Source organism: Chryseobacterium sp. SNU WT5 (assembly GCF_007362475.1).
Lineage (GTDB): Bacteria > Bacteroidota > Bacteroidia > Flavobacteriales > Weeksellaceae > Kaistella.
Genome location: NZ_CP041687.1, coordinates 1,441,789 through 1,499,459 on the forward strand (window position 1 = coordinate 1,441,789; position 57,671 = coordinate 1,499,459).

At 34.3% G+C, this 57,671-nt stretch carries 54 protein-coding genes and 1 pseudogene (2 of these 55 only partly in view); 35 read left to right on the forward strand and 20 right to left on the reverse strand.

All coding sequences use genetic code 11. From position 1 onward, the window contains the following. The 4 genes in view from FNJ88_RS06915 to rpiB are tightly spaced (at most 42 nt apart) and all read right to left on the reverse strand, a layout consistent with a single transcriptional unit that may run on beyond the window. Positions 1-499, reverse strand: partial view of an LD-carboxypeptidase gene (locus tag FNJ88_RS06915; protein WP_143852484.1) — the 5' portion only. 431 nt of this gene lie to the left of the window's left edge; 499 of the gene's 930 nt are visible here — the first part of the coding sequence; the start codon lies at positions 497-499; the stop codon falls past the left edge of the window. After that, positions 496-1,179, reverse strand: a complete 684-nt coding sequence (locus FNJ88_RS06920; protein ID WP_143852485.1) for a LysE family translocator — start codon at positions 1,177-1,179, stop codon at positions 496-498. Before FNJ88_RS06920 ends, FNJ88_RS06915 begins: the two co-directional genes overlap by 4 nt. Before the next feature lie 42 nt (positions 1,180-1,221). Beyond that, positions 1,222-3,378 carry a ribonuclease R gene (rnr, locus tag FNJ88_RS06925; RefSeq protein WP_143852486.1) on the reverse strand — a complete coding sequence of 719 codons (2,157 nt, stop codon included), beginning with the start codon at positions 3,376-3,378 and terminating at the stop codon, positions 1,222-1,224. A gap of 27 nt (positions 3,379-3,405) precedes the next feature. Next, a complete protein-coding gene (gene rpiB, locus FNJ88_RS06930) occupies positions 3,406-3,837 on the reverse strand; it encodes a ribose 5-phosphate isomerase B (protein WP_143852487.1) in 432 nt (143 codons plus the stop codon). A 590-nt stretch (positions 3,838-4,427) separates the two neighbouring features. Between rpiB and FNJ88_RS06935 the strand changes: the two genes are divergently transcribed. Beyond that, positions 4,428-5,618 (forward strand): phosphoglycerate kinase, encoded by a 1,191-nt coding sequence (locus tag FNJ88_RS06935; RefSeq protein ID WP_143852488.1) that lies wholly within the window; start codon positions 4,428-4,430, stop codon positions 5,616-5,618. A gap of 130 nt (positions 5,619-5,748) precedes the next feature. On the opposite strand, the gene FNJ88_RS06940 is transcribed toward FNJ88_RS06935, so the two are convergent. The 6 genes from FNJ88_RS06940 to FNJ88_RS06965 all read right to left on the reverse strand — a co-directional run bounded on the left by FNJ88_RS06940 (position 5,749) and on the right by FNJ88_RS06965 (position 14,166). Further along, on the reverse strand, positions 5,749-6,567 hold the full coding sequence (locus tag FNJ88_RS06940) for a class I SAM-dependent methyltransferase (protein ID WP_143852489.1): 819 nt from the start codon (positions 6,565-6,567) through the stop codon (positions 5,749-5,751). A 36-nt stretch (positions 6,568-6,603) separates the two neighbouring features. After that, a complete protein-coding gene (gene mnmG / locus FNJ88_RS06945; RefSeq protein WP_143852490.1) occupies positions 6,604-8,463 on the reverse strand; it encodes a tRNA uridine-5-carboxymethylaminomethyl(34) synthesis enzyme MnmG in 1,860 nt (619 codons plus the stop codon). Positions 8,464-8,558: 95 nt separating this feature from the next. After that, entirely contained in the window at positions 8,559-8,966 is a 408-nt protein-coding gene (gene ybeY / locus FNJ88_RS06950) for an rRNA maturation RNase YbeY (RefSeq protein WP_143852491.1), read from the reverse strand. 3 nt (positions 8,967-8,969) lie between these two features. Further along, positions 8,970-11,135 (reverse strand): patatin-like phospholipase family protein, encoded by a 2,166-nt coding sequence (locus FNJ88_RS06955; RefSeq protein ID WP_143852492.1) that lies wholly within the window; start codon positions 11,133-11,135, stop codon positions 8,970-8,972. Then, positions 11,135-13,579: a bifunctional UDP-N-acetylmuramoyl-tripeptide:D-alanyl-D-alanine ligase/alanine racemase gene (locus FNJ88_RS06960; protein WP_143852493.1), complete on the reverse strand. Its 2,445-nt coding sequence runs from the start codon at positions 13,577-13,579 to the stop codon at positions 11,135-11,137. Before FNJ88_RS06960 ends, FNJ88_RS06955 begins: the two co-directional genes overlap by 1 nt. Further along, entirely contained in the window at positions 13,576-14,166 is a 591-nt protein-coding gene (locus FNJ88_RS06965; RefSeq protein ID WP_143852494.1) for a thymidine kinase, read from the reverse strand. The genes FNJ88_RS06960 and FNJ88_RS06965 overlap by 4 nt, the downstream gene beginning before the upstream one ends. A 58-nt stretch (positions 14,167-14,224) precedes the next feature. Between FNJ88_RS06965 and FNJ88_RS06970 the strand changes: the two genes are divergently transcribed. The 8 genes from FNJ88_RS06970 (at position 14,225) to FNJ88_RS07005 (ending at position 21,901) form a co-directional block, all read left to right on the forward strand. Continuing rightward, positions 14,225-15,205 carry a hypothetical protein gene (locus FNJ88_RS06970; protein WP_143852495.1) on the forward strand — a complete coding sequence of 327 codons (981 nt, stop codon included), beginning with the start codon at positions 14,225-14,227 and terminating at the stop codon, positions 15,203-15,205. Between the two features lie 16 nt (positions 15,206-15,221). Beyond that, positions 15,222-16,598: a UDP-N-acetylmuramate--L-alanine ligase gene (locus FNJ88_RS06975; protein WP_143852496.1), complete on the forward strand. Its 1,377-nt coding sequence runs from the start codon at positions 15,222-15,224 to the stop codon at positions 16,596-16,598. Positions 16,599-16,786: 188 nt separating this feature from the next. Continuing rightward, positions 16,787-17,221 carry an IS200/IS605 family transposase gene (gene tnpA / locus FNJ88_RS06980; protein ID WP_228414584.1) on the forward strand — a complete coding sequence of 145 codons (435 nt, stop codon included), beginning with the start codon at positions 16,787-16,789 and terminating at the stop codon, positions 17,219-17,221. 162 nt (positions 17,222-17,383) lie between these two features. Beyond that, entirely contained in the window at positions 17,384-18,118 is a 735-nt protein-coding gene (gene rsmI, locus FNJ88_RS06985) for a 16S rRNA (cytidine(1402)-2'-O)-methyltransferase (protein WP_143852497.1), read from the forward strand. 11 nt (positions 18,119-18,129) lie between these two features. Continuing rightward, the gene (gene fabG, locus FNJ88_RS06990) at positions 18,130-18,873 is read left to right on the forward strand and encodes a 3-oxoacyl-[acyl-carrier-protein] reductase (protein WP_143852498.1); all 744 of its coding nucleotides are present in this window, start codon (positions 18,130-18,132) and stop codon (positions 18,871-18,873) included. A 267-nt stretch (positions 18,874-19,140) separates the two neighbouring features. Continuing rightward, a complete protein-coding gene (egtB, locus tag FNJ88_RS06995) occupies positions 19,141-20,292 on the forward strand; it encodes an ergothioneine biosynthesis protein EgtB (protein WP_143852499.1) in 1,152 nt (383 codons plus the stop codon). After that, positions 20,289-21,242 (forward strand): L-histidine N(alpha)-methyltransferase, encoded by a 954-nt coding sequence (gene egtD / locus FNJ88_RS07000; protein WP_228414585.1) that lies wholly within the window; start codon positions 20,289-20,291, stop codon positions 21,240-21,242. Before egtB ends, egtD begins: the two co-directional genes overlap by 4 nt. Next, complete coding sequence (locus FNJ88_RS07005; protein ID WP_143852501.1) at positions 21,239-21,901, forward strand: aspartate/glutamate racemase family protein; 663 nt, start codon at positions 21,239-21,241, stop codon at positions 21,899-21,901. Before egtD ends, FNJ88_RS07005 begins: the two co-directional genes overlap by 4 nt. A gap of 39 nt (positions 21,902-21,940) precedes the next feature. Here FNJ88_RS07005 and surE read toward each other — a convergent pair whose 3' ends face one another. Further along, the gene (gene surE / locus FNJ88_RS07010) at positions 21,941-22,705 is read right to left on the reverse strand and encodes a 5'/3'-nucleotidase SurE (protein WP_143852502.1); all 765 of its coding nucleotides are present in this window, start codon (positions 22,703-22,705) and stop codon (positions 21,941-21,943) included. Positions 22,706-22,840: 135 nt separating this feature from the next. Here surE and FNJ88_RS07015 point away from each other — a divergent pair, with 135 nt between their 5' ends. The 6 genes from FNJ88_RS07015 (at position 22,841) to cls (ending at position 28,952) form a co-directional block, all read left to right on the forward strand. After that, positions 22,841-24,961 (forward strand): carboxy terminal-processing peptidase, encoded by a 2,121-nt coding sequence (locus FNJ88_RS07015; RefSeq protein ID WP_143852503.1) that lies wholly within the window; start codon positions 22,841-22,843, stop codon positions 24,959-24,961. 143 nt (positions 24,962-25,104) lie between these two features. Then, entirely contained in the window at positions 25,105-26,421 is a 1,317-nt protein-coding gene (locus FNJ88_RS07020) for a 2TM domain-containing protein (RefSeq protein WP_143852504.1), read from the forward strand. 6 nt (positions 26,422-26,427) lie between these two features. Continuing rightward, entirely contained in the window at positions 26,428-26,718 is a 291-nt protein-coding gene (locus FNJ88_RS07025; protein WP_143852505.1) for a 2TM domain-containing protein, read from the forward strand. Between the two features lie 38 nt (positions 26,719-26,756). Then, positions 26,757-27,494 (forward strand): LytR/AlgR family response regulator transcription factor, encoded by a 738-nt coding sequence (locus FNJ88_RS07030; RefSeq protein ID WP_143853882.1) that lies wholly within the window; start codon positions 26,757-26,759, stop codon positions 27,492-27,494. A gap of 13 nt (positions 27,495-27,507) precedes the next feature. Then, positions 27,508-27,978, forward strand: a complete 471-nt coding sequence (locus FNJ88_RS14555) for a PLDc N-terminal domain-containing protein (protein WP_317132181.1) — start codon at positions 27,508-27,510, stop codon at positions 27,976-27,978. Between the two features lie 47 nt (positions 27,979-28,025). Further along, the gene (cls, locus tag FNJ88_RS14560) at positions 28,026-28,952 is read left to right on the forward strand and encodes a cardiolipin synthase (protein ID WP_317132183.1); all 927 of its coding nucleotides are present in this window, start codon (positions 28,026-28,028) and stop codon (positions 28,950-28,952) included. 57 nt (positions 28,953-29,009) lie between these two features. On the opposite strand, the gene FNJ88_RS07040 is transcribed toward cls, so the two are convergent. The 4 genes from FNJ88_RS07040 to FNJ88_RS14300 all read right to left on the reverse strand — a co-directional run bounded on the left by FNJ88_RS07040 (position 29,010) and on the right by FNJ88_RS14300 (position 32,257). Then, a complete protein-coding gene (locus FNJ88_RS07040) occupies positions 29,010-29,489 on the reverse strand; it encodes a nucleoside deaminase (RefSeq protein ID WP_143852506.1) in 480 nt (159 codons plus the stop codon). Between the two features lie 202 nt (positions 29,490-29,691). After that, positions 29,692-31,068: a flavin-containing monooxygenase gene (locus FNJ88_RS07045; RefSeq protein WP_143853883.1), complete on the reverse strand. Its 1,377-nt coding sequence runs from the start codon at positions 31,066-31,068 to the stop codon at positions 29,692-29,694. Positions 31,069-31,308: 240 nt separating this feature from the next. Further along, positions 31,309-31,869, reverse strand: coding sequence for a DUF4256 domain-containing protein (locus FNJ88_RS07050; protein ID WP_143852507.1), 561 nt, complete (start codon positions 31,867-31,869; stop codon positions 31,309-31,311). 223 nt (positions 31,870-32,092) lie between these two features. Continuing rightward, positions 32,093-32,257 carry a hypothetical protein gene (locus tag FNJ88_RS14300; protein ID WP_185145871.1) on the reverse strand — a complete coding sequence of 55 codons (165 nt, stop codon included), beginning with the start codon at positions 32,255-32,257 and terminating at the stop codon, positions 32,093-32,095. 70 nt (positions 32,258-32,327) lie between these two features. Here FNJ88_RS14300 and FNJ88_RS07055 point away from each other — a divergent pair, with 70 nt between their 5' ends. After that, the gene (locus FNJ88_RS07055) at positions 32,328-32,567 is read left to right on the forward strand and encodes a hypothetical protein (protein WP_143852508.1); all 240 of its coding nucleotides are present in this window, start codon (positions 32,328-32,330) and stop codon (positions 32,565-32,567) included. A gap of 49 nt (positions 32,568-32,616) precedes the next feature. Here the strand turns inward: FNJ88_RS07055 and mnmA are convergent, their stop codons facing one another. Then, positions 32,617-33,804: a tRNA 2-thiouridine(34) synthase MnmA gene (mnmA, locus tag FNJ88_RS07060; RefSeq protein WP_143852509.1), complete on the reverse strand. Its 1,188-nt coding sequence runs from the start codon at positions 33,802-33,804 to the stop codon at positions 32,617-32,619. 313 nt (positions 33,805-34,117) lie between these two features. On the opposite strand from mnmA, the gene FNJ88_RS07065 reads away from it, so the two are divergent. After that, positions 34,118-34,657 (forward strand): hypothetical protein, encoded by a 540-nt coding sequence (locus tag FNJ88_RS07065; RefSeq protein ID WP_143852510.1) that lies wholly within the window; start codon positions 34,118-34,120, stop codon positions 34,655-34,657. A 134-nt stretch (positions 34,658-34,791) separates the two neighbouring features. Here the strand turns inward: FNJ88_RS07065 and tssD are convergent, their stop codons facing one another. Further along, positions 34,792-35,199, reverse strand: coding sequence for a type VI secretion system tube protein TssD (tssD, locus tag FNJ88_RS07070; RefSeq protein WP_143851843.1), 408 nt, complete (start codon positions 35,197-35,199; stop codon positions 34,792-34,794). Positions 35,200-35,614: 415 nt separating this feature from the next. Here tssD and FNJ88_RS07075 point away from each other — a divergent pair. From FNJ88_RS07075 to FNJ88_RS07150, 17 genes and pseudogenes are all read left to right on the forward strand, one after another. Next, positions 35,615-37,556 (forward strand): annotated as a pseudogene (locus FNJ88_RS07075) (type VI secretion system Vgr family protein). Positions 37,557-37,566: 10 nt separating this feature from the next. Beyond that, positions 37,567-37,737 (forward strand): hypothetical protein, encoded by a 171-nt coding sequence (locus FNJ88_RS14305; protein WP_185145872.1) that lies wholly within the window; start codon positions 37,567-37,569, stop codon positions 37,735-37,737. 64 nt (positions 37,738-37,801) lie between these two features. After that, positions 37,802-38,863, forward strand: a complete 1,062-nt coding sequence (locus FNJ88_RS07080; protein WP_228414587.1) for a DUF2931 family protein — start codon at positions 37,802-37,804, stop codon at positions 38,861-38,863. A 10-nt stretch (positions 38,864-38,873) separates the two neighbouring features. Beyond that, the gene (locus tag FNJ88_RS07085; protein ID WP_143852512.1) at positions 38,874-40,430 is read left to right on the forward strand and encodes a T6SS phospholipase effector Tle1-like catalytic domain-containing protein; all 1,557 of its coding nucleotides are present in this window, start codon (positions 38,874-38,876) and stop codon (positions 40,428-40,430) included. 126 nt (positions 40,431-40,556) lie between these two features. Beyond that, complete coding sequence (locus FNJ88_RS07090) at positions 40,557-41,516, forward strand: DUF2931 family protein (protein WP_228414588.1); 960 nt, start codon at positions 40,557-40,559, stop codon at positions 41,514-41,516. A gap of 32 nt (positions 41,517-41,548) precedes the next feature. Then, complete coding sequence (locus FNJ88_RS07095) at positions 41,549-42,589, forward strand: hypothetical protein (RefSeq protein ID WP_143852514.1); 1,041 nt, start codon at positions 41,549-41,551, stop codon at positions 42,587-42,589. Between the two features lie 10 nt (positions 42,590-42,599). Continuing rightward, positions 42,600-43,664 (forward strand): hypothetical protein, encoded by a 1,065-nt coding sequence (locus FNJ88_RS07100; protein ID WP_143852515.1) that lies wholly within the window; start codon positions 42,600-42,602, stop codon positions 43,662-43,664. A 2-nt stretch (positions 43,665-43,666) separates the two neighbouring features. After that, positions 43,667-44,158, forward strand: coding sequence for a DUF4280 domain-containing protein (locus FNJ88_RS07105; RefSeq protein WP_143852516.1), 492 nt, complete (start codon positions 43,667-43,669; stop codon positions 44,156-44,158). Position 44,159: 1 nt separating this feature from the next. Then, positions 44,160-45,119, forward strand: coding sequence for a hypothetical protein (locus tag FNJ88_RS07110; protein WP_143852517.1), 960 nt, complete (start codon positions 44,160-44,162; stop codon positions 45,117-45,119). Positions 45,120-45,173: 54 nt separating this feature from the next. Next, the gene (locus FNJ88_RS07115) at positions 45,174-46,949 is read left to right on the forward strand and encodes an OmpA family protein (RefSeq protein ID WP_262711446.1); all 1,776 of its coding nucleotides are present in this window, start codon (positions 45,174-45,176) and stop codon (positions 46,947-46,949) included. Positions 46,950-46,953: 4 nt separating this feature from the next. Further along, positions 46,954-47,982, forward strand: a complete 1,029-nt coding sequence (locus FNJ88_RS07120; RefSeq protein WP_143852519.1) for a hypothetical protein — start codon at positions 46,954-46,956, stop codon at positions 47,980-47,982. Positions 47,983-47,985: 3 nt separating this feature from the next. Next, on the forward strand, positions 47,986-48,684 hold the full coding sequence (locus FNJ88_RS07125; protein ID WP_143852520.1) for a hypothetical protein: 699 nt from the start codon (positions 47,986-47,988) through the stop codon (positions 48,682-48,684). A gap of 71 nt (positions 48,685-48,755) precedes the next feature. After that, on the forward strand, positions 48,756-49,049 hold the full coding sequence (locus FNJ88_RS07130) for a hypothetical protein (RefSeq protein WP_143852521.1): 294 nt from the start codon (positions 48,756-48,758) through the stop codon (positions 49,047-49,049). Positions 49,050-49,058: 9 nt separating this feature from the next. Continuing rightward, positions 49,059-49,964, forward strand: a complete 906-nt coding sequence (locus tag FNJ88_RS07135) for an IS1595 family transposase (RefSeq protein ID WP_143852522.1) — start codon at positions 49,059-49,061, stop codon at positions 49,962-49,964. A 227-nt stretch (positions 49,965-50,191) separates the two neighbouring features. After that, a complete protein-coding gene (locus FNJ88_RS07140; protein ID WP_143852523.1) occupies positions 50,192-50,575 on the forward strand; it encodes a hypothetical protein in 384 nt (127 codons plus the stop codon). Positions 50,576-50,602: 27 nt separating this feature from the next. Further along, on the forward strand, positions 50,603-51,376 hold the full coding sequence (locus FNJ88_RS07145; RefSeq protein WP_143852524.1) for a hypothetical protein: 774 nt from the start codon (positions 50,603-50,605) through the stop codon (positions 51,374-51,376). 1,075 nt (positions 51,377-52,451) lie between these two features. Further along, positions 52,452-52,631 carry a hypothetical protein gene (locus FNJ88_RS07150; RefSeq protein WP_143852525.1) on the forward strand — a complete coding sequence of 60 codons (180 nt, stop codon included), beginning with the start codon at positions 52,452-52,454 and terminating at the stop codon, positions 52,629-52,631. 824 nt (positions 52,632-53,455) lie between these two features. Here FNJ88_RS07150 and FNJ88_RS07155 read toward each other — a convergent pair. Together FNJ88_RS07155 and FNJ88_RS07160 are read right to left on the reverse strand one after the other, a co-directional pair. Next, positions 53,456-54,097, reverse strand: a complete 642-nt coding sequence (locus tag FNJ88_RS07155) for a hypothetical protein (RefSeq protein ID WP_143852526.1) — start codon at positions 54,095-54,097, stop codon at positions 53,456-53,458. 111 nt (positions 54,098-54,208) lie between these two features. Then, positions 54,209-56,413: a TonB-dependent receptor domain-containing protein gene (locus FNJ88_RS07160; protein ID WP_143852527.1), complete on the reverse strand. Its 2,205-nt coding sequence runs from the start codon at positions 56,411-56,413 to the stop codon at positions 54,209-54,211. A 142-nt stretch (positions 56,414-56,555) separates the two neighbouring features. On the opposite strand from FNJ88_RS07160, the gene FNJ88_RS07165 reads away from it, so the two are divergent. Continuing rightward, positions 56,556-57,059, forward strand: coding sequence for a superoxide dismutase family protein (locus FNJ88_RS07165; RefSeq protein ID WP_185145786.1), 504 nt, complete (start codon positions 56,556-56,558; stop codon positions 57,057-57,059). A gap of 78 nt (positions 57,060-57,137) precedes the next feature. Here FNJ88_RS07165 and FNJ88_RS07170 read toward each other — a convergent pair whose 3' ends face one another. Then, positions 57,138-57,671: the end of an ATP-dependent Clp protease ATP-binding subunit gene (locus FNJ88_RS07170; protein ID WP_143852528.1), read on the reverse strand. It continues 1,986 nt past the right edge of the window; the window shows 534 of its 2,520 coding nt (coding positions 1,987-2,520); its start codon lies beyond the right edge, outside the window; the stop codon is at positions 57,138-57,140.

Here is a 57,671-nt window from a genome sequence, read left to right on the forward strand (position 1 = left end):
CTTCTATGGAATAACTGGGATTTTTTCCTTTTAAAATATTGAAAATAAGGTCATAGCTCTCCTCACTAACTCCAAAGCTAGAAGTTTTCAGTGTTTGACCGTGAATTGATGCATAATTATTTTTGAGTAAAAACCGCTGCACTACCGTATTATCAGAATAACCAATATACCATTTTGGTTTTTTGTGAAATTTATTGAGTTTTAAATGCTTTAAAAGATGCTGACAACCATAACCACCTCTTGAGGCCCATATTGCAGCAATATCAGGGTTATTGAAAGCCCAGTTCATATCAGAAATCCTTTCCTTCTCTGTTCCGGCATAAGAGTACCCATGTGCATATTTTGTGAACAGATTCTTTCCTAAAACCGGTTCAAATCCGCGCTCTTTAATGAGGTCAAAACCTTTCTGAAGTTGAGACACATCTACAGCACCAGCAGGAGAAATGACGGCAATTTGATCGCCTTTTTTTAATGATTCTGGGAAAATGATCTCTTTCATTGTCTAATTAATTTTTGTTCTGTTTTCTCCGCTTCTTCTAATTTCCGATCAAACTGATTAAATTTTTTAAAACTTTGTAAAAAGATAAAAATACTAAATGCGATCAGGATAAATCCAACTCCTTTTCTAATTTGATTAGCGAGTTTTTGGGTTAACTTATAGTGAAATACTTTGGCCAAATATATTTTGAAAAAATCAATGACCAGATAAGTGCCCACCACTAAGCCCATATATAATAGAAAATCTTTGGTTTCAGGATAGGAATTCCGAACTGAAATAACGGTAACGAGCCAAAAAAGGACCACTCCTATATTTAAAATATTAAAGAAAAATCCATTGAGAAAAGTCTTAAAATAATTCTGCCCGATCATTTTCTCTTCACCCGGTAAATGCATCTTTGTTTTCGAAAAAATCATATACAGTGAGTAAATAAATACGATAAGTGCTGTGATACGATAAAAACCAGGGTGCTTATCAATTAGTTCTACCAAATCACCACTCGCAAAATAAGACGCGACAATACACAGTATATCTGCTAAAACGACTCCTAAGTCTAAAGTAAATGCATGCTTAGGACCGCGAGAAAAACTAGTTTCAATAAGCAGAAAAAATATAGGACCGATAAATACCAGACTCAACGTAATTCCTAAGCCGACTGCTGAAAGGATAAGTTCTACCATTAATAATTTTTAAGAAAAAAACACAATACCGGATGATTAGTTTTACGGTTGAATAATTTTAAAATCCAGTTGTTTCTGAATTAAATTAGCCTTCATTACTCTAATGGTCACTTCATCACCTAATTGATATTTATTCCCTGTCTTGCTTCCATATACCGCATGGTTTTTGGCATCGTACGAATAAGAATCATCCATTAAATCTCTTAATTTTATCAGGCCTTCGGCGCCGTTTTCTGGAATTTGTACCCAGAAACCGAAATCTGCAACACCTGAAATAACACCTGTGAAATCTTCACCCAAATGTTTTTCCATAAACTTAACCTGCATGAACTTAATGGAATCTCTTTCTGCATCAGAAGCTAGTTTTTCCATAGAACTGCAATGCTTACACTTGACGTCGTACTCCTGTTTCTGAGGGGATTTGCCACCATCCAAATAATGTTGCAACAAACGATGCGCAATTAAATCTGGATATCGACGGATAGGAGAGGTGAAATGCGAATAATAGTCGAATCCTAAACCATAATGGCCAATAGGATCAGTGGAGTAGATGGCTTTGCTCATTGATCTCATTGCCAAAGTTTCAATCATATTTTCTTCCCCTTTTCCTTGAATGTCTTTCAATAAACTATTCAACGATGCAGCTACTTTTTTAGTATTTGCTAAATTCATCGTATAACCAAAAGTACCTACGAAATCACGCAATGCTTCCAGTTTGGCAGGATCCGGATCATCGTGAACTCTATAAATAAAAGTATTATTGGTAGGAACTCCTTTCTTATTTAAGGAAACAAATTCAGAAACTTTTCTATTGGCAAGTAACATAAATTCTTCGATCAAGTGATTAGAATCTTTGCTGACTTTGAAATATACACCGATAGGTTCATTATTTTCATCAAGATTGAACCGTACCTCACTGCGGTCAAATGTAATTGCTCCGTTATTAATACGTTCTGTTCTCAGAATCTTAGCGAGTCGGTCAAGTGTTGTAATTTCTTCAACCAGATCACCTTCTTGTGTTTCAAGCCGTTCCTGTGCTTCTTCGTAAGCAAATTTTCGATCCGAATGGATAATTGTTCGTCCAAACCACTGATTTTGTAGTTCTGCCTGATCGTTTATTTCGAAAACCGCAGAAAAAGTATATTTATCTTCATTGGGTCTTAGTGAACACACATCATTGCTCAAAACTTCTGGTAACATGGGAACAACACGATCTACTAAGTAAACGGAAGTCGCTCTTTTATAAGCTTCTTCATCCAGAATAGTTCCTGGAATTACATAATGAGAAACATCTGCAATGTGAACACCAATTTCCCAGTTGCCATTTTCTAATTTTTGTAACGAAAGGGCATCATCAAAATCTTTAGCATCCTTTGGATCGATAGTAAATGTACAAATATTACGCATATCACGTCTTTTTGCAACTTCAGTATCGTGAATTTTACGATCAATTTCCTGAGCTTCTTTTTCTACTTCCGGTGGAAATTCGTAGGGTAATCCATATTCTGCTAAAATGGAATGTATTTCTGTTTCGTGATCACCTGGAGCACCTAATACTTTAATAATTTCACCTTCAGGATTTTTTTCTCCGGCTCTCCAGTCAAGCATTTTCACAACAACTTTATCGCCGTCTTTCGCACCACCAATTTTACCTTGAGGAACAAAAATATCGGTATTGATATGCTTTTTATCACCCACTACGAATCCAAAATCCTTATGCTTGATAAATTGGAAGGTACCTACAAATTCAGTACGTTTTCTTTCCATTACTTCCAAAACGGAACCTTCTAGTTTCTTACCTTTAAAATTATAGGTAACAATAAGTACAGTATCCCCTTGTAAGGCATCTTTTACATTCTTGGAATGAATAAAAACATCATCATCTAGGCCTTGTACATTTACGTAAGCATTTCCGGTTTGATTAAAGTCGATAACTCCTGTTAAGGTACCTTCAATATTAAGATTAATGATGTATTTTCCTTTCTCTACTTCCTTAATCCGCTGATCAGCAAGCAATTTATGAAGTGATTGAATCACTTGTTCTCTTTGTCTCGGATTTTTATAATCGATACCGTCTGCAATCTGCTTATAATTAAAGATTTTACCAGATTTCTCATTCATAAAACGCAGTATCAATCTTCCGATCTCCTGCAATTTATAATTATTCTTATCGGAGATAAATTTTTTCTTTTGGGCCATAAAATGGATAGTTATTTTGAAAGGTTTTTAACAAGTCGAAATTTTTCCGACTCTATTTTGGTGCCTTCCACCTTCGAACTGAGTGCTAAGAAACTCATCTACGATATCAGTAGCCAGTTGGCTTGCGATAAATCTCGCAGGTAGTGCAATCATATTTGCATCATTATGCTTACGTGCTAGAACAGCTAATTCTGGCATCCAACATAATGCACAGCGAATATCTTGATGCTTGTTTGCCGTCATCTGCACGCCATTTCCACTTCCACAAATTAGGATGCCTAACTCATTTCTACCTTCTTCAATAGAAGTAGCGGCAGGGTGCACGAAATCCGGGTAATCAACAGAGTCTGTGGAAAAGGTACCGAAATCTTCAACCTCATATTTTCCTTCCAAATGTTTTTTTATGATTTCTTTGTATTCGAAACCTGCATGATCGCATGCTATAGCTATTTTTTTCATGACTATTCTTTAATTCGCTGTTTTTCAGTTGACACAAATTTAAGATTATTAATATAAAAACCATTTGATTCTCGGCGAAAAATTCATTTTCAAACAGAATACTTTATAAAAATTATAATATGGAGATAACTTGGGGAGATCAATGTGAATTAGTGTGGATAACTTTGGTGAACATTATCTTTTTTGTAACCACTAATTTGTTAATGGACTATTTCTACCAAACAAAGCTAATTTATCTTTTAAAAATTATGACGCTTTAATTGAGAAGTTCTCCATAAATATATTTCTAACAAAGATTTAATTGTAATTAGCTAACAATTGTGGATTACATTCCCAAATCTCTGTTTATCATTAAAATACGCTGTTAGTAAGATCGTGACTTAGCATTTAGTAATAAGTGCTGAAAAAATTTCGAAATAGTTTTCCACTTCTTAATATACTACAACAACACTACTCAATTTCTTTTATATAAAAAGAGAATTAATGTTGATGAAATGTATTTTGAGAGTTTGTGGAATTTTAAAATGAATTTAATTTTTAATCGAGGGAATTAATCTTAAATTTGTCAAACTTAAAACTGAGAATATTTTATGAAAACCATTAACGATTTTAACTTCAAAGATAAAAAAGCTCTGGTGCGTGTCGATTTTAATGTCCCGCAAAACGCAGATTTGAAAGTGACTGACAACACAAGAATAGAAGCGGTGAAGCCGACTATTGATAAAATTTTAAATGATGGCGGATCTGTAATTTTAATGACGCATCTCGGTCGGCCAAAGGGTAAAGTTAGTGAAGAGTTTTCTTTAAAGAATATCGTATCTGATGTGGAAACTGTTTTAGGTAAACCAGTTCAGTTTTGTCCAGATTGCTTAGGCGAGGAGGCTGATAACATGACAAAGAATTTGAAACCGGGAGAAATTCTTTTGCTCGAAAATCTTCGTTTTTATGAAGGAGAAGAAAATGGTGATGTAGCTTTTGCAGAGAAGTTATCTAAGTACGGAGATGCTTATGTAAATGATGCTTTTGGTACTGCGCACAGAAGTCATGCGTCTACTGCAATTATCGCACAGTTTTTTTCTTCAACTAAATTCTTCGGTTTACTGATGGCAAAAGAATTAGAAGCGATCGATAAAGTGTTGAAAAGTGGTGAGAAACCTATTACGGCCATTTTGGGTGGCTCAAAAGTTTCCTCGAAAATAACTATTATCGAAAATATTTTGCCTGCAGTTGATCATCTGATCATCGGTGGGGGAATGGCCTTTACTTTTATTAAGGCTTTAGGTGGTATGATAGGAAATTCTCTTGTAGAAGATGATAAAATTGGTTTAGCATTGGAAATATTAGAGAAAGCTAAAAACGAAAATGTTACAATTCATCTACCGGTAGATGCAATTATCGCGGATGGGTTTAGTAATAATGCAGCTACTAAAGAAGTTGATATTTTTGAAATTCCAGATGGATGGATGGGATTGGATTCCGGTACACGAAGCAGGAAATTATTTAATGATGTTGTGATGAATTCACGTACCATTTTATGGAATGGCCCTATTGGAGTTTTTGAAATGTCTATTTTTGCTGCTGGTACGGTTGCATTAGGTGACAGTATAGCCGAAGCAACAAAATTAGGTGCTTTTTCTCTTGTCGGTGGTGGCGACAGTGTCTCATTCGTCAAACAGTTTGGTTACGAAGAAAAAGTAAGTTATGTTTCCACTGGAGGTGGAGCAATGCTTGAAAGTTTGGAAGGTAAAGAATTACCTGGAGTGCAGGCGATCAATAATTAGAATACTATAATTTTAAATAATAAAAAAAGTTTTCCCAACGGAAAACTTTTTTTATTGATATTAACTTTTTTTTAATTTTTTTAGAAAATGCTAAAAATTGATCGTCACAAATAGCTTAAAAATCGATTATCTATTTTTTTCTTATAATGTATATCAAACTTGAAAATTCGCCGCTTTTTGATGCTTTTATGTTCGAAATTAGTCCGAAAATGAATCCTTTTAGCCAAAATAAGGAAGATTTTCGATACTTTTCACTTAACATGGAGATGTAGAAGGAGTCGAGTAGGAGTGGTTTAATTTTTTCTATTTCGAAATTATTTTTTTTAAGAACATTCTCCATCCCTTTTTTTGAAAAATGATAAGCGTGTCTTGGAACGTCATATGCTGCCCAATATTCCTTATATTTTTGAGCATCGTATGATTTTAAATTGGGAACTGCAATTATTAGAATTCCTTTACTCTGTAATTTTTTATGAAATTCTTTTAAAACCTCATTCTGATTTTCTATATGTTCAAAAACGTGCCAAAGGGTAATCACGTCTAGACCATCGTCTTTCATTGATTTGAGATCCGATATTATACTTGTGGATTTTAATTTTGCTAGCGCATTGGTACGAGCAACACTATTTGGTTCTAATCCAAAAGTTTCATAATCATTTTCGATATATTTAATAAACTCACCAGCTCCGCAACCGTAATCCAACACTCTTTTTGCAGTTGGAGCGTGGGAGTGGATTATATTTTTTTTATACTTTAAATTAAAATTTTGTAGCAACTTATATAATCTTTCTTTTAAGCTCCCAGAATCTTGATGATGCGAAATATATTCAGTACTCTCATAGTACTTGGATAGATCATTCGGAACTGGAGTTGTTTTATAAAGTCCTGAAATATCGGTTTCAACAATTTTAAATTCCTCTTTAGTTAAAAAGTGATCAGTTACTTTCATTTAAATAATTTAATAGTAGATGTTTCACGTGAAACATTATTTAAGATAAATCAGTAGTACATTTATATCAGCAGGAGAAACACCACTAATTCTACCAGCTTGCGCTATGGTTTTTGGTCTGATTTTGTTGAACTTTTGTTTCGCCTCAGCTGATAAAGATTTTAAATGAGCATAATCAAAGTCTTCAGGGATCTTTATCGTTTCTAAACGTAACAACTTTGCAACATTATCTTTCTCTTTTTCAATATAACCTTTGTATTTGATATTAATTTCAGCTTGCTCCTTTACTTCAGTTGTATATCCCTGGGTTACTTCTTTTATAAAATCAATTTCTTCCAGTTTTTCCAATGTCATATTGGGTCTTGTAAGTATTTGAGAAGAGCGATATGCCTGGTCAACAGGTGATGAAGAAATACTTTCTAATATTGGATTTATAATTCCAGGTTTTAGAGATGTTTCTCTTAGATAGCTTTCCAATTGATTACTGTTTGCAATTTTTTCCTGCACTTTTATAAGGCGTTCTTCTTTTGCTAATCCAATGTTGTATGATTTCTCTGTCAACCGAATATCTGCATTGTCCTGCCGTAAAAGGAGACGATATTCAGCACGAGAAGTAAACATTCTGTAAGGCTCATCGGTTCCTTTAGTGATAAGATCGTCGATTAAAACACCAATATAGGCCTCGTCTCTGTTTAAGATGAACGAATCTTTGCCATGAACTTTATTATGCGCATTAATTCCCGCAATTAGCCCTTGTCCGGCGGCTTCCTCATATCCTGTTGTACCATTTATTTGTCCGGCAAAATACAGATTCGCTACTAATTTTGTTTCTAGCGTATGGTTCAGTTGAGTAGGAGGGAAGTAATCATATTCTATTGCATAACCGGGTCTAAATACTTTTGCATTCTCGAAACCTGGGATGTGGCGCATTGCTTTTAACTGAATGTCTTCAGGTAATGATGAGCTAAAACCATTCACATAGATCTCTACTGTTCTCCAACCTTCAGGTTCTACGAACAATTGGTGGCGGGTACGTTCTGCGAATCTATTGATTTTATCTTCGATGCTTGGGCAATATCTTGGCCCGATACTTTCTATAGTACCATTAAACATGGGACTTCTATCAAAACCTTCACGCAATATATCATGAACAGTTTCATTGGTATATGCGATATGACAACTCATTTGTTTAGTAAGTTTCGGGCTGTCTAAATAGGAAAATTTCTTAGGATTTTCATCACCTTTCTGCTCTTCCATTTTAGAATAATCTAATGAACGACCATCTACACGTGGTGGTGTACCGGTTTTCATTCTACCAGATTCAAAACCTAGAGAGTCTAATTGTTCCGTAATACCGAATGCACGTGGTTCGCCCATTCTTCCTCCACCCAATTGTTTAGCACCTACATGTATTAATCCATTAAGGAATGTGCCATTGGTAAGAATTACTGATCTACCTTTTATTTCAAGACCCAGCGAAGTAATAACTCCAACTACTTTATTATTCTCGATTATTAAACTCTTCACCATATCCTGAAAGAAATCCAAATTGGGAGTTTGTTCCAGTGCTATTCTCCATTCTTCCGCAAATAACATACGATCATTTTGTGTCCGTGGAGACCACATGGCGGGTCCTTTGGATAAATTGAGCATCTTGAATTGAATTGCAGATTTATCTGCTATAATACCGGAATAACCGCCCATTGCATCAATTTCCCGTACAATCTGTCCTTTTGCAATTCCACCCATAGCTGGATTGCATGACATTTGTCCGATCGTTTGCATATTCATTGTAATGAGTAATGTTTTAGAGCCAAGATTAGCTGCGGCTGCAGCTGCCTCTGATCCAGCGTGGCCCGCTCCGACGACGATCACATCATATATATCGTTTATCATCTTAATTTTTTTAGATGTTCCACGTGGAACATATTTAAAGTATGTCTCAATTTCCTTAGAATTCAAATTAAATTATGGTAGAATCGTACTTGTTTTTACATTTGAGCAAGATAGAAATCTTCCTTCTCACGCATTAAAGTACTTTCCTCTGGAGTTTTATCCTTGTATCCACATAAGTGAAGAATTCCATGCGCTAATACACGATGAACCTCAGAATTGAAACTTTTATTATGAGTAGTTGCATTGTCTTTAATGCGCGGCAAAGATACAAAAATATCAGCCGAAATGGTAGTTCCCTTTACATAGTCAAAAGTGATAATGTCAGTGAAATAGTCATGTTGTAAATACTCCTGATTGATTTTTAACAATGCTTCATCAGTACAAAAAACATAAGTTATTTTACCCTGTTTTTTGTTTTCATTTTCTATAATAGTCCTTAACCAACCAATCGTTTTTTTATCGAAAGGGAGAGGGTCTACATCTTCAAAAAAAAATTGTATCATAATTTAAAACCAGTGTCCAAGAATGACATTAAAATGTCCTTTATTAGTAATTAAAGAGTGGTTGTAATTCACTTTGATTTGGCCGAACGGAGATTTATATCCAACAGCAGCACCAGCTGATGATTCTGAAATATGGAAAATATCATCTACCTGTAAGTCATTAAAAAGATTGGCAATAGAAAAATTTGCATCCAGATAGTAATTTTTGAAAACTTTAAAATGAAATGAATTTAAATTAGTTAGCAAGTTGGATGCACCTTGTTCACCAAATTCATAACCTGGGAATTTTGTGAAATTTCCAAGATTTTGTTGGAATATACCACCTAACCTATAAGTGTAATATTTGCTTAAATTGTCTCCGATAGTAACGCCACCAAATAGTCCCAACTGATATGTTAGCCAATCAGTAACTGGAAAATTAAGTTGTGCGGTAATCTTAGCTTGTAGTGTTTTACCATCACTCACTTTATTTAAAATATCCAAGATTTTTCCTTCTGCATTAAAGAAGATTCCTCTAGTGGGAAAGCTGCGATCATCTTGAGTATCGGTTTTAATAAATAAATAAGCATTTAAATAATTCTCAGGATCAACGAAGCCTGAAGTTCCGGCAAGTTTAGATTCAAAGTAATCTAAACTAAGTCCACCACCAATTGCATACTTATCACGCCATATCGACTGTATAAATGCTTCACTTCGAAACCAATTCCACTTATCATAAGTGTTCCCAACGTTATCTACCAAGTCTAGGGACATACCAGATGCATAAAGTCCAAATCCCGGAATGTATCCATTGTCGATAAAATAATTGAAATAGTAGCGAGGTTTATCACCAACTATTACATCTAGTGATACCGTAGAGTTTTTAAATAACAGTCTCTTTGCTGTTGCATTTAATAGTAAACCAGTTTTAAAAATTTCATCATAATGTAATCCGAATTTTAAGAAAAAGCGGGTATCATCTTCTGAAACATCTAACTTTAGTATATTTCTGTTGTCTTGCTGAATGATATCGTAATTAATTAAGCGGTAATTATTGGTCGCATACAGCTTATCAATCATTTTATTAATTCCACCGTACGTTTGTAAAGATGGAATTTTGAGATTCATCTTCCCTAAAATATAGTTTTTTTTGAAAATATGATCATTCTCCAAGGCTAAACTATCAATTTTGTAAACATTTGAATAGATATTACTCATTGGAGCGCGAAGTAATTTTCCGTCGTGCTTAGGCAGTAAAGAAAGTGGTTGGATGTATTTTTGTGCTTCTACATAGCCCGAGTCAAGGATTGCTTTCTTTGCATCGTAACTTGTAGCACCCATTCCTTCTAAATTAGGGTGAATGTTAATATCTGTATAATTGTACTGATTTTTTGTTTCCTTCTGTATTCCAAAATCAATCACTTGATTCAGGATAGCAATTGCAGATTGTAAATCACTCTTTTTCGCTAAACCCTGGCTAAGATCTACTCCAATAACAATATCTATCCCTTTGTCTTTTAATGGTTTAGAAGGATAGTTAATGGTCATCGCTCCGTCGATATATAAAGAATCTCCAATCTTCACCGGATCCATTAAAGAAGGAAATGCTGAACTCGCCATAATTGCACTCACCAAATCACCTTCTTCAAACAGTTTCATTTTCCCACTTTCTAAATTAGTAGCTACACACATAAAGGGAATAGGTAATTTAGAGAAATCGGTTATGGTAGAAACATTTTTAAACAACTCTTTTAAAAGATAAATATTTTTTTGGCCTGTAGAGATTGCTTTTGGAAGCACGTTGATCTTCCCATTTTTTACTGGAATAGTCAGAATATATTTATCGACAGACTTATTAAAGAAAGAGGTTTCCTGTCTTGTCTTCTCATTAGCGATAATTGAATAGAAGTCTGTATCCATCACAATTTTCTCAATTTCTTTACCAGTATATCCAGAAGCATACAAACCTCCTACAATAGCCCCCATACTGGTCCCGGAAATATAATCCACCTTCACTCCAAGAGAATCCAGGACTTTAATTACCCCAATGTGTGCGAAGCCTTTCGCTCCTCCACCAGAAAGAGATAAACCAATTTTTGGATTTTTAGGGATCGTAAAACCTTCTTTTACCTGAGCATTTATTTGAAAAGTCAGGACTAATAGCAGTAGAATAGTGAAATATTTTTTCATTAATTTTTGATATAAATACGTTTTACACGTCGTGAAATTGAAGTTAGAACTTCATAAGGTATTGTTTTACAATAGTCTGCAAATTGCTCTAATGAAGGGTTTGTATTAAATATGATGACTTCTTCACCTTCTTTAGCGGCAAAATTGCCAAGATCAATCATCATCATATCCATACAAACATTTCCTACAATCGGGAACAAGTTCTTCCGAATCCCTACAAATCCAACTTGATTACCAACTAATCTGGGAATTCCATCTGCATAACCAACCGGAATCGTAGCAATATTTGTATTTTCTTCCGGTCTGAATTTTCTGTTATAACCAACAGATTCTCCAGTATTAACTTGTGATATTTGAGATATGACCGTTTTGAAAGTTACTGCACTTCTAAGTTGGTTTTTGATTTCTTTATCTGCCGAAACTCCAACCATTCCGATGCCAATTCTTACCATATCAAATTGATAATCAGCAAAATTAACAATTCCAGCGGTATTTAAGATATGTCTTATAGGATTTTCTACCAATCCATCTGAAAGTATTTTAGAATTTTCACTAAAACTTTGAATTTGCTGCAAGGTATATGTCTTCTCAGAATCATCATCCGCAGAAGATAGGTGACTGAAAATAGAGGTAACCCTAACATTCATCTTCTTCAACTTTTCAATGAGGTGACTTAACTCATCTTTCTTAAAACCAAGTCGATGCATTCCTGTCTCCAACTTAATATGGATAGGATATCTGTGCTGTATTCCTTTATGGATCAACATTTCATTAAATAATTCCAGCACTCGAAAACTGTAAATTTCTGGCTCTAAATCATAATCGATTATGATATTATAGCTATGCTGTTCGGGATTCATAACCATAATAGGTGTTGTAATCCCATTTTTACGTAAATCGACGCCTTCATCAGCGTAGGCAACCCCAAAATAATCAATGTGGTGATGTTGCAAAAATTCAGCAATTTCATAACCGCCCAGACCGTAGGAATAAGCTTTGACCATTGCCATCATTTTAGTTTCTGGTCTCAGCAAAGATTTGTGAACGTTGATGTTATGGAGGATTGCATTTAGATTAATCTCTAAAACAGTATCATGTTTCTGAAGTTCTAAATAAGTTTTGACTTTATCGATCTCAAATTTTCGAGCACCTTTTAATAAAATAAGGTGATTTTCGATTTGATTTAAAAACTGACTTTCAATTAGTTCTGTCGTATTTTTAAAAGTGTACGTCTTTGAACTAAAATATTTTTCCAGTTGAGTTATTTCATCACCTATTAACAAGACATTTTCAAAATTCTGTTCGTTGGTAATTGAAATAACTTCCTGATAAAGTTGGTCTGCATTCTTTCCTTCGACAAAATCAGTAAGAACTAATGTCTTATGTGTTTTGTTATACTCATTGATATTTTGAAAAGCTATTTTTAAAGAATCTAAGTCGAGATTAAAAGAATCATTGATTATTAAATTATTGCGAACACCATTCACACTTTCCAAACGCATCTCCACTGCTTTTAATAAATTCAGTTTTGTAATAATTTTAGAATTTTCGAAACTAAATTCTTTCAAAACTGCTATAACACATAAAACATTACTGATTGTGGCTTCATCTCTTTGTTGGACGGGAATGGAGATTTCTTCCTCAAAATGATGAACGATGATTTGGTGTGATCTGTCTTTCCAATTATTTTTTATATGAATATCATTGTATTTTTTAAAACCAAATGATATTAATTTTTTGCTTGAATAGATATTAGTTATTTTATTGTATACCAATTCATTATCACCATTAAAAATGATAGTTTCTGAATCTTTAAATAAAATAATTTTTTCTTGGATAAGTTCTTCAACGGTATCGAAATTTGAAGAATGTGCAGAACCTATATGAGTCAGAATTCCAATTTGCGGCGAAAAGATATCTTCTAAGATCTCCATTTCGCAAGGTTTAGAAATTCCGACTTCGAAAATTCCTAACTGGTGTTTCTTAGAAATTTCTAGTAACGATAGTGGAAGACCTAGCTGTGAATTATAACTTTTCGGGCTTTTTACCGTAGCATAATCAAGAAATAAAGATTGATACAACCATTCTTTAACAATAGTTTTACCATTACTCCCTGTAATACCAATCGTTTTTAAACCAAATTGTTGAAGATGATATTTAGATAATTTTTGCAAAAAATCAAGAGAATTATCAACGATGAGCCAGGTGATATTTTGAAATTCTGGAAGATGATGTTCAGAAATTATGATCTTAATTCCCTTCTCTATTGCTGACTGGATATATTTTTCACCTGAATTTTTTGAAGTATTTACAGCCAGAAAAGCTGCATTCATTACAGAGAATAAGGTCCTGCTATCAAAGGTGATATTTTTAACTGCCAAATATTCTTCACCAATTAACTGAGAACCAGTAATTTCTGAAATTTGTTTGGTAGTGTAATTCATTTATTTTCGTTGTTCAGAAATTCATCATTAAAAACCCTTCTGCTCACTGCCTCGTAACTTTCTGTTTCGCCCAGTTGTACCAGGTCTGTGTTTTTTGTTGTTCTCATCGAATGATTAGCAAGATTTCCAGTTCTCTTACAAATAGCGTGAACCTTTGTCACGTACTCAGCTGTTGCCATTAAATTCGGCATTGGTCCAAAAGGACGACCCATAAAATCCATATCTAAACCTGCAATAACAACTCTTATACCACTATTTGCTAACTTGTTAGCTACTTCAACAATACTCTCATCAAAAAATTGAGCTTCATCAATACCTACCACGTCGCAATTGGGACCCAAAAGCAATATTTCGCTTGGACTTTGTACGGGCGTACTGCGGATTTTATTTTGATTGTGAGAAACGACTTCTTCGTTCGCATATCTCGTATCAAGTTTTGGTTTAAAAATCTCTACATTTTGTCCAGCCATTTCCGCACGTCTTAACCTTCGGATGAGTTCCTCCGTTTTTCCAGAAAACATAGAGCCGCAGATTACTTCCATCCAACCGCTTTGTTTCGCGTGATTTATTGTATTTTCTAAAAACATTTGTTAAATTAGCCGTAAGATTTAAAAGGTCAAAATTACGGAAATTTAATAAGATTCTATGATGCCACAACTCCAAGATATAAAGGAAAAAATGTTTTATGAAACAAAAAGTATTCTAGAATCGATCTCACAAATTAATTCTGCAGATGATCTTTTGGCTAACCAGAAATTATTCTCGGAAATGTCTGATAGAATAGCTTTTCTAAAGATACTGGCTGAAAACGAACATGCTTTTAAATCAATTCTTAATTCTACAGAAGTTAAGAGTTTTGAGCATCAAAATTTAAATATACCCGATGATGCTTCGCTCGTTTCAGAAGATGATACTGAAAGTATAATCGAAGAGAAAGTTCTATTTGAAAACGAGCTGAATAATATCGACAATCATGATGCAAATGAAAATCACACTTTTAATTCTGAATCTGATCAATCGTTTGTAGAACATAAGTTGGAGTCCGATACACAGGAAAACTCTACGCTTATTAGGGATGAGAAAGAACATGACGAGGATATTTCACTTTTAGAGGAAAAAAGAGCACTTTCAGAAAAAGAAGTGCACCGTAGGGAAATAGTGGAATTCACCGCACATAAAACTACCACTCCTGAATTTGCTGATAATTCGACCGAATATGTAGATTCGCCGAAGGTGCAAACAGAAAAGAAATTTAAACTTTCAAACATTAAAGGAATAAAAGCCGTTCAACATTTGTTTGATAATGATCCTGTGGAAGATGAAGAAGGTAAAATCGCTCCAGAACCCAAAAGTCTCTTAAAATCAAATGTGCAAACCGATTTTATGGAAGCAGAAAAAAAGAAGCCTGAATTCAGAATTGATCTTAATGATAAAGTTGCATTTACAAAGATTTTATTCGCTGGAAATGATGAAGAGTTACAAACCACAGTAGCTAAATTAAATAGCTTCAGTAATTTGGAAGATGCAAAACAATATCTTAGTGAAGTTTATTACCAAAAAGATTGGAACAAGGTAGATGAATATGCACAGCGACTCTGGAATTTGGTCGAAAATAAATTTATGTAAGATCTGAAAAAGCAATATGATAAAAAATATAAAAGATTTTCAAAACGTCTTCTTTATTGGCGTGGCGGGAGTCGGAATGAGCGCCATTGCTCAATATTTAAAAGGAATTGGGAAAGAAGTTAGCGGAAGCGATCGTTATTTTCATCCTGGGGAATACAACAAAACCAAAGAACAATTGGAAGCTGAAGGAATCAATTGTTTTCTTCAAGACGGAAGTGGAATTACAGAGAAAACCGATTTAATTGTAGTTTCTACGGCGATTGAAGATACGGTTTATGAAGTTCAGAAAGCGAAAGAACTTGGCATTCCGATTAGCAAAAGAAGCGAGTTATTATCGATTATTGCTAAAAGCAAAAAGACAATTGCAGTTGCCGGAACTTCCGGAAAATCGACAACCTCTGCGATGTTATATCAAATTTTATTAGATGCGAATTTAGAACCGAGTATTATTTCCGGAGCTGGATTAACGAGCATAATCAAACAAGGAAAAATTGGAAATGCCGCTGTCGGAAAAGGAGATTGGTTAATCATTGAAGCTGATGAAAGCGACGGTTCGGTTGTTCAATATGAACCAGAAATCGGATTGCTTTTAAATATTGATAAAGACCATCAAGAGATTGATGAATTGATTGAGCTATTCACCACTTTTAAAAACAATACCAATAGTTTATTCGTTGTAAATCAATCAAATACATTGGCCAAGTCATTGTCAACAAATTCGAAAAATGATTTTGGATTTAAAGATAAAAATGCAGGATATTCTGCTGAAAATTTTAAACAAGAAGGGTTGTTTTTAACGTTTGAAGTTTTGAATCAGAAATTTCAAATGAATTCATTGGGACAACATTCCGTTGAAAATGCTACAGCTGCAATTGCAGTGGCGAATCAAATCGGAATCGATTTAAAAACTTGTGCTGAAAGTTTAGCAATGTATGAAGGGATTTATAGGCGTCATCAAATCTTAGGACAGAAAAATGGAGTGTGGGTAATTGATGATTACGCACATAATCCCGCAAAATGTGCCGCTTCGATTAAAGCGTGTCAACCTTTAGCAGAAAAAGTTATTGCATGGTTTCAACCGCATGGTTACAAGCCAACGCGATTTTTGAAAGACGACTTTATTCAGGAAATTGCAGATGCATTAAGACCTCAAGATGAAATATGGATGAGCGAAATTTTCTACGCTGGAGGAACTGCAATAAAAGATATTTCTGCCAATGAATTAATTGAAGGAATTAAAGCAAAAGATAAAAAAGCCCATTTTGTCGAGGACAGAAATGATTTGTTAGAAGCGCTAAAACCAAAATTGAATCCAGGAACAGTTTTGCTTTTAATGGGCGCGAGAGATCCAAGTTTGGAGACTTTCTGTAAAGAATTGTTTGAAAATTTGTAATATAAAATAGGAACTGAAGCCTAAGATTAAAATCTCAGGCAAGAATATTGGCGGTTGCTATGCAACTGACAATTGAGTCACATAACGACGACCGATATCCCAGCGTTGGAATTTATTCCCATGCGACCAATAACGTTATTATAACATTGAGATATTTCAAAATGCCCAACACATATGTTCAATTATAAGTGCAGACGGTTTTTGCTGTAAAATACAGGAGAGCTATAATTAAGGAGCATTTTAGAAAAGAATTACACGCAGTAGTTGGGAATTTGATCAATGAGACAGGATGTAAAACAATCATTGTGAATGGAGTAGATGACCATATTCATTGTTTTTTTTCTTTGAAATCTTCAATTTCGCTTTCTGAGGTGATGAAAAGTGTAAAAGCAAAATCCTCAAAATGGGTTAATGAAAGTGGATTTTTAGAAGAACGGTTTGAATGGCAAAGAGGATTTGGCGGATTTAGCTACAGCCAATCTGCCATCAGCAACGTTTATAAATATATTCAGAATCAAGAAGAACATCATAAGAAGGAAAACTTTAAAGCAGAATATCAAAAACTATTAAAGGAATTTGAGATCGAGTATAATGAAAATTATTGGTTTGAGGATTTAATTTAAAGAATAGATTAATTTTGCCTGAGATTACAAATGAAAAATGATATCTAAAACCTGAGATTAAAATCTCAGGCAAGAAGATCGGCCGTTGCTGTGCAACTCACAACCCAGTCGCAGAGCGACGACCGATATAATAACGTTGGAATTTATTCCAAAAAAAGAAAAATGAGCGGAATCCTATATTTTGTACCAACACCGATTGGAAACTTAGAAGACATGACTTTCAGAGCGGTAAGAATTCTGAAAGAGGTTGATTATATTTTATGTGAAGATACCCGGACTTCAGGTTTTCTTTTAAAGCATTATGAAATATCTAAACCTCTGAAATCGTATCATTTACACAACGAACATCATACCACGCAGAAAGTAATTGATGATTTAAAAAACGGACAGAACATCGCAATAATTACCGATGCCGGAACGCCTGGAATTTCAGATCCTGGTTATCTTTTGGCAAAAGCTGTTTCAGATGACAATTTAGAAATGCAGTGTTTACCAGGAGCAACAGCATTTGTTCCAGCTCTTGTTGTTTCTGGATTACCGAATAATGAATTTTTATTTGCCGGATTTTTACCCCAGAAAAAAGGAAGACAAACCAAACTAAAGCAGTTAGCAGAAGAGAAGAAAACAATTATTCTCTACGAAAGTCCGCACAAGATTAATACGACTTTAGAACAGATCAAAGAATTTTTCGGTGAAGAAACAAAAGTGAGTTTAAGCCGTGAAATTTCAAAGAAATTTGAAGAAACTAAACGCGGAACTATCAATGAGTTAATTGACTTTTCCAAAAGCAAAACTTTAAAAGGAGAGATTGTTTTAGTGATCAATAATGTTGAAAGTAAAGAAGATGAAAGTGAAAAGCCTTTGTCCAAAAACAAATATAAAAACTTAGATAAATAAACTACAAGAATATGGGATTATTAGAAGGGAAAGTTGCCCTAATTACGGGTGCAACTCGAGGAATCGGAAAAGGAATTGCAGAAGTTTTCGCTAAACAAGGAGCACACGTTGCTTTTACTTATGCCGGTTCAGTTGATAAAGCGAAAGTCTTAGAAGAAGAATTAGGAAAAATAACCAAGGTGAAATCTTACCAATCAGATGCGTCGGATTATGATGCTGCTCAACAATTAGCAGCAGATGTAATTGCTGACTTCGGGAAAATCGATATTTTAATTAACAATGCTGGGATTACCCGTGATAATTTGATGTTGAGAATGTCCAAAGAGGATTGGGATACGATTATGAAAGTGAATTTGGATTCGGTTTTCAACCTAACGAAAGCGGTGATCAAGCCAATGATGAAAGCGAGATCTGGTTCGATTATCAATATGACTTCCGTTGTGGGCATCAAAGGAAATGCTGGTCAGGCAAATTATGCCGCCTCAAAAGCCGGTGTCATTGGTTTTTCCAAATCAATTGCTCTTGAATTAGGTTCTCGAAATATCCGTTGCAACGCGATTGCTCCAGGATTTATTGAAACTGAAATGACCGCAGCTTTAGATGAAAAAACTGTTCAGGGATGGAGAGATTCAATTCCGTTGAGACGTGGTGGCCAACCCGAGGATGTTGCCAATGCATGCGTTTTCTTAGCGAGTGATATGTCGTCTTACATAAGTGGGCAAGTACTGAATGTTGACGGTGGAATGTTAACTTAAAACTTTTAGAAGCTACTAATCATAAAAACCCGGGCCGCTCTCCACTATACCTGCCTGTCGGCAGACAGGTCTTTTTTCGTCGTTGCTCCTCAATAAAGGATGCCGGTATGATCAGGGCTAAATTAATGTTTACATTTTTCTTACTAACAATTCCGACAGCATAGTTGTTAGTAAGTTTTTGTACTAATTTTTAAAGATTAGTTGGTTAGTTGCCGTTTGCGGAATATTATTTGTATTCCTTTCTGCTTATAATTGATCCTGATTATTATGAGCGAATTATTACAGTTATTTAAAAACACAAGATCGCATTCTGTAGCGCTCTGCGAACCTCTCGAAATAGAAGACTATATTCCGCAACCAGTCGACTTTGCCAGTCCTCCAAAATGGCATCTCAGCCATTCTACTTGGTTTTTTGAGGAAATGATTTTAAAAAAATTTGTTGCTGATTATAAAGTATTTAATCCTCACTATTCATTTTTATTCAACAGCTACTATCAAACGGTCGGCGAAAGAGCAATTAGAACCGAACGTGGAACAATCACCAGACCTACAGTCGACGAAGTGTACTCATATCGAAAATATGTTGACAGCCAGATTGATAAATTACTGCAAAATCCTATCAGCGAAGATTTAGAAGAACTCCTAATTTTGGGAATTAATCATGAGCAGCAGCATCAGGAACTTTTAATTACCGATTTAAAACATACTTTTTCTTACAATCCAAGATATCCCGTTTATAAAGAAAACTTCAATCTCACCGCTCAGAAAAACGATGCAGATTGTTGGTTAGAAATTTCGGAAGGCATTTACCAAATTGGGTTTGAGGGTGAAGGTTTTCATTTCGACAATGAGAAAGGACGACACAAAGTTTTTTTACATGATTTTGAAATTTCCAAATCCTTAGTTACCAATGCAGAATTCCTAGAATTTATGGAAGCTGGCGGATATGAAAATTTTAAATACTGGTTAGATGAAGGCTGGAATTGGGTGAATGAAAACCAAATTAAGTCACCCCTTTATTGGACAAAAATTGAAGACACTTGGAATTCCTTTACGTTAGAAGGTTTGAAGCCTGTTGAGCCAGATCATATTCTAACCCACATTTCTTTCTACGAAGCTCAAGCATTCGCAACCTGGAAAGGTTTAAGATTACCCACAGAGTTTGAGTGGGAAGCCGCCGCAGATCAATTGAACTGGGGAAAAAGATGGGAGTGGACTTATTCTGCCTATCTTCCTTATCCACAATTTCAGATTGCTGAAGGAGCAGTCGGCGAATATAATGGGAAGTTCATGGTGAGCCAAATGGTTTTGCGTGGTGCTTCTACGGCAACTCCAAAAGGTCATCAGAGAAAAACCTATAGAAACTTTTTCCATCCAAAACACAGATGGCAAATAACCGGCATAAGATTAGCAAAATGACGAAAAACGATGCTTTTTTAAAGGATGTAAATGATGGTTTGAGTCAAAATCCCAAATATATCTCTTCTCATTATTTTTACGACAAAGCAGGTGACGAGCTTTTTCAAAAAATTATGGAAATGCCAGAATACTATCTCACTAATTCTGAATTGGAGATTTTTAAGGAGCAAAGTATGGAAATTATTGAGTCTTTTAACATTGATAAAAACCAAAAGTTCGAGCTGATTGAATTAGGTTCTGGGGATGGAAAAAAGACGCAACATTTGTTACGTGCACTACTTTCTCAAAACTATCAATTCAAATATATACCAGTGGATATTTCGACGAATAGTCTGGAAGTTATCACTAAAAACCTAGAAAATCATTTTCCAACTATAAATATAGAGCCACAACAAGGCGACTATTTTCAAGTTTTAGACCGACTTTTTACGTCTAATCATCCAAAGATCATTCTTTTTATAGGCTCAAATCTCGGCAACATGGAAGATGAAGTTGCAAAAAGATTCTTGAGTAAAATTTCCCAAAATTTAAAAACCAATGAGAAGCTTCTTCTTGGTTTAGACTTAATAAAATCAAAGGAAGTCGTTCTCCCAGCATATAACGATCCGGCTGGCATTACGAGTAGCTTTAATTTGAACTTATTAAAAAGAATTAACACCGAGCTCGGTGCAGACTTTGATTTAGAAAATTTTGAACATGCTCCAGAATATACAGAGGAAGAAGGAATTGCAAAAAGCTTTTTAAAAAGTAGGAAAAGACAGAGTGTTTATATCAAAGATCTTGATCAGTCTTTTGAATTTAGAGAAAACGAACGTATTCATACAGAAGTCTCACGAAAGTACGATGATGAAGTTTTAAAGAAACTACTTCTTAAATCCGACTTGGAGATATCGGAGAAATTTTTAGATTCTAAAAATTATTTTGCAGATTATATTTTAACCAAAAGATGATGAATCAAATCATTTCCAGAGGAATTTTAGGTTTGGGGCAGCAGTCAAACGCGTACTATCTAGACCAGATTCAAAAGCGATATGAAGAGCGGAACGAAATGTTTGCTACCTGTCCGCTGTTGATGTATCAAATTGATTTTCAAGAAATAAACTTGTTTCTTCCCAATCAATTTTCAATTTTAATTCCTAGAATAAAACATTACTTAGATCAAGTTTCAAAATTAGGGATTACCAAGCTTTTAGTTCCAAATATTACATTGCATGAAACATTAGATCAAATTACTTTTGAACTTGAAATTTGTCATCCGGTACTTTTAACTATACAATATTTAAAGGAAAATAATATTAAGAAGGTATTCCTTTTTGGAACAAACTATACCATGAATTCTGATTATATCAAACAACGATTTTCAGAAAAAGAGATTCTCGTTGAGTCGCCAACAGAAGCCGATCAAGAATGGATTGATCGTTTCAGAAAATCAGTTTACGCTAGAGAGGTGACGCTAATTCAAGTATACTTTTACCAGGAAATGTTAAAAAAGTATGGCGGTACACTGCCGGTCGTTATAGCCTGTACTGAGCTCTCTATCTACGCATTGAAAAATGTTTCTTTCTGTATCGACATGGCAGACTTACAAATCGAGAAATTTCTCAAATAATGATTTATTGCAGAATTTTTAGCATAATAGTTGAGGAAATTATTCTAAGATTTCACGTAACTTCTGTAGATGTTCGTGCGCAGTTAAGTCGAATTTAACAGGCACAATAGAGACAAACCCTTCTGAGAGTGCTGTTTCATCTGCATCAGGGCTAGTATCCATATTATTGAAATAGCCTGTTAGCCAATAATATTTTTTGCCGTGTGGATTAATTCTTTCGTCAAAATTTTCTTCCCATTTAGCATTGGCCTGTCGGCACACTTTTATCCCTTTTATTTCTTCTTTTAAAAGTTTCGGAATATTGACATTCAGAACAATGCCTTTTGGTAAAGGGTTCTCTAACACTTTATGAACGATATTTTGAATATGCTCCTTCGCTTGGGTAAAGTCGGCATCCCACGAAAAATCGAGCAATGAAAATCCAATTGACTGTAATCCTTCAACTCCTGCTTCTACGGCAGCGCTCATTGTCCCTGAATAAATTACATTGATGGAAGAATTTGCACCATGATTAATTCCTGATACAACCAGGTCTGGTTTCCTGGTTAAAATTTTATTTAATGCAAATTTTACACAGTCTACAGGAGTTCCACTCAGAGAGAAATCTTTTTGTGGCCCCTCTAAACTTATTTCTTCGAATGTAAGGGTAGAGTCAATAGTGATTGCGTGCCCTTTTCCGGACTGTGGTGAATTGGGAGCAACTACGACAACCTCGCCTATTTCATTCATAAATTCTACAAGATGACGAATCCCTGGTGCAGTTATCCCATCGTCATTGGTTACTAATATCAGTGGCCTTTGCATATACTTTTTAGGTTTTCAACAAATTTAATTAAAAAATAGTGTCGAAATATAAATAAGGTATTAATTTTGATACTTTGAAAAACCTTGTAACAAAAACGGGAAATCTTTAACATATCATCTATATACAATACCTCAATGTTTAAAAACTTTAGACTCAATACATTACTTCTATTTATTCCGCTAACGAGTTTGGTATTCTGCTTCAACTCACCAAAGAACGACGACGATAAAATGTCGACAATAATGGTTAGCGTAAAAAACACCCTAAGTTACCTGCATTATTCTCCAAAACCTATTAATGATGCGTATTCACAGGAAGTTTACAATCATTATTTCGAAATGGTAGATGCTTCGAAACGCTATTTTCTACAATCAGATATGGCAGAATTTGCTCAGCATAAAACGAAATTAGACGATTATCTTAACCAAGGCGATCTCACGTTTTATAAATTGACAATCGACCGACTTTATCAACGGGTAGAAGAAATCGATAAGATTACCCAAGACATCTTGAATAAACCAATCAACCTCGATGAGGATGAAACGCTTGTTTTGGAACCAAAGGTCAAAAAAAATGCTGCCAATAAGGCGGAGCTGGCTACAGAATGGAAAAAGTACATCAAATATAATATTCTGCAGGAAATGGAATCGCTAACTGCTAGAGAAGAAGCGCAGAAAGAGAAAAAGGATTCGGTACAGAAATTCAATTTAAAAGACACCATAAAATTAGAAATTCTTAGTCCGGAAGCGAAAAGAATAAAAGCGACCCAAGAGGTGAAAGACTTGGTTACAGATACTTTCCGAAGATTCAAGAAACGGAACAAAATGGACTGGTTTACCGTGTACATGAATGCATACACCGAAGTTTTTGATCCCCACACCAATTACTTTTCTCCTAAAAATAAAGAGGATTTTGACACTCAGTTTAAAGGGAAAGTTATTGGAATTGGAGCGTTGATCCAAGAAAAAAAAGGATATCTCTCTTTAGGGGAATTAACGATCGGTGCGCCAGCCTGGAAATCAAAGCAACTTACGGCAGGAGATAAAATTCTTAAAGTAAGATCTAAACCGAATGAAGATGCAGTAAATGTTGTTGGAATGTTGGTAGATGAAGCGGTACGCTTAATTAGAGGCGAGAAAGGGACTAAGGTCACCCTAACAGTTGAGAAAAAAGATAAGACGATTAAGGAGGTAACGATGATTCGGGAGGAAGTTGCCATAGAGGACACTTTTGCTCGAAGTATAATTATTAACTCATCAGCAGGTAAGAAGATAGGATTTATCAATTTACCGAGCTTTAACGCCGATTTTGAAGATGCAAAAGGTAGAAATGCGTCAGACGATATTAAGAATGAGATCATTAAGCTTAAAGCTCAAAACGTAGAAGGGATCGTGCTCGATCTTCGAAATAATGGTGGTGGAAGTTTAACTGAGGTTGGCGACATCATGGGATTATTTATGAATGCTGGACCTTATGTGCAGGTGAAAGATGGTAATGGCAAAATTCAAACATTAAAAAACAAAGTAACGGCTCCATTATGGACTGGTCCTTTGGTAATTATGCAAAATGAACTGTCGGCTTCTGCCTCGGAGATTTTAGCAGGAGCAATGCAGGATTATGGCCGTGGAGTAATTATTGGTTCACCACAATCTTTCGGAAAAGGAACGGTTCAAACCTTTGTGGATCTTAATCGATTTTTGAATACAACTGATGATTTCGGATCATTAAAATTAACCATTCAGAAATTTTACAGAATTTCCGGAGAATCTAACCAAAGAAAAGGGATTGTATCGGATATACAAATGAAAGACTTTTTCACGTACTCCGAGATTGGGGAGCGTTATGATGATTATGCATTGGCTTGGGATAAAATTCCCGCCGCAGAATACCAAAAAGTTAATTACTTTTCTGTTCCAGATCTGCAAAAAGGAATTGAAGCAAGATTATTAAATAACAAAACGTACCAGTTGATACAGGAATCTGCACAATGGAAAGAAAATTTAGATAAAGAGGAAACAATTTCCCTGAATCAAACGAAGTTTAATGAAGTTATGCAAACCAGAAAAGCGCAGATCAAGAAATTTAAGAGTTTGCAAAAATTCAATAATGGTTTAAAATTTACATTGAATCCTGATGAAGCTTTACGTGAGAAAAAAGATGAGGCTTTCACCAAGAAAACAGAGAACTGGACGAAAAATCTTCAGCGTGATCTATATCTTCAGGAAGCCATAAATGTAATTTCTGAAATGAAGTAAATTCTTCATATACGTTAAAAAGCAACCACTGATCTTTTCGGTGGTTGCTTTTTTTTGCAGTTCAGTCGACTAAATTCACCTTTCGGTCGAAATTAATTTTATTTACCTTTAATCGACCATACATTTGTATCAATAATTAAAGCATGAATAAGAAAAGTTTAATAACAATCTCTTGGATTACCTTTTTTTTGGGAACCATCATATTTGTATTCTTCACCAACGAGAAAACGGTGCAGAACTATTTCTTTAATATTTTTATTTCTGGACTTTATTCTTTCACGATTGCGATTGGAAATGGCGTGGTGAACGATTATTTAAATAAAAAGTATTCTTGGGTAGATGACACTCGAAAAAGAACAATTTTAGGAATTATAAGCACGCTATTAGTAAATGTTATTTTAGTTTTCTTTTGCAATTATGTAAATTTTATCCTCTTCCAGAAAAATGATGTTGCTGATTTTTTTTCAGGATGGATGGCGATTTCTAATTGGATATCCGTTAATATTGCTTTACTTATATCTGCTGTTTTACATGCAAAAGGATTTATTGAAGCGTGGAAAAGCTCTACCAAACAAGAAGTCGTACAGCAGAAATTAATTGCCAAGTCTGCCAACGCACAATTTGAAAGTTTAAAAAACCAGCTTGATCCACATTTTCTTTTCAATTCATTAAACGTGCTTAGTTCCCTGATCGATGAGAATCCAGAACAAGCGCAGCGTTTCACCGCTTCTATGTCGAAAATTTATCGTTATGTACTGGAACAAAAGGATAAAGAGCTAGTCACGGTAGAAGAAGAAATAACCTTTGCCAAAACCTATTGTGATCTACTAAAAACACGATTTGAAGATAGCGTTAGTTTTGAATTTGACGTTAATGAAAAAGATCTGAAATTTTATGTTGTTCCTCTCTCACTACAATTGCTTTTAGAGAATTGCATCAAACATAATTTTGCTACATCTGCCAGACCTTTACATATCAAAATTTATTCTTCTTCAGGTAATTTGCTTATTGAGAATAATTTACAGCAAAGAGAGCAACTTAACGAAAGCGCTGGTATTGGACTGTCGAATATCGTACAACGCTATGCTCTATTAACGAAACAAAATGTTTTCATTGAAAAATCAGCGAGTTTTTTCAAAGTGAAAATCCCATTATTAACCGAAAAAATAACCGCAATGACTACCCATCCTTCATCCGAGTCCATGGCTTACGAAAGAGCTGCTAAAAGAGTAAAAGAAATCAAAGGATTCTACAGTAATTTGATTTCGTACGGTATGGTAATTCCCTTTCTGATCTTCATTAATTTACGTACTTCACCGGAATATCATTGGTTTTGGTGGCCTATTTTCGGTTGGGGAATTGGACTTGGCGGTCATGCCTTACAGGTTTTTGGTATCAGCAGATCTTGGGAAGAGAATCAAATTCAGAAAATTCTAAAAAAAGAACAATATAAAAACTAAAAAATTATGGAAAATTTAAACAAAAATGACATTCGATACATCGAAGCTGCAAAAAGAGTGAAAAGAATCAAAGGCTTTTACATTCACGCAATTGTATACTTTTTAGTCAATTTGTTCATCATTGCCCAAAGTGTTCAAGCTGGAGAATCCCTGTCAAATTTAAATATTTACTGGACTGCTATTTTGTGGGGAGTTGCATTAACAGGACACGGATTAAGTGTTTTCTTACCAAATTTTATATTAGGTAAAAATTGGGAAGAAGAAAAAATTCGTGATTTAATGAATAAAAATAAGTAGTTTTATATGACTTCTTTAAATAATTTATTTTGAATTTCATTAAAACAGTCATCATTGAAGATGAAAAACCCGCAGCACGAAAATTAGAACGCTTATTAAGCTCGTTTCCTGATATACAATTGGTTGCAACGTTGCATTCGGTGGAAGAGGGAGTGGAATGGTTTGCAAATAATCCTCACCCAAATCTTATTCTTTCTGATATTGTGTTAGGTGATGGAGTATCCTTTGATATTTTTGAGAAAGTGCCGACAAAAAGTTTCATGATCTACACCACCGCTTTTGATCAATATACTTTGAAAGCTTTTAAACTCAATTCTATTGATTATTTGCTGAAGCCGATCATGCTGGAGGATTTGGAAAGTGCTATTGAAAAATATAAGAATTTTCTACCATCCGATACTTTAAATATTTCAGACGTTAAATCTTTAATGAAAGAGGAGAAGCAAAAGTTATCGAGAATCCTGGTTAAAATAGGGTACAATTTAAAGATTGTCCAAACTGACGATGTATCGTGCTTTTATAGTGAAAATAAGATCGTTTATCTACAAACGCAAGAACGTAATTACCCGACTGATTTTACTTTAGATGAGCTTCAGGAAGTTTTAGATGATAAGAAATTTTTTCGCGTCAATCGTCAGTTCATCATTAACTCTAATTTTATTAAAAACATTCATACTTCGCCTTATTATAAAGTGGAAATGCAGATTCAGCCCGACGAAGAAATTACGGTGAGTCGCGATCGTGTCAAGGATTTTAAAGATTGGTTATCTTGTTAAAAATTAGAATATCATGAACTGGATTTTAATTTTAGAAGTTATTTACGTCCTTTTTATTATTGGAGTTTTGCTGCGTATTATTTACGATACTCAAACCTTAACCAAAACTTTAGCCTATTTGCTTTTGGTTATTTTTCTACCTCTAATTGGGGTTTTCATTTACTTTTCGTTCGGAATTAACTACCGTAAAAATAAGCTTTACAGCAAGAAAATAATCGAAGATCATCAACTTGAAGAGCGGCTTCTAGCAAAATTAGATCTATACAATACTCATAATCTCGAACTTTCTGAAGTTAAAGCTGATTTTGCTGGTTTAGCAAAAATGATTTATCAAACTGACCGAAGTCCACTGACGACCAATAATTCGGTACAATTGCTCATTAATGGTGAAGAGAAATTTCCAGAAGTTTTACAAGAGCTCAGCAAAGCCAAACACCATATCCATCTTGAATATTATATTTATGACGATGAGGTCGAGCGATAGGAAAGATATTAATTGAAAAAGCTAAAAATGGAGTCGAAGTTCGTTTTATCTATGATGCTTTCGGAAGTTCGTCCATTCGGAAAACTTTGGTTAAAAGACTTCGCGCCAATGGGGTAAAAGCTTTTCCTTTTTATGAAATTAAATTAATCAAACTCGCCAATAGACTCAATTACAGAGATCACCGTGAAATCATTGTCATTGATGGACAGGTTTCATTTGTAGGCGGAATTAATGTCAGCGATAAATACAGCAATGCTTCAAAAAATAATAAATTATTTTGGCGGGACACGCTTTTGAAAATTGAAGGCGACGCGACTGCCATGTTGCAGCATATTTTTATCGGAGATTGGAATTATTGCTCCCAAGAAAAATTAACGATTAACGAAGCTTATTTTCCGGTTTTCAACCAGAATCTGAATGAAAATAATACAACAGTCCAAATTGTTTCCAGTGGACCGGATTCTGATCGACCTTCTATTTATTACTCGATTATTAAATGCATTCAATCTGCAAAATCCGAGGTGCTTTTAACTTCCCCTTATTTTATTCCAGGTGAAACGATAATCGATGCAATGAAAATGGCAGCTTTATCTGGAGTGAAAGTCAGACTTTTAGTTCCAGGTATTTCGGATTCGTTCTTGGTTAATGCTGCTGCAAAATCTTATTACAAGGAACTTTTGGAAGCTGGCGTAGAAATTTATTTGTATCAAAAAGGATTTGTACATGCAAAAACGATGGTTGCTGATCGTGAGGTAGCCATCGTAGGAACTGCTAATTTAGATTATCGAAGTTTTGAACTTAATTTTGAAGTTAATGCTGTTGTATATGATAAAGAAGTCGCAGAAAATCTAGCTTCGAATTTTGAAAATGATATTAAAGATGCAGAGCAAATTAAAATTGGAGGGTGGCAAAACCGTCCGAAACATGTGCAATTAATTGAAAAAATTGTCCGGCTGATGTCACCGATGTTGTAAAGTGTTAAATTCAATCTGATTTTTCACCTATTTTAATAAAAAAATTCTGAAACGATTTTAATATTTCGTTTTATCTTCTTTCTCAGTCCATTTTTTAAAAGGTTCTAAAGCAATATCTCTATCCATTTGTTCAAAAGGAATACTTCTCTTTTCATAGGGTAATTCTATTTCCTTATAAATAAAAGCGTCATCAAAATCAATAGCTGCCGCATCTTCCTGACTACAACCGTAATATACTTTATCTGGTCTTGCCCAATAAATAGCACCGAAACACATAGGACACGGTTCACAGGAAGTGTAAATTTCGCAACCTTCTAACTGAAAAGAATTTAGATTTTTGCAGGCATCACGAATAGCGATTACTTCGGCATGAGCTGTCGGATCACAAGTGGAAGTTACTTTGTTATGGCCACGTCCCACAATTTTTCCGTCTTTAACAATCACACAACCAAATGGTCCTCCGTCGTTGTTTTGTATTCCTTTAAGCGCTTCTAAAACCGCTTCCGACATAAACTTGTTTTTAATTTCTGTGTTCATATTATCCGATTAAGAGAGCGTATTATTTAATGAATTATCAATAATATGCAGTACTAAATTGCGTCTCTGCATATGTCCAAATATACGAAGGTTATTAATTTGAAGATTATTATTGATACAATTTTTAACCAGGAAAATTTAAAGAAATAAAAATACCCTTCGGCATTATCGAAAGGTATTTTTAATTTCATGAAAATTGATTTTATAATTTTTCTGGAATCATTTCTTCTTCCTCAGCTTCGTAGAGATAACGTTCCTTAGTATCATCCAGCTCATCCATCCATTCAGTGTGGTGAACGGCTGCCATTGTTCCCGTCACAACACTTTGGTAAGTTTTGTCCCGGTAAGTTAGAATATCTTCTTCTTTATCGCCCAACCATTCTTTAAACATCACCGCAACTTTATCTACATTAAAGTTCGGATAATTTGAAATGGAAAGTAAATCTTTTATATAATCAGTCTGGAAATCGACATGCTCAAAACTTGTTTCCAGTTGGTCATTTCTTTCCACCCAATGGTCAATGTCAATTCGTCGTTCTGCGATTTTTGGTAATTTTAAACGGTCGATCATGAAATCACGTGCCACCCAAGCCTGCGCATCAAACATATTGAAGGTATAGTACTGATCTTGCATTCCCAAGTAAATGAGTTGTGGAAGTTCGTTAAAGAAAATTCCTTTATACAAATGATCTGGATACAGGTTGTTTTTAGTTTTCAGTCGAAGTTCGTCAGGTAAAAAAGGAAATTTGTGTTGATATCCCGTACACATAATTACGGCGTCAAATTTTTCGGTTGTTCCGTCTTTAAAGAATGCCGTGTCACCTTCGAAGTGCGTAACCAAAGGCAATTCTTTCATTCCTTCTGGCCATTCGATGCCAATAGGATTGCTTCTATAACTTAAAGTTACCGAGGCAGCACCGTGTTTATAACATTGAATTCCAATATCTTCTGCAGAATAACTGCTTCCAATCAATAGAATATTTCGGTCTTTAAATTGATCAGCACCACGGAAGTCATGCGCATGCATGACCGTTCCTGGGAAGTTCTCAATCCCTTTGAAATAAGGCATGTTTGGTGTAGAGAAATGCCCAGATGCCACAACCAAATAATCAAACTCTTCAGAATAGGTCTTGTCAATTTTCAAATCATCCAATATAACTGTGAATTTTTGTGTTTCTTCATCAAAACTCACCCAACGTACTGTCGTGTCAAAACGGATATATTCCCTAGCATTGCTTTTTTTAATCCGACCTTGAATATAATCGAAAAGCACTGGTCTTGGCGGATAAGAAGAAATCGGCTTTTTGAAATGTTCATCAAAAGAATAGTCAGAAAATTCTAAACATTCTTTTGGCCCGTTGGACCACAGGTATTTATACATGCTTCCGTGATGAGGTTCGCCATATTTCCCAACGCCTGTTCTCCAAGAGTATTTCCACATTCCGCCCCAATTGTCCTGTTTTTCAAAACAGATGATTTCTGGAACTGCGAAACCTTCATTTTGTAAGGCTTCAAATGCACGGATTTGCGCTAAACCACTTGGTCCAGCACCTATAATACCTACGCGTTTGTCCTTCATAAAGTCTTTATTATTCATGTATTTTTTTTAATAATGAGATAGCTCTTACTTCCTTGTGAAGTAAGGCCATTAATAAGTTAGCTAATAAAAAAAATCTGCGGAATGCAGAGAGAATAGATTGAAACTCTAATTTGGTGAAAAAGGATATGACCCTTTAATTAAACACCAATAAGATTTTTATGATTTAGCAATAATGCTAATATAAGAAATTTTTTGCGGATTTCCTAATTTTAAGACTTGTTACACTCGTAGCAAACTGCGAAATCCTCTTCCGCTATAATAGGATTCTGCACCATTGTGATAAATAAAAATATGATTAAAGCGACGATCGCCGAAAATTGCGCCTCCTAATTCCCTTATTTCTGGCGGTGTTAGAAGCCAACTTGATGTTTTGCTGTCAAAGATTCCTAATTTCTGAAGTGTACGATATTGTTCTTCATTCAGTAGGGTAGTACCCATTCTGTTAGCCATATTTACCGCGCTGTCTTTAGGTTTATGCTCTTTTCTTGATGCTAAAGCTTCGTGGTCATAACAAACGCTTCGGCGAGCTTTCGGACTTTCAGCAGCACAGTCACAATAGAGAAATTCTTTGGTAGTTTTATCGTAACCAATGACATCCGGTTCGCCATCGGTTTCTTCCATTTCGTTCACTGACCATAGTTTGGTGGGGTTTCCTTCCAGTTTTTTTTGAACATCTTCCCATTTTAAATCTGGATGACGCTCCTTATTATTCACAAAACGTTTCTCTAAAATGACAAGAAGCTCTTCTGTTCTTTCTTTGGATAGTTCTGTATTTCTCATATTTAAACAATTAGGAATTTCAAGAAAGGTGTTTTAGTTAAAAAATGGTTTTTTTTAATAAAACTAAATTACAAAGGTTTTATTCATCATCAAAAAAAAGAGATTAAATTACTACTGAATCATTTGATGGGTGCTACATTGCGCGAAATAGAAGTTTGTAATTCATTGATCTATATTCTTGAAAATGATATCAGAGTGTTTATTGAATTTAAAAGTATTCACCCTATAAATATCCTCGCTTAGCTACTCTTTTCTCCAGTTCCTCCACCAAAATTTCTTTATCTTTTTCTGTAAGAAAACCTGTAAGATAAGTGAGTTTCAAAAGATTCATATTATTGTATAGCTCGAGAGATATGGTTATTTTACGATCAATAAAGGTTTTTTCCATCTTTACGTTTTTAATATTGTCCAGAGAAATTCTTTCTGTAGATGTTGTTTTACAATAAAATTCTGTATAAATGAATTCAGAAGGAGTCAAAGTGCAGATCGGTTTATTATTTTTCAGATTTTTTATAAGTTTCCATGCAAATATCGCGGTTAGCGTGATCGGCAGAATTGACAACCCTACGAGAATTATTATTTTGGAGGAGGTTAAGTCATGTATAAAATCTGATAAGAATAGGAATGTGACGATGAATGAAAGGATAAACAACAATCCGAATACAAAAGCAATTACTACAACGCTTCTCGGAGAATGATAAAATTTAATTTCCTGCATTTCAACTTAGATAAGTTTTAGAAAATGCCTTAAGCGATTACCCCACTTCCCAACAATTCTTCACCATCATACCAAGCAGCAAACTGTCCTTCTGCGATAGCAGATTGTGGGTTTTCAAATTCGATGAATAATCCTTCCTCAAACTGGTAAAGCGTCGCTTCCTCTAAAGTCTGGCGATAGCGGATTCTGGCTTTTATCTTCATCGTTTCGCCGTTTTGCAAACGCAGATCTTCACGAACCCAATGAACTTCTGAATTTTCTATTTTTAAAGCACTGCGGAAAAGCCCTGGGAAATCTCTTCCTTCGCCCACGAAAACGATATTTTTTTCAATATCTCTAGAAATTAAAAAACAAGATTCTTTATGTCCGCCAATTCCTAATCCTTTACTTTGACCGACGGTAAAATAATGTGCACCTTGATGTTTGCCGATTACTTTTCCATCCGATTTTTTGTAATTGAGTTTTTTAGATAGAAACTGTAATTCTTCTAATTTTGAAGAAAACTGAGGGGTTTCTTGATGAAAACCACTGAAGTCTTTAAAAATTTCTACAATTTCGCCTTCTTTTGGTTCCAGTTGTTGTTGCAGAAAAGTGGGTAAACTCACTTTCCCGATGAAACATAAACCTTGGGAATCTTTTTTATCTGCGGTCACCAAATTCATTTCCCGAGCGATTTCCCGAACTTCAGGTTTTGTTAATGCTCCAATCGGAAACAAAGATTTCGACAGCTGATCTTGATTCAACTGACATAGGAAATACGACTGATCTTTATTATTATCTGCTCCTGCCAGAAGATGAAAGATCTCTTTCCCATTTTCATCAAAAGTAGAGTTCACCTGTGCGTAATGTCCTGTTGCAACTTTCTCAGCACCAAGTGATAAAGCTGTTTTCATGAACACGTCGAACTTTACTTCACGGTTACACAAAACATCAGGATTTGGCGTTCTACCTTTTTTATATTCGTGGAACATGTAGTCCACGATTTTCTCCTTATACAATTCACTCATATCGATGACCTGATACGGAATTCCCAACTTCTGAGCGACCATCAAAGCGTCATTACTGTCCTCGATCCAGGGGCATTCATCTTCCAAAGTAACCGACGCATCATTCCAGTTTCGCATAAAAAGTGCCACCACTTCATGACCTTGTTTCTGCAACAAATATGCTGCAACACTGGAATCTACACCACCGGAAAGTCCTACTACAATTTTCATATATTCATTTTATAAAGTCTTTAAAGGAGACTCTTTATTGAGGGCGCAAATTTACGACAATAATTATAGATTTGCTTAGGAGCAACAAGAGCCCAAATCTATCGAAGAGTGGTCCCGCTTTCCATTATACTTTTCTGACCGAGAAGCAGTTCTTTCGCTTTTTTACTAAAACACAGAATGCAGCTTCCATATCTCAAAGAAGGAGATTATTGGTATTAACCCCACAACAAGAAAAATTAACTAGATAGCAAGTTTATGTTGTAAAAATTTTAAATTCAAAAAAAGGCTTAATTTTGATGGTAAAATAAAGACCATGAGAAAAATACTTCTTTTTAGTGTGCTGATTTCGAGCTTCACATTAAATGCACAGATCGGAACTGCCACCAGTATTGGTAGCGGAAATTCGAAGTGGACTTTTGGTGGGTCTGCTGGGATTGGTGGAACCTTCGGTAGTGGTAATTCTGGAACTTCAATTTCTATTTCGCCAAGGGTTGGTTACCAATTAACGGATGATTTGAAAGGTGGTGTAGCTGGCAATTTCGGCTGGACGAATTCTAAATATTATTCTTCTTCAACGGTGGGTTTTGGTCCTTTCGTTAATTATTATATTGCCCGAAATTTCTACTTAAGTGGAATGTTTCAGGAATATTTCTTCAACCAGAAAGAGAAATTAACCCAGTTCAAGTACTCTGGAAATGAAGCAGCACTATACTTTGGTGGGGGATATATGCAAAGAATCGGGAGCAATACTTATATGCAGATCGGCGCCATGTATAATGTACTATATAATAAAGATGAATCGGTTTTTGGTAGTGGATTTATACCGAGTGTCGGCGTAGTTTTCGGACTTTAATTATAAATCTGAAAAATAATGGTCCTTAGCGGTTACTTAGTCATTAACAGGAGATGAAGTCCATAGATTTATATTAAAAGAGCCCTGAATATATAATACTCAGGGCTCTAACTATAAATAATTGATTCGGTTTCTTATTTTCCTGGCCAAATACCTTCATATTCGCCACCACCGTAAGTGATTTTTTCTGCACTGATAACGAAAGAAACCAACATACTGTTGCTGTCCATTGCGTCGAATTCCACTTCATGCTGAATCACGTATCCGTTCTCCCAGTTTAGTTTGATCAAAGTTCCTTCTTCATGAGATTTATTGAAGGTTACTTCACCAACCGTTGGTTTGTACTTCCCGTTCAATAATGATTCGATGATGTCAGATTTGTCTGTCGCTTCGATCGTTACTTTAATAATTGCGTTGCTTGGATCAGATGCTACTCTACCTGAAACGTCCGTAGATCTTGCTACACTGTAGTTTAGTTTTAGTACTTTGGAGTCTTCTCCGTTGTTGAATTTTAAGACTGCTCTTGAATTGTTTGCTGCCATGATTTCTAAATTTTAAGGTTAAATATTAATTTGTGACTGATTTTAATAATTCAAACCTACAAGTCTTTCAGTTCAATCACAAGCGATTTTTATTTATTTTGGAATTTGTAGTAGTTTTACTACAAGCCCGAAAAGAGCTGATTTCGCTCTTTTATTTGGCGTTAAACTTTTTGGTAATAGGCGCACGCGGATTTTTTGATTTTTAAAATTCCCAAGCAAAATTTTCATTTTACAGCTAAAATCACGAAAAATCCCGAAATTTTGTAGTAGATCTACTACAACTTAGATTGAAGTATTTAAACTAAATTTGTTTTTGTACTTGGTCCCTTTTAAACGAAGCCAACGATCACCTATTTTGAAATCACCTTGAACACTAAGGTTTACAAGGTAATTTTAATTTTTCAAAACACACGATATGGAAAAGAACGGAAATTCAGAAGCAGTATTTTTCAAACCCCAGAAGTTTACGCCTCAAAATAACGCAGATAGTATTAAAAAATAACCATCAGGCCGGTATCAACCGTTTGGTGAAACTTTCTGTCGTCATCAATGGAAAGATCATTAAGCATTACAAACATTTTAAACTCACTCAAAGTGCACGGCGTCACCACAGTCTTGAATTGACCCTTGCCCATGATGCTTTAGGAGAAAGACAAACTCATCAGCTGGAAGAAGCCAACCGTTTTCTGGGCAACCGTCTGACCGTAAAGATCATGCACAAAGATATCGACGACAGTCCGGAGCGTGTTTTTGTGGGCGTGATCACAGGTGTAAGTTTCAGTCAGGACGGTCACAGTTTAGGAAATATTGTTTTGAAAGGATTCAGTCCGACTATCTTACTGGATGCTGCGCCACACACCCAGAGTTTTGGCGGTGATGGTCCGGTGAATATGGGCATCATTGCAGACCGCGTCATCAAACAGGGAATCAGCAGTGCTTATGATGTAAGAGTGGATGCCAAAGCTTCTTCTCAGATATTATATAGTGCACAATATGAAGAAACGCATTACAATTATCTCGCGCGAATGGCGGAAGCTTACGGCGAACAGTTTTTCTACGATGGTGAAGTCCTGCACTTTGGAAATATGCCACCTCAGAACAAAGCAATTGAATTAACCTTTGGCAGCAATGTTTCTGATATCAATGTCGAATTAAAAGCAGTTCACATTAAACCCACTTTTTATGGTTACAACAGCAGCTCTCATGCAAAGCTGACCTCTGGAGAAACACCCATTAAACATAAAAGTGATCTGGCGAAAACGTCGTACACTAATAACGAAGGAATCTTCAAAACAAAATCACTGCAAGTAGCGCCAATTAGAGCGACCACCGATATGGATATCGTGAACTCTCAGACAAGTGAAGCCGGGAGTAAAGCCGTAGAAGTTTTCACCGTTTCGGGTGGCACCACGGTTCCTTTTTTGTATCCAGGCTGTGTCGCAGATTTGAAAATGCGAAAAACAGATTCTAACCAAACAAGTTACTTCACCCGCGTCATGATGACCGAAGTGACCCACGAAATAGATACGCTCGGTCATTACACCGGAACTTTTGAAGCCATTGCTTCGGACACGGGTTACATGCCGAAACCGGATTTTGTTTTACCCAAAGCTGAACCTCAAATCGCCACAGTGATCTCCAATATGGATCCTTCAGGGCAAGGCCGCGTCACCGTTCGTTTCGACTGGCAACTTCACGACACGACTAATTTTATCAGAATGATGTCTCCCGATGCCGGTGGAACAGATCAGGTTTCTCAAAATCGCGGTTATGTGGCGATTCCAGAAGTTGGTGATCAGGTGATGGTAGGCTTTGTGCATAACCACCCGGATCGACCTTTTGTGATGGGCGGAATGTTTCATGGGCAAGTTGGATTGGGAGGTGGAGCACAAAATCACATGCGATCTATACAAACTAAAAGTGGTATTAAAGTATTGATGAATGACAATGAGAAAAGTGTTACGATTTTGGACCCTAGTGGAAATACTTATTTTATGGATGGGAATGGAAGCATCACCTTAACTGCTCCGAAAAACTTTACAGTAAGTGCCGGGGAAAATATTACGATGACTGCAGGAAAAGAAATAACGGTTGATGCTGGAAACAGTATTACAAGTTCAGCAAACGAAAATATTATCTCTACTGCTGGGACAGATATTGTGCAGACTGCTGCAGGAGATATCAGAGAATCATCTGATACGAGAACAGAAATGGTTGAAAAAGATTTTCGGAGACAAGCCGAAACATCCAATGAGATCGCTGGGGAAATATCCATGTTCAGCGAAAAAGAAAACATGACCATGCAAAGTGGTAAGATCGTGGAATTTAACAGTACTGAGAAATCCAAATTATTTTAATACTAAAATTATGGCGATTAGAAAAACGGCAAAAAATATCACAATTAAAGTGGCTGATACTTACAATTTAACGGTTGGAAGTAAAATGGAGAAAATTGCTGATCAAATAAATACCGAAGCCAAAAAAGGAAATTTGATATTAGCTAGTATGAAAAAAATAGTTTCTCATGGGAATAAATAAATCAAAATTATTACTTATACTTATTTTTGGTGCAATATCTTTAATAAGTTGTCAAAATAAAAAAATGGAAGAAAAATTTAAATGGGCAGGAGGTATTAGTGCCCCAAAAGAATACCAGATGCAGGTCTATTTTGGACAAATCATTGCAGATGATTTTCAATACGGGTATAGTGATATAGTAGGAACAATTCAGGGAGGATGGGGAAATGTAAACGAAGCTATGGGATCATCGGATGTTTTACATGAAATTCCTCATACATTAGAGTTTACATGGTTTTCTGTAGTGGAAAATAAATATTATGCTGGTCATTGGGATTTAGATACAGTAAAAATCACGAAATTATTTAAAGAGGGTTTTACTACTACTAAATTTGATTATTCACTAAATAAGATGGCACCAATAAAAGGAACTTACGATCTAATTAGTGTAGGAATGGCACCAGGGGGAAAGCTTGTCTTGTGGCTATCAGGGGCTGGAAATCAGGTAGAAGTCGGTTTTTTCCAGGCTAAAGAAATCGAAATAACTAAGGAAGAAGCGTATGAGGATTTTCAATACACCTACAAACCAAATTACAGATCAATTGCATTAAATTCTCAATCAAATGGAGGTTTTGTCGATGATTTAGTTCATAAAAAAATACAGGAGGAGGGTTACCCCGATCCAAAAATATATGAAGATTTTCGAGAGCGATTTAATTGGAGATTAAAAATAATTTTGGCTAATGGAAATATCATAGAAAACAGGCGATTGGAAATGTGTAATGGTGAAAAAGAAACCATCTACCATAATGAAAATAATATAGTTGCTTACAATAAGAGAGCAATTCCTTATAATTTTGACTTCGATTGGAAGGATGAAAATGGAAAGAAATACCATTCGGAGATTGCTTTTACTGGAAATACAGAGTATATACGACAAGCTAATAAAATGTATAACGGTACATTTCTTCCCTTAGATTTCAATAAAACAGAAATTTATAAATTATTCAGAGAAAAATTAGATAAAAACGCTTCGATTGATATCGTGGTAGATGTGAGTTCAAATAAAGATGCTGTAGTATATGTGGAACAAAATGGTACTAAATTCCCTTTAAAAGAGATGGATAAGTACGCTGAACCGTATTAAATAAATATTTATGGCAAATATAATTTTTCAGGGCTACGATCCACCACCAGCTCAAAAAGGATTTATTGATATCAGAATTGGTGTGTTTTTCGACGGTACTCAAAATAATAGAACAAATACTAATTCTAGGCTAGGTTTAGAAAGTGACAAAGGCAATAAAGCCTATAAAAAAATGTCTGATGGAAAAACAGATAGTTACACGAATGATCTTTCTAATGTAGCGCGAAAGGAACTTCATTATGCTAAGGGTGCATACATTGATAGTGTTTATGTAGAAGGAATTGGCACAGATGATTTTGGGGCAGACTCTGATGACCCTTCAAATCATGATGGAGTGGCTTTCGGAAGAGGTACCCAAGGTATTATTGCTAAGGTTAGAAAGGGATGCGAATTAATCGCTACGAAAATTAAATTATTAAAAGGAAATAATGAAATAAATACAGTTTATTTAGATGTTTTTGGATTCAGTAGAGGTGCTGCAGCGGCTAGAAATTTCATATATGAATTGAGTAAAAATAAATATGATTCTACAAAAAAGTCATATACTGCTTCTACTGGTCAAAAGGCAAATTGGAAAACGGATAGTCATGGTTATAGAACTGAAGAAGACAAATTACCTAAAAATGGACATTTAGGTTTGCAACTTCAGGATAAAGGAGTTAGTTATGTTTCGATTCAAATAAGATTTGTTGGTTTATATGACACCGTATCGTCATTTGATCCAACTTCTTTCAAAAACGCTAATTTCGAAAATGATGTGGCTGAACTACATTTGAACAGTCTGAAATTGGAAATTAACAATCTATATAAAGCTAAAAAAATAATTCATTTTTGTGCTGACGATGAACATCGCAAAAATTTCATGCTAACACCTACAGCTAAACAAGCGGGTGGCAAAGACTTTTATTTGCCAGGCGTACATTCAGATGTTGGCGGTTGCTACACCGATAAGATAACTGAAAATAATCTTCAAATTATGGATGTAGACAATTATTGGGGAGATGGAAGAAGTGATGGGGATTGGGATGATATCTTAAACAATGATTTAAATGATTTGATCGCTCAGGGTTGGTTCAAGAGGTCACAGGTTGTAAAACCTGATAGTGATCACCAAACCCACGCAACCCGAAAAGGAATTCGCAATAGTTATAGTTTTGTAACGCTTCATCTTATGGCCGAAAAACTTAATACAGAATATAATGCAACCATTAAAATGAATACTCTCAATGCCCAATTTGGCATTCCTAAACCAGCTAACTCACAGGAAATCGATTTACTAAAAGTAAAAAAACGTTTGGAAAATTATATCACTGGCAAACAGCCCAAAATGACTTATTATACCAAACCAGAGATTGAGCAACTGCGAACAAAACTTGATTTAAAAAATGTAAATAATGTAGCACGTTTTAATTTGAAAGTGAACGACCATAATATGCTAAATAAATTAAGAAGCAAATACATACACTGGAATTCAAAATTTGGAGACGGTATCGGTGCTTATGAGCCAAATTACAAAATAGTAGGAAAATCTATTTTGAGATTTAGAAAAATAGAACCTAACTCGTAACGTGTATATTTGAAATAATTAAATTAGTATTTGCTCAATTAATATGCTTTAAAAAAACCAATGAAAAAATTAATTCTCTATTTATTTTTAATATCAAACATTTTAGTCTCTTGTCAAAATAAAGCTATGCAAAAATATAATTGGTTACCAACATCTAGTGCTCCAAAATTGTATCCTACAGAAATTTACAACGGACATCTATACTTAGAAGACGGCAATCAGGTTTATATACCGACCTCTGCCTCAAACAATCCTGGGTGGGGTTATAGTGGATCCCTTCATTCTCAAGGGGAGGATTTAAAAGCAATTCCTGTAAAACTAGAAATTACCTGGGCCTCTTTTAAAGAAAATAAATTTTACACAGGAAGTTGGGATTTGCCTGTAGAAAAAATAAAGCAATTATTTGAAAAAGGAACAACAGATTGGCGAACAAGTAAGCCTTCTAACTATAACCTGGTTGTAGTGGGTTGTGCTCCGGGAGGTGTCGTTGTGGTTTGGTTGTATGGCGATGATCAGCAAATAGAAATAGCGCGTTTTCAGGCAAAAGAAACCCAAATAGATATGAAAGATTTCTCACCATATGCTCAGGTTCCCCAAAATGAATATTTTAAAACCTTAGGAGAGTTAACTCCTGAGTTGCGAAAAGAATTTGAAAAAAAAGGAATACAATATGACATTTGGGAGATCTATCGAAAAAAATACAACTGGAGAGCATCGATAGAGATTCCTAGTCATAATTTTCAAAACGTGAACATTGAAATGTATAATGGCGAAGAAGAAACTTTGTTTAACGAAAGTATTAAACAGAATCCCTTTAAGCAAAGAGCAATCCCCCGTTTGATCTCTTACATATTTGAAGACAAAAATGGCAAACAAACTGTTTTTGAAATAAAATACTTCGATGAAGAGGAGATTTTTTCCCTATTTAAAAAATTTGATAAAAATCAACCTATAGAAATTATTCTGAGAATGGATGAAAACCTGGGTAATAGAAAACTAGTAATGAAACAGGGGGGAAAAGAAATGCTAATTCAAAAAATAGATTTTGATAATATGTGGGAGTACAAAAAATACAAAGCAAAATAATTTTATCTACATCTTTCAATATTTAATTTTATATGCAAACCTTCAACATACATATCATCAAAAAAAACGAGACTCTAAAAAGTATCGCGGAATTATATGACTTGTCCGAAGATGAACTGAAGAACTTTCACAATAGAAATGGGGTCCCCAAAGAAAATATCTTAATCGGAATTACAACGCAAAAAGAACTTTTTCTCCCAAGAAATGCAGTTTTAGATAAAGCTAAACTCGTAAAATTCGGAAATGGAAATCGTTTGATTTTCGATCCTAAAAATTCTTTTTATAATTATGGTGTGATGATCACCATCGAAAATGAAGAGAGAAAAAATGAAATTAAATATGAGGCTTCCGTAAAGTGGTTGAAAACTGAAAATGCACTTCATTATTTTGAAATCGATCGCACATCTAAACTTTACATTAATGAAGAAGAGATTAATGATATTGCCGATTTATTAGCCTATAAAACTTCAAAAGTGCTTTATCCGATGCAAATCAGCGTAGATGAAACAGGCAAATTTAATTCAGTAGAAAATCTGGGGATATTTAAAGACAGATGGGAAACAATAAAGGAAGAAGTGTACAAAGAATTTGAAGGCGAAATTGTAGAAGATTATTTATTGAAGATTGAACAAAAAATTGACGAGCCGGAAATTATATCTCTTTTAATTAAAAATGATTATTTCATTCGAACTTTATTTTTTGGCGTTTATCAAAAATTCGGCAAAGCATTTAATATTGATGGATTAGAAAGTTTTCCGGTAATAGATAACGCTATCGAACCGCTCTATAAAATTGATCTGGAAATTGATCCTTTAAAAGACGATTATGACCTGGTTAATATTGAAGGACATGGAACTTTAAACGAAGAAAGATCTGTATATGATCTGATTAATGGCGCTCCTTTTTCTTTTTTAGTTGAAGAAGAGCCGATAATAAACTCGGAGGGTAATTTTAGGCTGCAGTTTTTTATGAACGGAAAAACCAACCTACCCGAATCAATGTATCTGGAATGTGATATTTTGCTGGGAGAGCGAAAGAAAGTCTCGGTGGTTATTTCAAATTTAGAAGGTTAAATAAAATAACATGAAAGATAATTTAAAAAATTTTTTAGGTTTAATGGTGTGCTTTTTGAGTTTCGGCTTTAGTCAGGCACAAAAAACCGAATTTGTGGTGCCCCAAAAAATGGAGCTGCTGGAAAATAAAATTGTCGGTTTTACCAGTCTCTATATAGCAGGTCCAAAAGTATTTACTGCTGTAACTTCAGTTGATAATGATTTTTCCACTGATGTCGAACTGGAAAATATGGAGTTTAATGGCAATTCAAATCAATATCTTATCCTTGGTTTGAATAAAGGAGCGAAATCTAAACAGTTTATTCAGCGAGCAAGCTGGAAGGTAACTTTTAGAAAGCAATCTAACAATTCTACAAAAGTACTTGTAGAACTTACAGATGTTATTCCAGACCAATGGTCTAATAAAGAAGTCAACACCAAAACAACGAGATCAACCGGAAAACTGGAGGCGGAACTGAAAAAATTTTTACTGAAAAAATCAGTAAAGCGGACCAAAAATTCAGATTCTACTTCTGATATCGCTGCCGCCGATAGTGCCGCCGCTTATGTAGATGCTGACCAGGCGGCTTTCGAAGCTATGATTGCGGCGGGTGACGCACAAAGAAATAAAAAGACCATCGTATCAAAAAAACTACAAAATCTTTTCGGTAAACAATTAATACCAATTCCAACCTCGCCTGCAGTTTTTACAAAATCTTTAAATACCGTTCCTACTGAAAAAGAATGCGCAGATTGTGAGAATAGAATTTATTACAATTACGATTTTGAGGATTTTAACGTCATCTACGCGAAAATGAATGACGGAACAGAATTTTATGCTTTGCAGTATTACGGAGATGTAAAAGTGAAAGGTTTTCCCTATGATCTGGTTTTTAATGACAGCACAGCAGAAGAATGTAAAATAAAATTTGCCAGATATAATGCACAATTGTATCAAACAACCATCAATATTGATGAAAATTCTGACACCGCATTAATGGTGGTAGATTTCAAAAAAGATAAAATGTACGTTCGGCTGGAATTTGCGAACCAATACCTCTCCAGAATCAAAGTGTCTAACAAAGAAATAAATTAACCATGGCAGAAAAACATATAGTAGTTCAAGGCGCGATGTGCAAATGTCAGTTTGGGCAGATTCCTGATAAATTGAAAGTGCTTTCTCATAAAAAAGAATATGCTAACGACAAAGAGGCATCCAAAAAACTAATTGCTACCACAATGGAAATTGGCGCTACCACTTTGGAAAAAAACACCTTTGGAAACTGTACAAAAATGGGCAGTCCTCCTCCACCTTGCAAACCCATGATTACCGAATGGAAAGGTTTTTATAAAGAGGTTGTCCTAAGCAACGGTGGAAATATATTGGTAGAAGACAGCAAAGCAGTTTGTGCCATTGCAGGAACGCCATGTATTGAAATTTTAGATCACGGACAGCGAACCGAAGCGAGCAAGCAGAATTTTAAAAATGCAGATAAAGATGTGCAGCAGCAGATTAATCCATTGGTGGCTTCTACTGTAATTGGAGAAAAAAAACAAAAGTCTGATAAAGTTATATTTGAAGCAAAATGATATGGGAAAAGGTATAAAAAGTTTAAAAATCGAATATGGTGAACTTCTTAACGTAAGCACTCCTGCAAATAATCATTTCACTTTAAAAGCTGATGAACTGGCACACATTACAGTTGGTGAGTGGGCACCTGGCATAAATGGTTTGTACCAGGGAAATGTTAATTGGTTCCGATATGATAATAAAAAAGAACTCTTGGCTAATGATTACGGCAATAGATTGAACTTTTCCATACCTAAGAATCATTGTGGTTCCTATACACACTATATTGAAGCAAGTCTTTCTGAAAATTGTGATTTCACTAATGGAATTTATATTAACGGACATTGTGACCCTTTAATTACATATAGTAAATGGTGTATTCAAAACGATGGTAGTGATCAACGTGATCATGACTTTTCTTTTGGTGAGAATGTTTTTCTTAGTCTTAATACTGAAGGGATCAATGGAAACTGGGTTACTGTGGAATTATATCGGCTAAACGATGATATAACAATTGAAAAAATTAAAAAATGGTTAACCGATAAAAATTATGATCCTAAAGAAGACGATAAACTTGCAAAAATATTTGATAAACAGGCATGGGTAATTAATGGAGAAATAAATACAGATTTTACAATTCTACCCACTTGGAAAAAAGGAGAAGATGGTAACAAATTTTATGTTAAAATAAAAGATAATAGTCAATATATTAGAGACAATAACCATGATTATATACATGCACGATTTCTTCGTGTAAAAAATAAAACAGTTCCTATACAAACCAAAATTGAAATTCTCACCAGTAATTCGCCGGTAAAAATTGGGGACACGGAAAAAAAAGTTGATAATATTTCAAAATGTAGGTTTAGAGTAATAAATTTTACAGAAAGAGGTGGAACAGTAGAACTTTTTAATGAGGGAAAGTTCATTAATAAGATGGATGCTTCAAGTAAATTTTACACTATAAAAAATATTAATTAAGATTATGATAAATCAAATATTCGTGCTGATGCAAAACCTATTCTTGATGAAATTTTGCAGTTTTTAACCAAACTAATGCCCTATGTACCCGTGGAGCTAGGTTCGCATACAGATGTGAGGGGGACTGACATTTATAACAAATTGTTATCTCAAAGAAGAGCTCAATCAGTTGTTGATTATTTGGTCAGTAAGGGAGTTGATATAGGAAGAATACACGCTAAAGGATACGGTAAAACAATGCCATTATATCTTGGTGAAAACATTTCTGAAACGATGCATGAGATGAACAGAAGGACAACTATAAAATTTCTTATTAGTGATAAAGATGCTTTGCCAATAGAATATTCTCTAATAGCACCTACTATTGAAAAACCACTGCCAGTTTCGATTGCTGTAAATGGTGTTAGTAGAAAAGGTTGCTATCATCAACCTCATATTCACAAAAATGAAATAATTATTTTAGATGGTTTCAAATCTAAATCTCGCGCAGTGTTAAATGATGGTGATAATCCTAATATTACCTATAAAATATATTCATTAGCACCAAAATTGAATGATTTTCTGCATTCTTTTTTCCTTGGAAGCAAATTCGCTCATCAGGTTTTTATAAATTCTTGTGCATATTATTCTAAAATAGACCATGCCACTGTTTTGCTAACTACTTATCCAGATGCGGTTCTAACTTATAATATACGGATGAGTTATAAAGAACCTTATTTCTGGAATAATGTTCCTGTAGATATCGTGGATAATTTTGTTTGGTTAGATGAGACGGTGGCGGCTTTAAAAAAATGTTTAGATGTAATAAATATCTTTACAAACAAAGAACAAAAAGAACTTTCTGATAAAATAATCGAGTTTATAAATGAAGAGACTCATAAAATGGGTTTGGGTCTTCATTTTCTATATAATTTCAATGATATTGAAAAAAGATTAGCTCCTGCAGCGAGATTTGATTATACCAAAGAATACCGCACATTAACTACGATTGCACTGGTAATAATGTATCTTATTGAAATATTAATTATCCTGTTAATTATATGGTTTACACGTGGTAAAGGTGCTTTTGGAAGAATAAAAAAATTTAAATCTTTTTTCAAAGTCATAGATAAGTTAGATGATTGGGGCTTCGAGGTAGTCTATCCAAAATTGGCAGAGAATAGAACGATGTATTTTGAATCTTGGATAGGGAAAATATCCAGAGTTGTAGAAATCAATTCTATTGCTGATCCTTTAATAGGTATTTCATATGAGAAAGAAGTACTCCTCTCAGAAATGGATTTAGCCGAAGATTTGAAGGATATTTTAGATAAAAATACTTTGGAGGGCACAAAACTTAAATTTGAGTTTAAAGGTAAAATTTTAATGCAGATTAATGTAAAAGTTAATATGGGTTCAAAAAAAATATTTGTTCGGGATTTTCTGTATGGTCTTAATAGTGCTTCTGGAAATTTTACAGCAGGTGTAGGTATTTCCGCAGGAGTTTCGATGAAAGGTTTCAAAATTGTAAAAGAGAAGGATATTTATTGGTTACCAATTCCGCCTACCAATGTAAAATTAGAAGCTAAACTGGATGTTGATTTAGGAGGATATATGACCTTCTCTCGTAAATTCGGTATAGATTATAATGTAAAAGGAATTCCTACGGGTGTTTACCACCAAGATATTATTTTCTTTTCAGGTTTAAAGGGAACTTATTTTCAGAAAGTAGTTGGTTTTGTGGATGGAAAAAAGAAAGTTGATACTAATCCAAACGATAAACCAAAAGCTTTTACATTAATTAAAGGAGATACTTACACAATGGATAAAGTTTATCTTTTCAAAATTTAAATTTATGAAAAAAATAATTGTAATATTAAACATTGTATGCATCTTGCTATCATGCTCAAAAAACAATGAAATTAAACAAACCCTGTCAAATATGAATAATCCAGTCTTAACATCAGATAATTTTGTTGAAATAATATCTAGACAAATTAAACATTATCCGAAAGAACCGCTTTATCAGGTATACGTAAAAAACTCATTATGTTTATATGAGGTTTTGGTAAATGATCTTCCCGTTGGAAAATTATTTGAATATTCTCAGCAAGCTACCCCATATGACTTAAATCCGGCAATACTAAAAAGTGGTAGACAAAAAATTACATTGCGTTTATATCCAGCACCTGAAGAATACAGCAGATCTGGTAATGTTCTTTCACCAAACGTTTTATGCTCACTTGAAATTGTAAGCGTTGATAATAAAGATGCAGAATTTACAACTACGACTGTCGCAAAATTTAATTTACCAACAAAAGTTAGAATGGCAGGGCAAAATAATAATGTTGAAATTCCGGAATTTGAAGGAGAAGGAAAAAATTATTATGAAATTACATTTGAGTTTGATGCTACAATTCCATATGAGAACCAAGGCTGGAGCAATGGGCAAGATTTATCAAAACTTGATCAAAAAAAATTAGAAGAAGCTACTTTAAAATTTTATCAAAGTCAATGGGATTTATACAATAGCAGAGATTTAAATGGATTACTGAAATTTATGTATCGTAAGGAAATTGAAGTTAGAAGCGCTTTATACAATAATAAGCAAGACCTCATTAAGGTTTTAAACGCTTACAAAGAACCTATAATATCTAAATATTACAAAGAACAACCTATCATCAATTTTAAACGTGTTTTTTATGGAAACCATCGAATAGTCACATTACAACACGCAAGTGACGATATCAATCTTAAAAACGAGTCAGCATTATGGGGCATTGAAGAGAGCCCTTCAGACGGGAAAACTTATTTCTTTAATTATAGATATCTTTATCTTCCCAAAGGCAAGAATTTAGAAGACGGTTTAGAAGTTATTAGATAAAATATGATAAAGAATATATTGAAAGTACTACTCCTCTTTACATTATTGTTATTTGGATGGGTTACCTGGAAGATTTACTCCACAGTTGGTTGGACCAATTTTAAATCAACAATGAAGCATTTCGCTCAAGAAAAAATATTACCACGCGATAAATCAAATGATACAACAATACAAAACGACACCATCATCTCAGCTGGTAACACAATTGTTGATAAATTTCAAGATCAAAATTTATCAGATAATAGTAACGAAAAGTTGTATTATTACTTTAAGGAGCCTTTTACAAATGAAAGTAAGGCACTCGAAAAAGAGAAATATTCAAATAAGTCATTAAAAAAAGCAGAAAGGAAACCTACCAACGAAGATGCTCAGCAGGCGTTTATAATATATTCGAAGGGCAATATTACAGATTTTGTAGAAAGAGGTTTACAAGTAAGATTAGGTAAATGTTACGAAAACGAGGTTAGCATTGATGAAAAAAATTATAGAGTAACCTGTAATGTTGTTATAGTAGGACCTAATGTAGATGAACTGGTAAAAACAATTTCAGTCTTTAATAATAATACATATGATTTCTATTATGAGGAAGATGATTTATGGAAATGGAATGTCACAGAGGAAACAATGAATATTCCCTTTGATTATTCACTTTATGAGGAAAATATTAAATTTTTAGATGAAGTGGGAATAGTAATAAAGTAAAACTTCACTCCCAAATAGTAGCGGCAACAGATTAAAACGATGAATTTGGTATCATTAATTTTGATCTGAAAGTGGTTATAACTTTCCAGTATTCAAGTACTATACCTTATACCTACAGCAATAAATACTTCATTATTTCTAAAAAAACCGTTGAAGGGAAACCCATATTTGGAATCATGGATGATGAATTTAGAATAGTCGTTCCGCTGACCTATGATTTTATTGATGAGAGTGACAATGCTGAAAATAAACTGGAAGTTACAAAAGGAAAATCAACCAGTTTTGTTCTATTCGAAGATTTGATTAAAAATAAATTATGCATGTCCGTAACTTCGCATAATTTTGTATATTTGTTTGATAATTAAATCATTAAGATGAATATTTTTAGTTTTGGAGCGGAGTTTAGCAGTGAAGAGGATTGTATATCTCATTTCAAAGCAGGACGTGACAAAATTGGTGTTTCCTGCAAGTGCGGAAAAACTGATTTTTTTTGGATTAAAAGCAGATTAAGTTACGAGTGTAAATCTTGTAGAAAGCGAACTGCATTACGAAGTGGAACCATCATGGAGAATTCCAATTTGTCCTTTCTAGTTTGGTATAAAGCGATGTTTTTGATGAGTGCAACAAAAAAGGGATTTTCTGCTAAAGAAATGCAAAGGCAATTAGGTTTGAAGCGCTATGAGCCAGTTTGGACCATGATGCACAAATTGAGAAAAGCGATGGGAAAACGAGATGAAAGATACACTTTAGAGGGCATGATTGAAATGGATGAAGGGTATTTTACAGTTGAATCTAGAGAACTGGAACAAGAGAAAGGGATTCGTGGAAGAGGTGCAGTTGGAAAGCAAAATGTTGCAGTGATGGCGGAATCTACGCCATTAGAAAATATAGAAACAGGAGAGACATCGAAATCTTGTAGATATTTTAAAGCAATAGTATTAGAAGATCATACAGCAGAGGGAATTAATGAGACTATTAAAGAATCTTTGGCAGAATCCAGCATAGTTTTTACAGATCAAAGCACGTCATATGTTGATATATCACAACTTGTAGAAATTCATATTTCAGAAAAATCTTCGAAAGAAACTACAAAAGATACTTTGCGTTGGGTTCACATATTTATCAGTAATGCGAAAAGGAATTTATTAGGAAATTACCACAAAATAAAACGCAAAAACCTTCAACTTTATCTAAATGAGTTTGTTTATAAGTTAAATCGGAGATATTTTGAAGATAAACTGTTCGATAGACTTGTGCTAGCAAGCATTACAGGAGTATGATGAAAAACGGATATACATTAATAATTTTATTAATGCTATGTGTAGCAACTTGTTTATCTTGTCAATCTCAAGAAAAAATAAATCTTGAAAAAATTAATTTTAAAACCAGTTACAAGGACATTTTAAAGGATACTAAAATTCAAACGGATCCACGAGAAATTGTTACAACTTTGCCAATTGCAACAACAAAGGAAGTAAACAATTTCAGGTTCGGTAACGTAACGTTCATGAACACTAACGAAAACGATATTAAAAGTTCTACTGTCGGAATTCTAATTAACAATACAACAGAACGTTCCTCAAAAGGTATTAAAATTGAAGTTGAAGACACCGACACAAGTAATAAATTATTTAATTATTTGAAGTCTCAATATAACACACCGAAAATACTTTCTGGTATTCCTCAAAAAAATAGCGATAGTCAGATTTTGGGAAACTCAGCCTTTTCCTGGAATTTAAAGGACAAGACAATTGTATTAGCACAATATTATGAGTACACAGATAAAAAACCAACTGTTTCTTCAGTTCTATATTTCATAGATAATAAAGTAATGATGCCGGATAATCAGGAGTCGGTTACATCACATGTTGTTAAAACATTTACACCATAATTAAATAAGTACTTTAAAATTAGTATTATGAAAAAGCAACCCTATTATATGATCGATTTTAGTGCTTCTGCATGTTTGTTCGAGATAAGAATAAATGATTATCCAGTAATTCATATGAATGTGGAGGGTCAGGTTGCAAGCATGATTCCAATTAATTATGCTATCCTAGAAAGCGGTGTACAATCTTTGTCAGTGTCGATTTTACCAAACGTTGGAGATTTAGAATTACATAAAAAATCCGAAGTTAACTTTAACATTAAACTTTTTGATACTGCAAACGATTTTATTTTTGAAGAACAATTTGGAGAATATCATTCTAAAGCTGTTGAAGACAAAAAGATTCCTATAATTAAATACTCAAATTCCTTTGAGGCAAATGTTCCGTATTCTTTAGAAGCGTGGCAAAAAGGAATTAATCTTAAAGACATTGATGATTGTAGAAAAAAATTAGAATCTACTTATGAAAAAATAGCAAACATTATTAAAAATAACGAATTTGATCTTAATAAAAAATTGATCTCCAAGAGAGAAGAAAATATGGCGATATCTATGTATTTATCTAAAGATGAGTCTGCAAATAGAGTTGATGACCTTATAAAAGATTTTGAATCAGGATTTGAAATTCAACCTATCCCAGAAGATGCAGTGATGGTATATTGTGCTGATAACAAAGTCGCAATGCTAAAAAAACCAAATGGAGAACCCGCATTATTTTTAGAAAATAAAGAAACTGAAGAAGAGTTGATGCTGGATTTAGCATTTTATATTCCAGTAGGCAAAACAGAGTTTGAAATAATTTAATTTACAAAACTTATTGCAAGGTTTATAAAAATCGTTAGAATTTGGTGCTATTGCTGGAAAAAAGAAATGAATACGAAAATATGCTAATATTTGTTTGTAGTTGCTACCAGAAATGATAACAAGCTTCCTGAGAATAAAGCATGGTCTTAAGTAAATTATGATGGAGGAACAAGGGGGGATTTTTTTAAACAGATTTTTTTATATTAATAAGGGTGAAAAAGAATTTAAAGTCTATTAAGTTGCTATTACTATCAAAGTATTTGATATTTCTCTCCCTCGGAATCATCTTACAAAGTTGTTCACAAAAGACACGAATTAACCAAAACGAAAATATAACCGCTGCCAATATAGTGTAGGAAATTACAAAACAGATAAAATACTATCCTGCAGAAAATATTTACGGATTTAACCATAATGGAAATAAATGTTTTTTCGAAATCTTTGTAAACGATCTTCCTGCTTTTAGAAATTTTACTTACGACGTCCCAGATGCCTTCGAGATTAATAATCTATTGAATGGAACAGGAACATAGAAAGTAAATTATAAATTATATCCATTAAATGATATAAAAGATGGTGCACAAAAATCTGAAATATTAGCGGACGATAGTGATTTAAAACTTCATTTATATAGCTATGACCTAAAAAATAAAAATGGAGACGATGTTGAGCATTTCAAATATGAAATATCAAAATTAGAAACCAAAATAACAAAGGATTATTCCACTTTTTAATTTGAAGGAAGTGGTAAAAGTTATTATGAAAATTCTTTTGAAATCAAAGTTGACGTTCCATATACACTAAATACACTAAAATTTCCCTTTGAAAATTCCACTGACTTACGCACATTAAATAAAGAAGAATTACAAAAAAAAGTTTTAAAAGAATACCAAAATATTCGGGAAATTTATTTGAAAAAAGATGCGGACGGTATTGCGAAACTAACTTACGATAGACTGAGAGATGATTTATTGGCCTATTATGCCACAGAGACAAAGTAAAAGCAGCCTGGAATCAACTTAATGAAATAATTATAAAAGATGATGTAAACATACTGCCAATAGAAAAATATAAGATGCAATTTTTTGCTAATGGAAGACTTGTAGCATTAATTACAGATGGTTCAGATCCTGAAATTCGTGGAGGTAACGCATTAGTATGCAAAATTAAAGATGGAGAATTTAAAAACAGCATTTTTGAGATCAAACATTTTTTATATTTACCTAAAGGCGAAAATGAGTTTAAAGTTTACTAAAATATATATATGAAGTTTTTAAACTAAAATTTAATTTCTTAAAAGATTCTACAATATTAAATCAAATCTTACCTTTAAAGGCTGTCGTTTCTTGACAGTCTTTTTTTAAAAATACAAGGTTGAGATGTAAGTTTACCTTATAGCAGTTCTTCCGGCAATTAGGGAGTATCTGGTAAAGGATGGACAAAGCAATATGTACTCTCCGTGGGTTTTAAACAGGCCTTACAAAGAAAGAGCAATTTGACGAGAGATGGTTTTTTCTGGAAAACAGGGAAAGAAAAACTGCAACATTTAAACACGCGTGCGCTTTTTGCAATTTGGAAAAAACCAATGAAGCTTTAAAAAAGACCGGAACCAAATAGTTATGCAGGTTCGAATTGCACCAGACAATAATTTTATTCAAATATTACTTAATAATGCGCCTTTAAAAAGAGAGTATTCGTATTTACCAGTGGACAGGGAATTACAAAGAATGATATAATTACCACTTTTGAAAATAAAAACATTCATGTCATTTTCCTTGTAGCGCTATTCAGTTGACAAAAATGGACTGAAAAAGTTAGCATTTCATGTGCAAATTTCTCAACCAGACCATAAGTATGAAATTATATCAATATTCGATAAAATAACCACTTTAGAAGGTGGTTATTTAAAGGTTTATACCGGTAGGAAATCGAGGACGCTATTAAGATCCCAATTAGAAAGGATATAGAAATATAAATTTGAAGTATTCAGATGCAGTTAGTTTAAAATCCTGTCAGATTAATCTGTAAAAATTGGAAAAACCTCCTGTTTTTAGGAGATTTTTCATTATTAATTTGCTATTAAGGTTTTGTACTTAAAAAATAGTCCGCTTCGCTTTTTCCCCAATTTGGATCTAGAGGCGTTTTCGATTGATATACTTTGAACTGATCTACAGATTTTTGCATCAACTCCAGACCTTTCGATTTACTGCCACCAAATTGTTCTGGAGTGTAATAAGTATCTTCTGCTCTTAATAAAGTAATTCTTGGATTTTCTGGATCTAGTTTTTCTGCTTTTGTTAGAGCATCTGCAGCCAACATTCCTTCACTCATGAACCTTGCTTGCGGATCCACCATCATTTTTAAACTATGAATCATTTTTTGCAAGATCAATATTTCTGCATTGTCTTTGCTGAGGTCAGTTGCTTTATCGACGCTTTTCTGGGCTTCTGCAGCGATAGCATCAAGTTCCGAAAGTTGCCCGGTTCTCATCAAAGTTCTGCCTTTTTCAATCGTGGAATACGCAGCATAATAATAAGGAAGCCATTGAGTTTTTTCTTTGTCAGCAATTCTTGTGAAATCATTTGCTAACGCAGAGAAATCTTCTGGTGTTTTCATTTGGTTAATTTTCGCGATCTTTTCCGTCATTACTTTTTCAAATGTGGTTTGAGCGAAGAGACTTGCACTGGCTAATAAAAGCATTGTCAAAAGGAAATTTTTCATGATTTTAAATATTTGATTTGTTGGTGTTTTGATAATTCAAAGATAGATCAATGTCCTGTTTTTTTCAATTTTTTCTGGGTGAGCGGTTGATTTTTCAATCCGAATGGTAAATTATAAATTGTTATTGATTGCGTCATTGGTCTTGTCAACGCCAAAACTGATGAAAGCTCCTACAAATACAAACATATTTGTTAGTGGTAAAACTGCGGAACGTCTTTGTCCATCGTTGGAGAAATTATAACCATAGATATTTTTATTTCCTAAAATATTCGAAACGCTTAGGACCAAAACGGTAAAGGTTTTAGAATTCTTATTGCCTAAATTTGGCAGATAATTCAAACTGAAATTAAGACTGCTGTAATCTTTCAAAGTTCCTTCATGTCGGATAACATTGCTCTTGTTTTGGGAAATAATATCATAATACGGACGCCCAGAAGCATAGGTATAGGACAAATTAAATCCAGTCTTCCAGGTAGTTACAAATTTTTTTGCAACTGCAGACAGGGTATGTTTTGCTGCAAATCCAGGGGTTAAACTAAAGGGATAGTTTAAGAAATCTCTTTTGGTGTCTAAGAATGAATAAGAAATCCAGTAATCGATATTATTAAAAGTTTTTTTGTCTCTCCAGAAAATCTCGATTCCTTTTGCATATCCTTTTCCTTCGTTATTTTCTGCAGTTTGCATGAATTGATTTCCAGAAGTTTTCGTTAGTTGACCGTACTTTTTGTAGAAAGATTCAAAACGTAAACTTCGCCCTTCCGATGATTTCTGCAACTGGAAAATGTAATGTTCTGCTTTCTGAAATGTGATGGGGTAGTTAGAATTTAAATATTTACTTTCTGGGTTTTGATAGAACGTTCCGTATGCAAAAGAAGCAGTTAATCCGGTTGATAATCGATATGCTACAGCCGCTCTGGGCGCGAAATTAGTTGCATTCAGATAAGTAGAATGTTCTGCTCTCGCACCAATTTTAAACGACAGATTATTATTGATACCGAGATCAGTTTCTACAAAACCAGATGAGATTAAATCTTGATAGTTTTTCCCGAAATTGGTGGTTTCGGCAGCGTTGTTAAATTCAAATCCTGTGAGGACTGCAGAAATTTTATTAATTTTTCTTTCTAATATCGTTTTGAAGTTCAGATAATTACTTTTATTAACCAAGTCAATTTCTGAGGTTTTTAAGCTGTTTTTAAAGCTAGAGTTATTCAGATCAGAGTCGTTGTACGAGTAAGACATTCCAGCATTTATCAAATATCTGCCGAATTTCTGCCGAAAAGACAAATTCTGGAAAAGCATATTCGATTTTAAAGCTGTATTTGTTTCATCCACTTCAGGCTCTAAACTGGAAGATCGAACTACCAATTCATTGACATCAAAATTACCATAGTATTTAAATATTCCTCCGGATTTTGTCTTTAATCGAAAATTAAGATCTCCTCCTAAACCTTTAGGACTTTTGATAAACTGTGTGTTGTATTTTAGAAGATCTTGAACCATTGCCAAATTGAAATAACTCAAGCTCGCACCGTAAGAATAGGTTTTATCTTTGCTCAGTTTTTGTAGTCCTCCGTTAATAAAAAGAGGAGAAATTCCAAAATCATAAGAACTCGTCTCAGGAAGATCAACACTTTCTAGAATTAGTGCTCCCGAAAGTGCCTGTCCGTAAATCGCAGAATATCCACCACTTGAGAAAATATTACCTTTAAAAAGTGAAGTGTTAAACCGGTCACGTCCTGCAATCCCAGGAATAGAAGCAGAAAAGTAATTGTTAATTAAATTTCCGTCCATAAATATCTTGGTTTCTGTACCAGTTCCACCACGAACAAAAAGACCTTCTGTCTCACCAATCTTTTGTACGCCAGGAAGGTAAGTTAAAGCAGCTGAAATCTGACCGTCTGCGCCTGCGGTAGTATAAATATCAATGGGTGACAGTAGTGTTGTGGCTCTTTTCTTATCGCTTGCTTCTATAGAACCTGCTGAAATAACAACTGCTGCTATTTCTGAAATTTGCTCTTTTAAATCTGTATTTGAAGTAATGGAAACATCTTTTATAATGATATTAGTTTCGATATCTGCAAATTTAGGATTAGAGAAGACTAAAATTTGGTTACCTTTTTCTGTAGTTTGAAAAGTATAAAAACCGTTTTTGTCCGTAGTTGCGCCGTCGTAGGTGTCTTTTAAAGTCACAGAAATGCCTCTAACTCCTTTATTTTTAAAATGAACTGTACCTGAAATGGTAATTTGAGCATTAGCGAAAAAAGCCATTAAAAAGGTGACAACCACTATCATCTTTCCACTCATAAAAGTTTGCATCGTATTAATTTTAATCCTGTAAATGTATTACGGAATGACATTTGCTGAAAATTTAATACACTGAATTGTAAAAATTCAATACTGAACAGTAATTTTGTTCTCAATACGCAATTCATTATTCATTAACATAAAAAATATTCTTATGAAAATCGCTACACTTTCGGTGCTTATCTGCAGTGCATTATTGGCAGTATCATGTACCACAACCAAAAATTATACGGTAAATTCCAAAAGCGGAACCATGACTCAAGGGACTGCTAATTTTGAACAAAAAGGCAAAATGGTTTCCTTGGATATGAACATTTACAAATTATCTCCAGGAATTCATGCAGTACATATTCACGAAAAAGGAGATTGCTCCGCTTCAGATGCAAGCTCTGCTGGCGGACACTGGAATCCTACCTCAGAAAATCACGGGAAATGGGGAAAGGATGAGTTTCATATGGGAGATATAGGAAACTTGAATGCTGATAAAGATGGCACGGCAAGATTGGTTTTCAAAACCGACAAATGGTGTCTGGGATGTTCTGATCCTTCAAAAAACATCATAGGTAAATCTTTAGTTATTCATGCTGATAAAGATGATTTTCATTCTCAACCAACTGGAAATGCAGGAGGAAGAGTAGGATGTGTAGAAATTAAATAAAACCACCTATCAATCTTAATAGAAAGGCCGTCGCAGAATATCTGCGACGGTCTTTATTTAAAAAGCATAGAAGGGTAATTACTTGGTTTTGGTTTTCTTTTTTGTAGGCTCACCTTCTAAACCATCTTTCACTTCATTCAATTTAAGAATTACAGTACTTCCTTCAGATAACTCTTTGTTTACGAGCATTTCAGCGAGTAAATCTTCAATGTATTTCTGAATCGCTCTTTTGAGCGGACGAGCACCAAAATCTTTATCCCAGCCTTTTTCAGCAATAAATTCTTTTGCTTCGTCAGTCAAATCAACTTTGTAGTTCAGTTTTTCTAAACGGCTGTATAATTTGCCTAATTCTAAATCGATAATTTTCGTAATATCTTCTTTTTCAAGATTATTAAAGATCACGATATCATCAATTCTATTCAGGAATTCAGGGGCAAAAGCTTTCTTTAAAGCATTTTCAATGGTACTTCTGGCTCTGGCATCCGTGTTGGTTTTCTTCGCTATTGTACCAAATCCTACTCCGTCGCCGAAATCTTTTAGATCTCTGGTTCCAATATTGGAAGTGAGTATAATGATGGTATTTCTAAAATCAATTTTTCTTCCTAAGGAATC

Bases quoted from the DNA above. Each gene is read 5' to 3' on its own strand.
- egtB (WP_143852499.1), top strand. From the start codon at position 19,141: ATGAGCGAATTATTACAGTTATTTAAAAACACAAGATCGCATTCTGTA.
- mnmG (WP_143852490.1), bottom strand. From the start codon at position 8,463: ATGATAAACGATATATATGATGTGATCGTCGTCGGAGCGGGCCACGCT.
- FNJ88_RS06975 (WP_143852496.1), top strand. From the start codon at position 15,222: ATGATAAAAAATATAAAAGATTTTCAAAACGTCTTCTTTATTGGCGTG.
- FNJ88_RS14555 (WP_317132181.1), top strand. From the start codon at position 27,508: ATGAACTGGATTTTAATTTTAGAAGTTATTTACGTCCTTTTTATTATT.
- FNJ88_RS07120 (WP_143852519.1), top strand. From the start codon at position 46,954: ATGAAAAAAATAATTGTAATATTAAACATTGTATGCATCTTGCTATCA.
- FNJ88_RS07100 (WP_143852515.1), top strand. From the start codon at position 42,600: ATGAAAGATAATTTAAAAAATTTTTTAGGTTTAATGGTGTGCTTTTTG.
- FNJ88_RS07050 (WP_143852507.1), bottom strand. From the start codon at position 31,869: ATGAGAAATACAGAACTATCCAAAGAAAGAACAGAAGAGCTTCTTGTC.
- FNJ88_RS06935 (WP_143852488.1), top strand. From the start codon at position 4,428: ATGAAAACCATTAACGATTTTAACTTCAAAGATAAAAAAGCTCTGGTG.
- FNJ88_RS07025 (WP_143852505.1), top strand. From the start codon at position 26,428: ATGGAAAATTTAAACAAAAATGACATTCGATACATCGAAGCTGCAAAA.
- FNJ88_RS07150 (WP_143852525.1), top strand. From the start codon at position 52,452: ATGCAATTTTTTGCTAATGGAAGACTTGTAGCATTAATTACAGATGGT.
- egtD (WP_228414585.1), top strand. From the start codon at position 20,289: ATGACGAAAAACGATGCTTTTTTAAAGGATGTAAATGATGGTTTGAGT.
- FNJ88_RS07135 (WP_143852522.1), top strand. From the start codon at position 49,059: ATGAATATTTTTAGTTTTGGAGCGGAGTTTAGCAGTGAAGAGGATTGT.
- FNJ88_RS07015 (WP_143852503.1), top strand. From the start codon at position 22,841: ATGTTTAAAAACTTTAGACTCAATACATTACTTCTATTTATTCCGCTA.
- rnr (WP_143852486.1), bottom strand. From the start codon at position 3,378: ATGGCCCAAAAGAAAAAATTTATCTCCGATAAGAATAATTATAAATTG.
- FNJ88_RS07090 (WP_228414588.1), top strand. From the start codon at position 40,557: ATGCAAAAATATAATTGGTTACCAACATCTAGTGCTCCAAAATTGTAT.
- FNJ88_RS06955 (WP_143852492.1), bottom strand. From the start codon at position 11,135: ATGAAAAAATATTTCACTATTCTACTGCTATTAGTCCTGACTTTTCAA.
- fabG (WP_143852498.1), top strand. From the start codon at position 18,130: ATGGGATTATTAGAAGGGAAAGTTGCCCTAATTACGGGTGCAACTCGA.
- rpiB (WP_143852487.1), bottom strand. From the start codon at position 3,837: ATGAAAAAAATAGCTATAGCATGCGATCATGCAGGTTTCGAATACAAA.
- FNJ88_RS07165 (WP_185145786.1), top strand. From the start codon at position 56,556: ATGAAAATCGCTACACTTTCGGTGCTTATCTGCAGTGCATTATTGGCA.
- surE (WP_143852502.1), bottom strand. From the start codon at position 22,705: ATGCAAAGGCCACTGATATTAGTAACCAATGACGATGGGATAACTGCA.
- FNJ88_RS07155 (WP_143852526.1), bottom strand. From the start codon at position 54,097: ATGAAAAATTTCCTTTTGACAATGCTTTTATTAGCCAGTGCAAGTCTC.
- FNJ88_RS07095 (WP_143852514.1), top strand. From the start codon at position 41,549: ATGCAAACCTTCAACATACATATCATCAAAAAAAACGAGACTCTAAAA.
- FNJ88_RS07145 (WP_143852524.1), top strand. From the start codon at position 50,603: ATGAAAAAGCAACCCTATTATATGATCGATTTTAGTGCTTCTGCATGT.
- FNJ88_RS06965 (WP_143852494.1), bottom strand. From the start codon at position 14,166: ATGTTTTTAGAAAATACAATAAATCACGCGAAACAAAGCGGTTGGATG.
- FNJ88_RS07085 (WP_143852512.1), top strand. From the start codon at position 38,874: ATGGCAAATATAATTTTTCAGGGCTACGATCCACCACCAGCTCAAAAA.
- tssD (WP_143851843.1), bottom strand. From the start codon at position 35,199: ATGGCAGCAAACAATTCAAGAGCAGTCTTAAAATTCAACAACGGAGAA.
- FNJ88_RS14305 (WP_185145872.1), top strand. From the start codon at position 37,567: ATGGCGATTAGAAAAACGGCAAAAAATATCACAATTAAAGTGGCTGAT.
- FNJ88_RS07045 (WP_143853883.1), bottom strand. From the start codon at position 31,068: ATGAAGGACAAACGCGTAGGTATTATAGGTGCTGGACCAAGTGGTTTA.
- FNJ88_RS07065 (WP_143852510.1), top strand. From the start codon at position 34,118: ATGAGAAAAATACTTCTTTTTAGTGTGCTGATTTCGAGCTTCACATTA.
- FNJ88_RS14300 (WP_185145871.1), bottom strand. From the start codon at position 32,257: ATGGAAAAAACCTTTATTGATCGTAAAATAACCATATCTCTCGAGCTA.
- FNJ88_RS06960 (WP_143852493.1), bottom strand. From the start codon at position 13,579: ATGAATTACACTACCAAACAAATTTCAGAAATTACTGGTTCTCAGTTA.
- FNJ88_RS06970 (WP_143852495.1), top strand. From the start codon at position 14,225: ATGATGCCACAACTCCAAGATATAAAGGAAAAAATGTTTTATGAAACA.
- ybeY (WP_143852491.1), bottom strand. From the start codon at position 8,966: ATGATACAATTTTTTTTTGAAGATGTAGACCCTCTCCCTTTCGATAAA.
- rsmI (WP_143852497.1), top strand. From the start codon at position 17,384: ATGAGCGGAATCCTATATTTTGTACCAACACCGATTGGAAACTTAGAA.
- mnmA (WP_143852509.1), bottom strand. From the start codon at position 33,804: ATGAAAATTGTAGTAGGACTTTCCGGTGGTGTAGATTCCAGTGTTGCA.
- FNJ88_RS07080 (WP_228414587.1), top strand. From the start codon at position 37,802: ATGGAAGAAAAATTTAAATGGGCAGGAGGTATTAGTGCCCCAAAAGAA.
- FNJ88_RS07020 (WP_143852504.1), top strand. From the start codon at position 25,105: ATGAATAAGAAAAGTTTAATAACAATCTCTTGGATTACCTTTTTTTTG.
- FNJ88_RS07105 (WP_143852516.1), top strand. From the start codon at position 43,667: ATGGCAGAAAAACATATAGTAGTTCAAGGCGCGATGTGCAAATGTCAG.
- FNJ88_RS07125 (WP_143852520.1), top strand. From the start codon at position 47,986: ATGATAAAGAATATATTGAAAGTACTACTCCTCTTTACATTATTGTTA.
- FNJ88_RS06940 (WP_143852489.1), bottom strand. From the start codon at position 6,567: ATGAAAGTAACTGATCACTTTTTAACTAAAGAGGAATTTAAAATTGTT.
- FNJ88_RS07140 (WP_143852523.1), top strand. From the start codon at position 50,192: ATGAACACTAACGAAAACGATATTAAAAGTTCTACTGTCGGAATTCTA.
- FNJ88_RS06920 (WP_143852485.1), bottom strand. From the start codon at position 1,179: ATGGTAGAACTTATCCTTTCAGCAGTCGGCTTAGGAATTACGTTGAGT.
- FNJ88_RS07005 (WP_143852501.1), top strand. From the start codon at position 21,239: ATGATGAATCAAATCATTTCCAGAGGAATTTTAGGTTTGGGGCAGCAG.
- FNJ88_RS07040 (WP_143852506.1), bottom strand. From the start codon at position 29,489: ATGAACACAGAAATTAAAAACAAGTTTATGTCGGAAGCGGTTTTAGAA.
- FNJ88_RS07055 (WP_143852508.1), top strand. From the start codon at position 32,328: ATGAATTCAGAAGGAGTCAAAGTGCAGATCGGTTTATTATTTTTCAGA.
- FNJ88_RS07160 (WP_143852527.1), bottom strand. From the start codon at position 56,413: ATGCAAACTTTTATGAGTGGAAAGATGATAGTGGTTGTCACCTTTTTA.
- FNJ88_RS07110 (WP_143852517.1), top strand. From the start codon at position 44,160: ATGGGAAAAGGTATAAAAAGTTTAAAAATCGAATATGGTGAACTTCTT.